A 55,471-nucleotide genomic window follows, 5' to 3' on the forward strand; every position below is an offset into this window, starting at 1 on the left:
AAAGCTCATGCTTCCTCTTTTTGCTCATTCTCGGCATATTGTATTTCCTCCCGTTTTAGTGTATGGTTTCGGGGCGATTTTCGGCAAAATTACGGTCATAGAGCCGATTAAAATCTCCCGAAGTATCAGCGATAGGGTAGACTATCCCCCTATCAGATTGTCGTGTTTCGGTATCATTTCGGTGTCAGTTCGCCAGTTCTCCCCGGTGTCGTTCCTCCCCTGAATCTCACAGCGGCGTATTGCTCCCTTTGGTACGCTCGTTTCGGTCAGGGTTCCTCCATATCCCTGCCAAAAGTCATGGCGCTACATCGCCGGGGAAGCATATCCCACACAGGCTGGTCATTCGATTGGAATAATCCATCGATGAACTACCTGTATCATAGAACATTTTTGTGCCCTGTGCCGTATGTCCACAAAGTAGGAATTAGGGGTAAAAATCAGAAATTTCCACGATTGCGGAAAGTGTGATATAATCCAGATAAGCGGCAGCAATGAAACCATTGGAAAGGAGCGTGCGCCCATGAAAGGAGCAACAAGCATACAGGAACGCCTTTGGGAACTCCGCAAGGACAAAGGCTTAAATCTGGAAGAACTATCAAAGCTGACAGGCATTTCCAAATCAGCTCTTGGAAGTTATGAAAAAGAGGATTTTAAGGAAATCAATCATGGCAACCTTATCACGCTGGCAGACTTCTATGGGGTCTCTGTTGATTATCTACTGTGCCGGATAGAGAACAGGGAGCAGATCAACACACCATTGACGGAGTTGCATTTGAATGATGAGATGGTGGCACTGCTGAAAAGCGGTCGGATTAACAACCGTCTGCTCTGTGAGCTTGCTACACATAAAGATTTTATCAAGTTTCTTGCAGACATTGAGATTTATGTGGACGGGATTGCTACCATGCAGATTCAAAACCTCAATGCACTTGTCGATACCGTCCGGCATGAAATCATTGAACGGTATCGCCCAGGCGAAGATGACCCGCATTTGAAAGTGCTGCAAGCCGCCCATATCAGTGATGATGAGTATTTCAGTCACATGGTTCTGGATGACCTCAACCTGATTATCCGGGATATTCGGGAAGCCCACAAAAAGGACAGTGAGAGTGCGCCCCAGACCACCGTTGCCGATGAATTGAAAGAAAATCTCGAAGCAGTCGAAAATTTCAAGGGCAGCCGGGATGAAAAGCTGGTTGTCCTTTACTGCAAGCAGCTCGGTATCAACTATAAAAATCTGTCAGACGAAGAATTTCGCTGGCTGATTCGGATTCTCAAAAAATCAAAGAAAATGGGAACGCCTATCAGCCAGAGGAAAAAACGGTAAAAAAAACCGCTGTTGCATGGTTGGGGTGCCTTCCATGTAGCAGCGGTTCTTGCTGTGGTTATTATTTCATTCGTTTTCTTAATATCCGGCGATAATTTGTTTCTCCCTTTGGTGCGTCCTGTATAATTTCCAACACACCATCTTCAAGCATTTTATCAATGCGATTAGAAATCCATACATCACTAATTCCAAGTTGATATTTTCCTAAAACATTACCTATAACAATAGCCATTTTGAATTGCTCTGGCTGTTCCGCAATTTCACGAAGAATGAAACTATCATATATATCTTCTGAAACACTTTGCAATTTACCATTTAGCATTGCACGCAAAGGTGCATTTTCATTTTGAAGTTGATTCCATTTCATAGCACAAGCTGAAAGAAATACAGGCTTAGCTTTTTCTTGTAGAGTTATATATTTTCCCCATTCGCCAGGAGAAACCTCACCCCATGCTATTTTGGATGTCATAGTATTTTCTTTTCCATATTCCCAGGCAGGTAACTTAACCAAATAAATTGTTGTCTGACAGTTTAATGGTCGAAGTTGTTTCATAAGCCAGTACATACCGCAAAGTTCATCCGGATTATAGCTATACCAAATACGAACTTCTTCCCCAGCTACATATCGTTCAATAACCGAAGACAATGTAGTTTTAATTTTCTGTATTTTTTCTTCAACCTGATAGTCTAAATCCTCTACAAACCAGACAGACAGCATTTTCTTGAGAACATTTTTCCGCTGTTCGCCAATTCCATTATCAGAAATATCTCCCACACTAAGAGCCATATCAAAACAATAAACATCACTGCTCTTGCCTCCCAATGGAATAGCATTCTCCCAAGCAATATGTTCTTGTTCCTGTGCTTGAATTTGTGCTTCTTTCATTTCATCTGAAGATGGAACACTCCCATCTTCGTGCCTCATAAAGACCGAAACTGCACTTCCTCTATACTTTCCCTTACCGTAAGTTTGGGCAATTTTCAAACTTCCACAGGCACTTTCACCAAATACAATTTCAATCATCTTATATACCTCCGATTTAATTACTCCCGTATGAATAAATTATATCATGCAAAACAATTTCTTCTGCTCGGTTGTGAATGTTATTGCAACGCTGCACCCATTCCATTTGACGGGTACGCTTCAATTCCTCGGTCACGCCCTCGGTGGCTTTCATCTGCTCCATGATGGTGTCTAACCGTTCCTGTGCCTGTTCGTTCAGGTCTGCAAGGTATGTCCATAACTCCCCGGTCAAGGTCAATGTGTTCAATCTGGCTGGGTGGACTTCTCTTAAATATTCCCGGTGCATCCGTCCGTACTTTCCGATGGGGCGGTGTTCTTCCGGCAGCTTCAAGTCTGGGATGTAGTAATCTCCAACAAGGATATAATCAATTCCGTTTTCTGTTATTCTTGGTTTCAATTCGCTCATGTTCCGTACCTCCTGTGGAAGGAGGCTCGTCTGGTACTGACTCAATTACATCGGTAATCTCACAATTCAGCGTTTCGCAGATACGGGCTAATGTGTCCATGCTGATGTGCTTTCCCTCTTTGCTCATGTTGGCAATCATATTCGTTGTCATACCAGCAGCAAGCCTTAAATCTTCTTTTCTCATATCACGCTCTAACAGTGTATGCCAGAGTGGTTTATAGCTGATGTGCATATTGCTTTCCCGCCTTCCTATCCATACCACCGGGGCGGCTGCCCCGGCAGGAACTTTTCTCTTATTATAGCACCAATCTTGTGAAATCACAATTTATTCTTGTAACCTGCCGCTGATACCGTCTGGATTGTGCTTTTCCTTTCTTTTTGCTCCCTTTAATTAGCCATGAACTGCTTCATTCCCTGGGGCTTTGCTGATGTGTGATAAAGAAGTAGTAGAAGTGTAAAAAATTTTGCCGTTCCTATCCGGCGTTTGCGCATTGCGCCGGATAGGTCGGGCGGTCATTCGGGCAGGTCTACCTTGCCAACGAAAGAGTAATAAATATCAATGTCCTGTCTGCGTGTGCCGTTCTCGTCATAGCTGCACTCATGCACAACGATTTTCTCCACAAACTCACGCAAAAGGGTAGGGGTAAGTTCTTCAAAGCTGGTGTACTTGCGGACAACATTCATAAACTTTTCTGCGTTTACCGTGGCTTCCTGCGCTTTGGAAAGCTCTGCCCGGATAGCGGCGGCTCTCTCTTTCAGTTCTTTCTGCTCGGCTTCATAGTCTGCCGACAGCTCCGTGAAACGCTCGTCTGAAATGCGCCCGGTCACGCTGTCCTCATACAGCCGCTTGAAGATAGCGGATAACTCGCTGATACGCTTCTCGGCGGCTTCCAGCTCCTTTTTCCTTGCGGCGTTCCTGCGCTTGCCCCCGTCCTCGTTCTGCTCGATCAGCAGCTTCATAAACCGGGCTTCGTGCTTCGCTGCATAGCTGGTGACTTTCCGCAGATTGTCGGTCACTCCGGCGGTCAACAGGTCGGTGCGGATAAAGTGCGCCGTACAGTCACGGGTACGCTTCTTGTAGCTCCCGCAGATATAACAATCCTGCTTGCGGGTGGCGTTCTGGTAACGCTGCTGGTAAAGGACGCTGCCGCAGTCGGCACAAAAGAGTATGCCGGAGAATAAGCCCACTTCATCATAGCGGTTCGGGCGTTTGCGCTGCTTGCGTAACTCCTGCACACGCTCCCACATCTGGGTGTCAATGATAGGCTCATGGTGGTTCTCGAAAATCGCCTGTTTCTCAATGGGGTTCTCTACGCTGTGCTTGGTCTTGTAGGACGGCTTCTCCGTCTTGAAGTTTACCAGACAGCCCGTGTACTCCCTGTTTTCAAGGATATGTACCACGGTATTGGTCGCCCACTTGCACTCATAGCCGGGGTGGTAGCGGCGGGTGCTTCCCGTCCGACGGTATTCCAGCGTTCCCGGCGTGGGGATCTCCTGCTCTGTGAGCATACGGGCTATCTTGGTCGGCCCGTTCCCGGCAAGGCACAAGCTGTAAATCTGCCGCACAACAGGGGCGGCTTCCCCGTCAATGATAAAATTTTCGTCCTCGTCCATAAAGTAGCCGTATACGGGTTTGCTCGTGACGGGCTTCCCGCTCATACCCTTAGACCGTTTTACTGCTTTGATTTTCTTGCTCGTATCTCTCACCAGCCATTCGTTAAAAATGTTCCGCAGAGGGGCAAAATCATTGTCGCCCTGTGCGCTGTCCACTCCGTCATTGATAGCGATAAAGCGGACGCCTTTCTGTGGGAAAATCATTTCCGTATACATTCCCACTTGCAGATAGTTTCGCCCTAACCGTGACATATCCTTGACGATAACGGTGCCGACTTTTCCGGCTTCAATGTCCGCAAGCATGGCTTGAAAACCGGGTCTTTGGAAGTTCGCCCCAGAATAACCGTCATCTGTGTACCATTGCAGATTGGAAAAGCCGTTCTGCTTCGCATAGGTTTCAAGAATACGCTTCTGGTTTGAAATAGAATTGCTCTCACCTTGCAGCTCGTCCTCGTGGGATAATCTCGGATAAAGGGCGGTAATAAGGTTTCGGGTGGTCTGTCTTAACATAGTGTCCTCCATTTCCGACAGCCAGCCCCACTATTCCGTATGACTATCATACCACACGCCGGGGCTGGCTGTACAGTCCTTTCTGCTTCTTTACGTCCCGTCAAATTGCCGATTTTTGTGTAGCAGCTTCCGCTTCCAGCACTTTCAGCATTTTATCGGCGGCGGTGGCGGTGGTGTCCTGCTTGAAATAGCCGGAAACGACAAGGACAGAATTACCTATGCGGATTTCCGTCACGCAATCCGGGCGGCGGGTGCTGCGGTCATTCTTTGGGGTGTTGGTCATAGGCGGCTCTCCTTTCTGTTCATCAGCTTTTTCAGTTGTCCCATTTTCTCCTGCGCCGTGGCTTTTCGGAAGTTGCTCCCGGTAAAGCGGACAGGAGAACACATTTCAATCAGACGGTCATAAATGCGGGCGTGGGCGGTGTCCTCCGGGTGCTGCAAGTCCTCCAGCGTGAGATTAGTCGTGACGATCAGCGGCCTGCCGCTGCGGTAACGGCTGTCAATCACGTTGTAGACCTGCTCTAAGCCGTATTCCGTTCCCCGTTCCATTCCAAAATCGTCAAGGATAAGCAGCGGGAAGCTGCAAAGTCGGGAGATATATTCATTCCTGCCCTCAAAGCTGGCGGCAAGGTCACCCAATATCAATGCAAAGTTTGTCATGCACACGGGGATTTCACGCTCCATAAGGGCATTTGCGATACAGCCCGCAAAATAGCTCTTGCCTGTGCCAACGCCGCCCCATAGCAGATAGCCAATGTTGCGCTCTTTCATGGTTTCCCAGTTCTCCACATAGAAATGGGCGTGTTCCATTTGCGGGCACTTGCCGTTGTCGTTCTCAAACGTCCAGCCCTGCATAGCCGGGTCTGTAAAGCCCCGCCGCTTCAACCGCTCGACAGTTTCAAGGTGACTGCGCTGTTTCTCTGCGGCTTCCCGTTCCTCACGCTCTGCCCGCTGGCAGTCACATTCTGCCGGGTGGCGGTCACGCCCCAGCCATGCGGCGGTTTCTTTGGGGAAATAGCCCTCTTTGGGCTTGTGGCACTTCCCGCAGTATAAAAGCCCGTCCTCGCCGGTGTAGTCCTCCGGCTCCGGCGTGGTGTCGGTCATATTCAAAATCATTTCATCAAATCCATTCGTCATAAGCTCTCGCCCTCCTTACAGGTATAATCGGGTATGCCCTTTTTCGGGGCTTTCTTGGCTGCGTCCTCCTGCGCCCACTTGAAAATCGTGGCTGCATGGCTCTTGTATTTCCTCCCGCTGGAAGCGATATGGCAGGATAGGCGGTCAATGTAATACTCCCACTTGCCGGGAAGCTCTGTTTTCAGCCCGTCAAGCTCCGTATCGGAAAGAATGACATTGTGATATCTGCCATAGGCGGCGGGGGCGGGGTGTCCCGTTTCTAACTCTCTCTCTTTTTCTATTTCTATATCTATCTCTTTCTCTATCTCTATCTCTGGTGGACAAATGTCCGCCCCTGTCTGCGGCAGGGCTTTTTGTTCCTGCAAAGCCAGCCGCGCCCTGCGCTTGCGCTCCCCCTCGGTAGAGGACTGGCCGATTAAAAGCTCAATGTTGCTCATGTAGAGTGCGCCGCTTGGCAAAGGCTCCACAAGCCCCAGCTTCATAAAGATTTTCAAAGCTCTCTCTACGGTACCTACCTGCTGGCGGGTAATGGTCGCAATCATCTGGGCGGTGTAGGGGATATTCTCGTCAAGCTGCAATTTCCCGCCGTTTTTCAGCGATTTCAAGTACAGCTTCAAGAGAATGTTGGAATAGATAACGCCGTCCTGCATACTTTCCAGCAGAACGATTGCATCATCGTCAAAATAGCTCTCTTTCAGCTTGAGGTAGTAATATTTGCGGTTATCTGCCATAGGCTGCGTCCTCCTTTTTCCAGCGTTTGGAATAATAGCGAGGGCATAGTATGATAACCGCCCGGAAGCTCTGTTTGCAGTCACGGGTGCAGCCCCGGCATAGGTCGTTGTAAGTGATACGGTTGCGGTGGTTGAGGAAGAAAGACCATTCCAGCCGCCGCTTCTTGCTCATTCTCGGCAATGGTAAGCTCCTTTCTGCCGTTCCTATCGGTGTAGCGGGATAGGGGGCATTTTCTGTATGTTCTCGGTATCATTTTCGGGCTTTTTCTGCCCTGTAAGCCCCGTTTGGAAGTCGGGGAGTATTGCGGTAAGGGTTCATATCATACCTGTATTTTTGTAGGGTTTCGGTATCATTTCGGGGCGGTCTTTAACGCTCCTGTTCACGCTTTTTCTGCTGGCTCGGTGCGCCCCTTAAAATCTGGTCGATATTGCGTCTGACTGTCTGAAGCTCCTGCGCCCGCTGGCGTTTCTCCCGGTAGTCGTTATATCCGGCGTTCTTCTGGACGGTAAGCTGCTCAATCTCCCTTTGCAGGGCTTTGCTGGCTGGCAGCTTGGTTATTCCATGCTCCCGGAAATAACGGGCGGCTGTGTCCGCTATGATAAAATCGCTTTCGTGCTGTTCCCGGTAGGCTCTCCGGGCTTTCTCCGATTTCTGCGCTTTCAGACCGTCACGGGCGGGCTTCGTGCCGATATAGCCCAAAAGGTTGCGCTGCAATTCCTTTTTCTCCCGGATAGCGGCTTCCAGCCCTTTCAGTCCGGCAAGGCTCTCCTGCGTGGCGGTGTTGGCTGCGGAAATGGCAGCGTCCAGCTCGTCCGGGGAAGAAAAGCCATACTGCTGGTAGAGCATGAGGGTAGCCGACATCTGTTTGAGGTTGTGCATGGTCGCCCACTTCTCATAGCCCCGTCCTTTCCCCTCGGCTCGCTTGGCGGCTATGTCTACCATGCGCTGTACAGCGTCATTGTTCGGGGCGTTTTTCGCTTCTTTTTTCGTCCGTAAGCGGTCTTTGATACTGCCGGGGTATTCCGCTATGGCTGCGGGTTTTTCGGCGGCTCTGGCGGCGTTCTGCTCCAAAACGGAGAGGACAGCAGCCCGGTCAAAATCGTCCCCCAGCTTCCGGGCGGTAATTGGCTTCGTCCTGTCCGGCGTGAGGTAACTTAGCCGCCCCCGGCTCTCCTTGACGGTCACACCATGCCGGAGAAGCAGGGCGGCAAACTCATCAAAGCCGGAAGCAGCGGCAAGGGCTTCCCGGATAGTCCGGCGCAGCTTCGCCTTATCCGTTTCAAACTTGGTCTGCCGGGGCGCGATACCGTCCGCAGCAATAGGGGCGTTGGCTCTGTCAAGGGCAGCCTGTCCTTTCTTCTGCGCCCAATACTCACGCTCGGTAATGCGTTCTTTGCTGCCGTTCAAAAGGTCTATCTGGTAAAGCCCCTCGCTGTGGCACATCTCCATGACTTCGGCTTTCAGATAGTTCATAGCTGCGTCCGTACAGCGGTGCTTGCAGCCTGCTTTCCTGTCCGCTGGCCTGTCCATGTGGGGCAGCATGGGAACCTCCGCAATCCGCAGACTGTTAATGACGATATGCACATGGATATTTTCGGTGTGGCTGTGTCCGTCCGGGTGGGTGCAGACAAGGGCCTGGTGTCCGGGGAAATGCTCGGCGCAGAACTTCTCGCCCAGCTCCTGCGCCCGATCAACGGTCAAGCCGTTGTCCGGGCCGTCCCGTGGGTCAAAGCTGATGATGTAGTGGTGGCTCTTTACGTCCTCCCGTTTCTGGTTCTTGCCGTAGCGGAGATTGGAGCGCATACAGGCAACGGCAAAATCCTCCCCGCCACAATTCAGAGAGGATATGCGGTAGTCTACCCTCGGTATGAGCCGCCCGTCTGCGTCAAGGGTGGGCTTCATGGTAAACTCGTCATGCTCGAATGTGAGGTATTTTTCAGCGTCCCCGTAGTTGGCATTTTTAGAGCTGATATGTTTGAGTATCGCCAACGGCTTCACCTACTTTCTGCAAGACTTCAAACTTCAAGGCGGCAAGGTCGGCGGCGGCTCCCCGCACTTCCTTTTCCAGCCCCCGGTAGGGGCTTCCGTATTCGTTCAGGCTCCGGGCAATCTGGTTTAAGTTGCCGCCGATTTTCCCGTACTCTGCCGTGAGCTTGGAGAGGGCGGCAAGCAGCCCGTCATTGACCGGGGAAACGGTGACAATGGGGCGTATGGTCGCTTTCCGTATGGCTTGCCGGATAAACTCGGACTGGCTGATTTCATAAGCCGCCAGCCGCCCGGTGAAGTCGGCGTATTCTTCATCGGTCATGCGGGTCTTTACCACATGACGGCGGTGGGGCGTATTGTATTTCTTTCGCATGGTCTGTGACCTCCTTTCTCGCCCGACAGGGCGCATAGCAGGGTTTGGGGAAGGCACTCCCCAACAAGATTCCCGCAGGGGCAAAAATAAGCGGAGAGCGAATTTTGGCACCTCGGTAGAATCTTGCTCTGAAAAACTCCGGCGTTCCCCGGCTCCCGTCCTTTCCGCTAACAAAACGTTTCAAAAGGGCTTTGCTACCCGCTATTCCGGCTTATCTTGAAAATTTTCCTTTCACTACCTACAACACCACGCAAAGCAAAATGGACGGAGATTTTTAGAATTTCCCCTCTATTCCCTACAACACCACGCAAGCCGGAATAGGCGGACAATGGCAGTATTTTTTTCTTTGATACCCTCTACGGATAAGTAAGGGATTTTGCCAACTGCGGCGGCTATTTTCCCTTTTGTTTTTTCATACTGGGGATTTTCAAAAATGCCAAACAGGAACGAAAAAAAGCAGCAAATCTGTTGAATAGATTTACTGCTTTCTGGTTGCCGGCGAAGCGGCGGTTATTCAGTTGTAGGCGGTAGGGCTATCTCCCAAAGCGGAACTTGAAAATAGCTGTGAGAAGCGTCTGGGTGATGTAGTCCTCTGTATCTTGGTCTACCCGTCCATTCACACGGGCGGCACATTGTATGCGGCGGCGGTAATACTGCAATACAGTTCCCACCGCTTCCGGCTCCCCGCTGGCGGCTTGGACGATTGTTTCATAGGGGAGAAGCCTATTATTTCTCATATGCCATTCCCTCCATTTCCGCTTGGAGCTGCCGTAGGGCTTTTCGGATATGGTAGCCCGCTGTGCTGCGGCTGCGCCCGTACTGTCTGCCAATTTCGTGCTGTGGAATACGCTTGAAAAAGGACAGGTAAATCATTTCCCGCTCCCGTTCGTCCAGCCGTGACAGGGCTTCCGCAAGTAAACCGCTGCTGAAAATGACCGTATCGCCGCAAAGGGTAAGTATGTATTCCTCGTCCGGCTCCGGGGCTTGGAAATATTCATCTGTCGTGCCTAAAGGGTAGTGCTTTTCGTCTGTGAGGTATTCAAGGGATATTTCTCTTTTGTGCTTCCTGCTCCGTGTCCTCGCTGCGTTGATCGTTGCATTTCGGATAACGACTTTGCAAAAGGCATGGAAAGTGTACTCGATATGTTCCCGATATTCTTCTGTACAGGTCATGGAAAATCCCCCTTTCCTCCCAAAAGGGCTGTGGCTGGTTAGTAGTTGCTTTTTATGATAGTAAGGGGCGGCAGCACTTTAGGCTGTCGCTCCTTGACTGCCTAACTGCAAAACCGGGCGGGGCTGTCAACGGCGGGCGAAGCCCGTTCATCTTGACCGTTGACTGGCTCGGCCGGGTTTGCTATTTATCCGGCAAACTTGAATTTATTTTAAGCTATCACGTTTTACCTTTTTAAGCCTTACTATCATTACCATAGGAATTTCTTTATTGTTTTTGAAACATTCTTCATAAAATCCATCAATGACAAATCCAGCTCTGAAACAAAGGTTAAAAATATCTTGTATGGAACGATGATAATAAATCTGCTCCTCCGGCTGCCCTTCGATCGCTATATCATAGTAACTGTGCGGTGTCATATATTTTTCAGTCAATGTGATAAAACAAGGGTGCTGCGTTGCAAAGACAAAAATCCCGTTTTCCTCCAATAGTTCATAAACAGCCATAAAAAGCGGTTCAATATCCGTAATATCCATAATTGCCATATTAGAAACTGCTTTCGTAAAGGCTCGATTTCTTTTTAATCCTAATAAGCTTTCTCTATTGGTCGCATCCGCTACGCAAAACTCAATTTGTTTTGCATATTGTGATCGCCGTCTTTTAGCCAATTCTATCATTTTTTTGCTGTAATCAAAAGCGACGACCGAAGCGCCTCTCTGTGCAAGATACGAAGAATAATTTCCATTGCCGCACGCAATATCCAAAATGTAATCCGAAGGATCAGGAGAGAGAAGTTCCGTTACTTTGGGACGTACTACCTCTCTGTGAAATTCATTGGATTCGTCACCCATTGCATCATCCCAAAATTGTGCGTTTTTCTCCCAGATCTTTTTGCTTTCCTCTGTTCCCATGTTCTCTCCCACTCCCAAAATTTGCCTTTTTGCTTCCATTAAATCTTCCTTACTATATTCCATTGTTACCCTCCATAACTTCTGATTGTTGCCGTCTTGACTATTATGTATCTTTTCTTTCCAAAATGGTATAGGCTTTTATTTTTATAATGCTGCAAAACTTTTCTTCTGTAAGGTATTCAAAGGATATTTCCCTTTGCCGCCGCTATTGGAAAGCCAAAAGCAGCGGCTTTTTTACGCGATATGACCGAAAAGACTAGAAAGCAGGATATGTCATCATTTGTCATTTCTTCTCAATGTAATAACTGCATGGCATATCAAGCCAAATACAAGAGAAAAACAGCCACCGCCAAATAGTGATGCTCCCCACCCTGCACCCGACATTGTCATAAAACCGCCAACAAAGAAAATACCAATGCCAAGAAATATCCCGACACCATAAAAAAGTCCAATTGCCATATCATACTTATTAAATTGTCGTTTCTCTTTTTTTCACATGTTTCCATTTTTGTTATTACCTCCTTCGCAAAATCGTCCATGTGGACTCCAAAAAGAAAACAAATTTTTTTCAACGTATTTAAATCGGGTTCATTAACATCTCTCTCCCAATTCGATAGCGCCTGCCGGGTAACATTCAATTTCCCAGCCAGTTCTTCCTGTGTCATTCCCGATTGTGTTCGCAGATGACGTATTTGCTTTCCTGTTGTAATATCCGTCTGTTTCTGGTTCAAAATGGTTCCTCCTCTCTGATGCTGATTTTATCAATGATATTTCGCAATAGCCAGCAATGAACGTTTGCATTGCGCAAGATGTTACATTATCTTCTGAAACATATGCCGGATCTTGTCTAAACGGCTGTTCGGGCGGCGTGGCTGAAACACAGGCTCGCCGGAAGTTTCCTGATACCCTTTTAATTCTGTAATGCAGACACTTCTTCCATTTGTATAAAAATTCAAATCATTTCTATATTCACCAATACAACGGGCAGGGATTTCCCCCTTAAAAATAACTTCATCTTTTTCAAGTCTGGTTGATTCAATGATTGCGCAATACTTTGGTGCGTCATTATAAGCCCGTGAAAGATATTCCTGCGGTGCAAAAAGGGTAAAGGAAAGGTATGGTTCCAACAGTTGTGTTCCTGCTTTTTTCAATGCCTGCTCCAACACGACAGGCGCAAGAAAACGAAAATCAGCGGGGGTGCTGACCGGGCTGTAATAAACTCCATAATCAAAACAAATTTGGCAGTCTGTCACTCCCCAGCCATATAAGCCCTGCTCCATTCCATAACGCACACCCTCCATGACGGCATTTTGAAAACTTTGGTTTAAATAGCCGAGAGATACCTCGCTTTTATATTGTGTTCCGCTTCCAACAGGAAGCGGTGTTACAGTCAAACCAATAGATGCCCAAAACGGATTCGGCGGCACTTCAATATGAATCGTGTAGCTCGCTTTTTTTTGCGGTCTTTCCAGATAAATAACCGAAGGCTCTTTCATAGCCACGCCCACATGATATTTTTCTTCTAATAGCGAACAAATAACTTCTAACTGTACTTTTCCCAAAAAAGATAATATAATCTCATGTGTAACAGTATCAATGTCAAAATGCAAAAGAGGGTCTGTATCAGCAATCTCTGTGAGGGCATTTAACAGGGCTTCCCTTTGCTCCGGCTTTTGCGGCTCTACCGTTGTCCGAAGTAATGGCATGGGATTATCAATCCGTGTTTTGTGAGGCAGGAGTTTTTCATTTCCCAGAATGTCGTTCAGTTTCAAAGTATCATCAGCTAAAATAACAATTTCTCCCGGACAGGCATGGTCAACCGGGACGATTTCACCATTTGACGGAATACACATTTCTGTAATCTTTATTTTTTCCTTTTTTGACAGCAGCAGGGTATCCCGTAAATGGAGCGTCCCATGATACAGGCGTAAATAAGAAAGCCGTTTTTTCCGCTCTGTATACTCAACCTTAAAAACATATCCACATAATTCAGACTGAATATCGTCTGTTTCTGTAATGAAAGTTTCTGTAATCGCTTCAATCAGTTTTTCTGTTCCTAAATTGTCTTTTGCACTCCCATGATAAACAGGAAACAAAGAGCAGCATCTGGTTCTTTTGCACTTTTCATATTGTAATTCCTGTATATCCAAAGAATCCTCTGCAACATATCGTTCTAATAGTTCATCGCTTCCGGAAATAATCATATCCCATTTGTCCAAATCAGAAATATCGGTCATGGTTATCTTTGGCGACAGGGAAACCTCCTGCATGACAATCATATCACTGGTAAGTTTATCTTTAATGCTTTGGTAAACACGCCGCAGGTCGATCCCATTTTGGTCTATCTTATTTATAAAGATAATTGTCGGAATGTCCATTTTCTGAAGCGCATGGAATAATATACGGGTTTGTGCCTGTACGCCGTCTTTTGCCGAAATGACTAAAACAGCTCCGTCAAGGACAGATAAAGAGCGGTATGCTTCGGTTAAAAAATCCATATGACCGGGAGTGTCCACGATATTGATTTTATAATCATTCCAGCAAAAAGAAGTAACCGCTGTCTGAATGGTAATTCCGCGCTGCCGTTCCAAAATCATAGTGTCTGTTCTTGTAGTTCCTTTATCCACGTTTCCTTGTTCCGCAATCGCTCCACTGGTGTACAGCAGGCTTTCCGTCAATGTTGTTTTTCCTGCGTCTACATGGGCGAGAATTCCAATATTGATTATTTTCATGTGATTGTCCTCCTTTTACAGCCCCAAAAGGGCATAAAAATCCCCAGCAGTAAAATACTTTTACCACTGGGGATTATAATTTGCGGACATACACATATACAGCATACACCTGTTTGTGATTGCTGTTTTTCGGATATGTCAAAATTGATAAGGCAAAAGTATTCTTAAATTGGGTACAAAAAACCAAGCCCCCACAAAAGGGACTATCATAATCCTTTGTTCCCACTATTTGATTATAGTTTTATTTAAGAATACCTTGCCGCATATTTTTTACTCCTTTTTTGGAATGATGCTATTATATCACATTAGTTTTAGGAAAGAAAGTACCTAAAAGAAATTTTTCTTCCCCTTATATGTAACAATCATACCGACTTTCTGGCGTTCAGAATGGTTTCTGCTGTCTGCTGTGGTGTTTGGTTGGAATTGTCCAGCCAAAAGCCGATCCGTGGTGTTGTCTGCATAAATGTATCGTATAAGGTTTCAACCGTAAAGCCGGAATAGCCTGTTTTCTCCCTGTATCGTTCCCTTCCTTTTATTGTTTCCACATCTGGACAAAGAACGACAACCTCAACAGGGTATTTATGCGGCACAAAAAATATGTACATGTAACTAATTCAACACATTTATAATTTGAATAGGGACATTATAGCATTTACTAAATACAAATTCAATGTATACGGAAATAAAGATATAAGGAGTGGGAAGGATTCCGCCGTAGTCGGCATTGTAGGAAAATCCAAAAGTTTAGATTTTCCCACAATGCTTATCTTTTGGTCTTTGGTTCGGAATAGTGTAGTGCTGGCGGTCTATCTCTTGTTTTCGGTTGCTTGCTTCCTTACCGTACATGAGCATTTGCTCCGGGATTATCATTTCCGTAGCCTTCCATAAGGTTGATCGCTCCCCAGATTCCAAGTCCGGCTCCAAGAGCGATAACAAGTGTCTGTAAGGTTCCTACTGCGCTTGTAAAAAATGCCATAATTCAAATTCCTCCATTAAATGATTTTTGTGTGATATACTTTTTCCTTCTGTCCTGACCAAAGGGCGTTTTATAGTTACTGCCGGTCTTCCTGCAGTGATCCCGGCTATGCGCGCATATTTGCTCCCCATTTGGAAATTCTTTTATTTCCTGTTCGGGAATATAGTAAAAGCTCCTGCCTCCCGGCCTTTATCGCCGGATGGAAAGAGCTCTTTACTCGGTTAAATCGATGACCTGGTATTCGTCATCTGCTTTCAGTATTAAGTTGTGGCTGAGGAATTTTACTACATCAAAATAATTCCTCTTATCATAATCTGCCGTCAGCTTGTAATTCGGATGCTGCGTCAGATCATATTTATCGGATAAGAAAGGTCTTACACCACGGACCTGCACAATACATTTTGAGCCGTCCATGACCGCCAGTTCATCCATTGTCATAAGATCCTTACCAAGTTTCTGGTAATTCATGTTGTAGCTTTCCTGGGATCCTTTTGACTGACCTGTATTGTACATATCAATCGTTTCTTTTCCCAGAATCGCATTCAGATCCTTCAAAGTGGTCTGTTCCGTACCACCAAGAAAAATCTGTGAATCCATGTTGCCGATGATCGTATCAGCGTTATCCTTATAAATCGCTTTCAGCTGCGACTTTGCCTGTAATACCAGGCATGCCGATATTTCTCGGCTTCGGATCGTTGCGACCAACTTCTCCAGATTAGGTATCTGGCCGATATTCGCCGCCTCATCAATCAGACATCTTACATGTACCGGTAATCTTCCACCATACACATCATCCGCTTTCTCACACAGAAGATTGAACATCTGTGTATAGATCATGGAAATCAGGAAGTTAAAGGTTCCATCTGTATCTGACATGATCAGGAACAGGGCCGTCTTCTCATCTCCCAGAGTATCAAGCTCCAGTTCATCATAAGCAGTCAGGTCTCTGAGTTCCTTGATATCAAACGGTGCCAGTCTTGCACCACAGCTTACCAGAATGGACTTGGCCGTCTTTCCAGAGACGAAAAGTCAAGGACTTTTTCATCAAATTCAAAAAGAAGTCACATTTTGCGGACTTCCTCACGGAGCATACGCTTGATTTTGTCCTCCATCGTCTCTTTTGCGGTCTCGCTGAAATGGACACGGACGATATAGGTGGTCTTGCCGATCTGCTTTCTGACAGTCGGGCAAGTGGCGGTATTGGTTGCGGTATTGTTCATGCAAAATCCTCCTGTAAATGAAAAATGCCCGGTGACTGTTCATCATCGGGCGGTGTCGGTATGAGGGGACAAGGCAAGGCGGCAACATTAAGGTATCTATAAAAACCTTGCCGTCTTTGCCACGCTTGCCGTGTTCCTGTTGTCAGTCTCGGAGATAGCAGACCCATGTTGTGCCGTCTTTCTCGGTCACAAGTCTGTCTCCGATACGGCTTTTTGCCGTTCTCATGGTGCGTGAGGAAATCCCCCGCTCATTGACTGCCTTTTCCAACTCTGCACTCGGCATACGCTTTCCGTCCGCAAGCAGTTCCAGAATGATCATTTGCGCCTGTGCGGTCTTGCTTTCGGTCTTGGCTGTGTCTGTCCCGTCAAGAAGCTCGTCAGCGGTAATGTCATAAGCCCCTATCCACTCAAAACCTTTCTCGTCTCCCAGAGAAAATGCAAGGGACTGTCCGGGCGGCGCAAGGGAGCTTTTCTCATGGATAAGCACCCTCGTTGTTGGATTGTCCTTCAGCTTGCCGATAAAAAGCAGACTGCGGACTGCCGCCGTAATGTCGATAGACCCCAATCCCCGGTAGGTGCTTTGCGTTCCTGCGGCTTTGTTGAGGTGTCCGATCAGCACGATAGCGCACCCAGTAGCCTGTGCAATGTCTCCCAGACTGCGGAAGATGGGACGGACTTCATTTGCCCGGTTCATGTCCACATCTGCGCCCAGAAACGCCTGCACCGGGTCAATGATAACCAGCCTTGCGTTGTTTTCCCGGATTGCCCTTGCGATGCGCTCATCGGCAAGGGTCAGCGGCGTGTCTCTATCGTCAATGACAAGCACTCTTTCAAGGTCTGCGTCCGCTTCCATCAGCCGGGGCTTAACGGTATCGCCCAAACCGTCCTCGGCGGTCTGATAGATGATATTGAAAGGCTCAAGTGTCTCCATACCAGGTAAAGGCTTTCGATTGGTGCAAGCCGCCGCAAGACGCATGGCAAAGTATGTCTTGCCCTCGCCGGGGTTGCCCTGTATGATCGTCAGCTTCCCAAAGGGGATATACGGAAACCATAGCCATTCCACGCTCGTAAGCTCCACATCTGCCATGCGGAGCATGGGGACAGGCTGGGCGGTGGGCAGCTCTCGCAGCGTGATTGTCTCGGCTATGAATTTGCGGCTGGGAATGTCCCCTTGCTGACGGAGGACATCGTTCCAGTCTTTCCTTGCCGGGACAAGGCGAATGACGGCGATCTCGCCGGGAATGTCCTGTGCCAGTCGGGTACAGGCATCGCTTCCTGCGGTGTCGCTGTCAAGGCAGAGGAACACTTTTCGGGTGTCCTTGCGTTCAGAAAGGAAACGGTCAAGTGTTTTGCCCGAAACGCCGCCCAGGGCAAGATAGCTCCTTGTCTGCCAGTCTTGCGGATATAGGCAGATAAACGATAACAGGTCTATCGGTGCTTCAAAGACAAAGAGCTGGTTGCCGTTTCCCTCATAGCGGAACGGATAGGACTTGTCAGACCCGGTAATATCCTGTCTGAATGGGTCTGCCGTTCCTCGCACATGGGCGTATCTCGGCGTACCGCTTCGGTCTCTGCCGACAAACACAACATTGTGCCGCTTTGCGTCCTCGTAAATATCCCCGGAAAGAAGAAAAGCCTCAACAAGCGTTTTGTTGAGACCTCGGCTTTCTGTGAGATATTGGATTGCTCTGTCGGCTGTTCTGTTGTGCAAGGGCAAGTGAAACGCTGTGGGCGGTGCTGTGGCGGCTTCGCTCTGTCCCTCGGCGCTTTCGCCGGTTAAGAGCTGGACTGCTTCGGGAAAGGACTTGCCGTAAAACTCCATGACAAAATCAATGGGATAGCCGCCCTTGCTCTGGCTGTGGCGAAACCACTTGTTTCCCCGGACGGTCAGGCTGTCATGTTCTTTCCAACGGTATTCCCGTCCGCTTTTGATAAGCGTCTCTCCCTGTGTGCGGAGAAAATCTTCCAGACTGACGGCGTTTGCCCGGTCAATCTGTGCTTGGGTGTAATTCATCGGGATAGTTCCTCCTTTTTCTGTCGTGTTTGGGGTCGATTTTGGAGCTTTTGTTCCTCTGTGCGCTCGTTAAATCGGGCGGCAGTATCTACGCATGACTTGACCTTCCAAAGACGGTGTAAATCGTCTCTGACGGTCTTAAACTCGCCATAGGTGGTGTTGTGCGCCTGTTCCAGCTCGTCATACTCGTCGGACAGCTTTTTCATATCCACCTTGCCGTCTGGGAACTCCCCGGTCAGCTTTCGTCTGGCGGCGTAGAACTGTTTCAGTTCCGTTTCATGCTCTGCCTTGTACTTGGCTCTGGGCTTCTCAAACTTGATTTTCTGCAAGCCGTCATAGACAGGCTTCAAGCTCTGGAAAGCAGCGGAGCTGTCATAGAGCTGCTTAATTGCTTTCATTCGGGCGGTCTGTTCGTCCAGCGTTTTCTTCAAGCTCTCTGTGGCAGCACTGTGTTCGCTGACACGGCTTTCCAAATCTTCAAGGGTGTAAATGCCATTCTTCCGAAGATAATTGAAAGTCTCGTTCATCTCCTTTAGATTGCAGACCTTGCCTTTCTGGGAATACGCCCCGGCGTTGCGGCTGGTGTAATAGGCGTTCAGCAGAGAAACAAGGTCGGGTGCCTGCGGCTTGGCAAGCTCTGCTTTTGCTTCGGCAATCCAATCAAACAGGAGAGTGATTTTCTTCTTGATGTCACGGATAACGGCATTGGTTGCTCTGATCCAGCGGTTGAACTCGCCTTTCTCGGTGCGTATGCCTTTCTTCTCCATTGCCCGGACGGTTGCGCCCTCATGGACAGTGGGAAGAAGCTCCACGCCCTGACGCTCATAGCTTCGGTGGTCGATGCGAACATCAAGCCCTTTCTCTGCAAACTTGGCGTTGCACATCTCCGCCCATGTCTGCCGCCAGTATTCCAGCGTTTCGGGACTGCCCCAGTCGGTAGTGGGAACGGCATTGAACACATACTTACCGTTTGCGTCTCGAATACGGTTGCCGTCCTCGTCCAGCTCATACACCCGGCGTTGCTTTAGCCCCCATTTGCCGTTCTGCTCGATGGGGCGGATGGGGCAAAGTACATGAAAATGTGGATTGGGTATGCCGCCGTCCTCACGGTCTGGCTGGTGTACGGCGAAGTCAACCACCATGCCCCGGCTTACAAAGTTCTCCAATAAAAATTGCCTTGCAAGAGCGATGTTTTCCTCAAGGGAAAATTCATTCTGCAAGGCAATGTCAAAGCTGTATGCAAGCTGGGCGTTCTTTCCACGCTCGGCTTTTTCCACGGCGTTCCATAGGGTCTGGCGGTCTGCGTATTCGGGCGGTGCATGGGACGGCAGGAGAATGTTGGAGCAGATCACGCCGCCCTTTCTGGTGTAGTCGCTGTATTCGCCGTAATACTCGCTATACAATCGCTCCCCGGCACGGTAGGCAGCAGAAGCAATAGCGGACTGTCCTGCGCTTCGCTTAGTCTGCGTGACGCTCAGATGAAATAGTGCCATCGGCTTTCAACTCCTTTTCTCTGTTTGCTTGGCTGATGTGGGTAATCGCCATGTGACGGACGGCTCGCTGGACTTCGGACAGAGAAAAGATGTGTTCCATCAGCTCTGTCATTTCGGTGCGTGTGAGATCTTTGACCTCCGGGGCAAGGCTCTCAATCGTGCCGCCCAGATTGCAAAGGCGGTGGGTGCGTTTCTGCCTTTCGCCTTTCTCCAGATATTTCTTTCTGTTCTCAAGACGGTTGAGCTTGTGCTTCTCCTGTGCAAGCTGCGTCTCGGCCCGTTCCTTTTCGGCTCGGAGCTGTTCAAGGGTTTTCGGTTTTGTCATTGTGATTGACCTCCTTTTTTGATTTTTGGGATAAAAAAAGACCGTCAACTTTTCGCAGATTGCGACCAGTCAACGGTCAGTTTTTCGGTATTCAGTTGTTGTGTTCAGTTCGGTAAATTGAAGTTGGTCAAAGTTGTTGGCGAAGATATTCCACAACATTTCCATTCGTATCATAGAAACAGATGTTTCCTACATTGAGGGGCAGGACAATGGCGAAAGGCTTGCCACTATCAATATCAATCACCTGAATGCCGTTGCCATCATCTACTTCAAGTCGAACAATATTTTGGGTATTCATTGAGATAAATGCCCTTTCGTTATTTCCCTCAACAACAAACTCTGCAATGTAATCATCAACCTCAACTATATCTCCACCACCACGGAAGAAATATCCAAAAGACAAGCCAGGGCGATTTACATAGACAGAAAAAGTGTGGTCTGTCTTGTCCTGTGGGTAAGAAATAAATGCAGCCATTGTGTCGGAAATGCTTCCATCAACAATCCAATCATCCAAAATTTTTTGAGATTGGCGAATGTCTGCTTCTAAACTGTTTGCGGTTTTACCAATGTCATTGTTTGCATAAAGGAAACCGAAAACCAACACACAAGCCAAAATAACACCCAAGAGGATTATGGGTAATTTCTTTTTCATAGAATCACACTCCTTTATCAAATTAAGATTCTTGATTTTCAAACTTGCTGGCGGCGAACGGTTTGTCAAAACCGTTTGCGGACGGCAAGTCCACAGGGGATAGCCGCTTTAGCGGCGCAAGGGGGTGTAGCCACCTTGACGGAACGAAGTGACGCAACATTCTCGGTCATGCAGTTTTCTTCTGCTGACGGAGAATGAAGCTCCGCAGGACGCACTACTCTCGACAGAGAGTATAGAAGTGCGCCCTTTAGTTCCTAAAGGGGTTTGCTCCGGCTTAATTTCTCGACAAACTGCAATTAGTCATTTCAGTAAGTATTTTCCGAGTCCTATCTGAATCAAATATAGGACAAGGATATGTGCTGGATAAAAAACATAGAAGAAGTATTTTAGCTTCAGTTTACCACGCTTTCCGTTGTATAGCAGAATAAGCAAGCAGGCAAGAAGCGTACATAAAGGCGGTTGATTCCCCGTTGTCCCCATGTAAGCCAAAAGGAACAGCAACACTTGATAGATTCGGTGATTACGGCAAATATAAAATGCTGATATGAATAAGATCCCCTGCATACCGTAGTCACAATGGATTTCTTCCGCAATGCCGGAAAAAAGCACTACACTGAGAACTTGCAGGACTGCTGATTTTATTCTATCCACCGGTAGGTCTGATTTACACGAAAATCTTTCAAGGCATACCAATGTCAATAAGCCTAAAAACAAGGTGAAAAATACATTTTGATACTTCAAGTAAAACGGAAATGTATCTTCCATTCGTGAATACGCACTAAAGAAACCTATGTCAAATGGAACTTCCGAAATAAGGGCAAATGCAAGCATCAACCCAATATAGCGTTTTTTACTTCTTGTGTGTTGGAATCCTTCTGCCAGCAAAAAACAGAATAGCGGAAAAGCAATCGTCCCAATGCTTTGCAAATCAAACCGTATGAAATAATCTATCTCTCGGAATCTCTCCCACGACATTTGCCCGTTATCTGCCATAGCCCCCCAGTAGTTTGATAGCAGCCATTGCAGCACAATTTTACATAGATGGTCAATAAGCATTGTCAGTACAGCAATAACCTTTAGCGAATTTCCTGAGAGAAATTGAATGCGATTTATTTTCCTATCAAGGCTCATAAAGCAACCTCCTACCAACTTCCAATTCTACGATTTTTCGCATTCAAATTATACCATAAAACTCGTGAACAATTCTATCGCAACTTTGGAATATATGAGAAAAGTCCGAACAGTTTTCTGCCCGGACTTCCTCACTCAATCATAAATCAATTCTGCTTTCACAATCTCCTCTGCCTGTGCCTTGCAAGCGTTCATCTGCCGCACCCATTCCATTTGATTATCGGCTTTCAGTTGCTCAGTCACACCGTTTTGCTCTGCCAGTGACCGCACGATCAGCTCCGTGCGGTTTCGTGCCGCTTCATCAATCTCGGCGCAATGCTCAAAGAGCTTGTCGGATAGCACCAGCTCATTGAACAGTATCGGGCGGTGCATTTCCAAATACGCTTTGCGAAGTCTGCCATAGTGACCGATGGGCTTGGTCTTGCGGATAATGATGTTTGGGATAAGATAATCGCCGTTCTGTGTGTAAGTGATATTCATGCTGTTTGTACTCCTTTCATCGGCTCTCTCTGCGGTAAACTGCTGACAGGGACGAACACGCCCTTTGCAATGTCCTCCGCACGAATGGCGGCTTTCTTGGCTTCGATTTCCGCCTTTTTCCGCTTCTTGATTTTGTCCTCGTATCGCTTCTGCGCTCCGCTGGCTTTCCGCTTCAAGTAGTTCTGATGAAGCCTGTCCTTGCGTTCCTCACGCTTGCGGATTTCCTCTAATTCCTCCGGGGTAAGCTCCACTTCGCCAAACGCCGGTGGAACGAATCGCCCAACAAAATTGAAGTAAATCTCGACCTCCTGTGTGGTCTGTATACTGCCTTTACGGTCACGCTCATGCACAAGGATTTTCTCGATAAACTCGTTGAGCATAGCAATGGTCAGCTTGTCGAAGTTCTCATACTTGTCAATCAGAGCGATAAAACGATCAGCGTCCTTTTCGTGCTTCTCATAGCTCTTGACAGCCTTTTCCAGAACAGAGATTTCAGCGGTAAGCTCGGACTGTTCCTTTTCGTATTGAGCGTCCAGAGTGGCGTATCTGCTGTCGGACAGCTTTCCTAAAATGTTGTCCTCATAGATTTTACAGAGCAGGACTTCCAGCTCGGAAACTCTCTGCTTGGCGGCAGCAAGGCGTGACCGCTGTTTCTTAACCTCTGCTGTCTGCTGGCTGGACTGCGCTTCCTGTACCACACGGACAAACTCGGCTCGGTCATGCTTGGCATACTCGGCAATAGCTTTGAGCATTTCGGAAACAAGGGACAGAACCACATCTTCATTGATACGGTGCTGTGTCGTGCAGAGCTTTCCAACTGGGACTTTGCTGTATTGGGAACAGGTATATTGAGAAATACGCTTGCCGTTGTTGGTGCGGTGGACATACATCTTGCCGCCGCAATCGGCGCAATAGAGCAAGCCCGTGAGGGGAGCTGCTTCGCCCCAGCCGTCCGGGTAGCGTCTGACATTCCCACGGATTTTCTGCACAAGGTCAAAGGTCTGCTGGTCAATGATAGCTTCATGGGTATTCTCGAAAATCGTCCATTCGTCCTCCGGGACATAATGGCTTTTCTTGTCCTTGAAGTGCTTTCGGGTCTTGAAGTTGATGGTGTGTCCCAGATATTCACGCTTTTCAAGAATGTTGCAGATGGTGGAAGAACCCCAGCCGTACACATCTTTGAAAGTCTTGTTTTTATTCACACCCTCGCCGTGCCGGGCAAGGTAAGCGGACGGAATGAGGATTTTTTCTTCTTTCAGCTTGCTGGCGATCTGATACGGACCGTAGCCCTCAATCGTCATGGCAAAGATACGCTTGACCACCTCTGCGGCTTCGGGGTCAACCAACCATTGGTCTCTGGCTTCGTTCCAGAGATAGCCGTAAATGACTGTGCCTGTGAGGTGCTTGCCGGACTTGCCTTTGGACTGGAAAGTGGAACGGATTTTACGGCTGGTGTCTCTGGCGTAATACTCGTTCATAATGTTGCGGAAAGGGGTAAAATCATCGTCCCCTCTGGCGCTGTCCACGCCGTCATTGATGGCGATAAGGCGAACGCCACGCTGACGCAGGATTTCCATAATCTGACCGACTTTCAGATAGTCACGACCCATGCGGCTCATGTCCTTGATACACAGGTACTCCACATTCCCGGCTTCCACTTCTTTCATCATTGCTAAAAATCCGGGACGGTCAAAGCAAGTACCACTAATGCCATCGTCCGTGAAATGGACAATGTTTGTAAAGCCCTGCCGTGCGGCGAACTCCTCCAACATTGCCTTTTGATTGGATATGGAATTGCTCTCACGCTGTTGGTCATCATCTTTGCCAAAGTCATCACGGCTCAGTCGTTCGTACAGAGCTGTGATTTTCTCATTTTTTCTCATAACTTGCGCTCCTTTCTTCGGTTTTAGGTTGTGTGTTCTAAGAGACTTCCCACTTGCTTGATTAAGAAGTCTCTTAGAGCATACAACACCTGCTGCCAGCTTGTACTTGGCATACTGTCTTACAGCAAAGTGATCCGGATTCTGTTCTGCCAGTTCATCAAACATCATATCCACCGGATTCTTGAATTCCTCATCATCCTCACGGACTTCCATTGCATTGATCATTTCAAGCAGTGTTGAAAAATTCTGTTCCTCTTCCGGTGCCTCATAATGAATATATCCAATCAACGCAGTATAAAGCAGCGTCTCCGCTTTGAGCCAGAAATCATCCCCGCCTTTGCTCTCCCCTTTTGTATTGGCGATCAGCGTTGTCACCAGTTTCAGAATATCCTTCTCAGAATGGAGATAGGCAAAAGGATTATAGTGCATTGATTTTGAAAAGTTGATGGTATTAAATACCTTCATCCGGTACCCGTTCTTATAAAGGGCATTTCCCACTTCATTGACCAGACCTCCCTTGGGCTGCCTTTTGTCAAGATAAAAAATCAAGATGCTGCTGTAAATTCAAAAGTTACCAGCTTTCGCTTCTTTTTGAATGATTTTTCGCATTTGAGTATCCAATGTGCTCTTCGCGTTCGGATTGAAAAAGATGTTGACGTTGTAAGTTGTGTTTTTGACTCGCATGGTCAACATTCCATCCGCAGGGCGATGTTCGGTCAAAGTGACAGTTTTGCTCATTTGTGCTTCTCCTTTTACAATGTGTGTTCCGTTGTCTTTTGATAGGGCTGTGATTTTTTCTCTTCAAGAGCCACCTTGCTATCATTCAGCTTTTTCAGTACCGATTCCTTTTCCGGGGTCTTGCCGCCCGGTGCGGAAAGCTGTTGCTTATTCAGCACAAGGTCGATATACTTGCGGATATTTTTCAGAGCAGAGATGTCCGGCTGCAAGGTTTCCAGTTGGCTGCGCAGCTCTGCGCTGCCGGATTGCAGCGCAGAAAATTCGGCATCCAATGCCGAAAAATCTACCGCTGTGCTGCCGTTCAGTTTCATCAGGGTACGGACAGCTTTGTTGAATGCGTCCAGCTCGTCCTTGTGCTGGGCAGCATAAGCGTCCTTTGTCAGCTTGAAGTTCTTCTTTATAAAGATGTCGTGGATGGGCTTCAGCTTGGCATGGATGGCAGCAGCATCCTTGATCTGGGCGATTGCTCGCATCTGGCTCTCGTTCTGCTTCAACTGTCTGCGGAGAGGGGCGGCGGTCTGGCTCAGGTCTTTGATTGCGGCGTTCAAATCCTCGATGGTGTTCAGAGAATGGGCCTTCAGGTAGTCCACCGCCTGCCGAATCTCCTCAAAATCCCGGACAGTGCATTTCAGTTTTGCCTTGCCAGACCAATCACTGCGCTGTTCGTTGCGGAGGTTGAAGTAGTCCACCAGCAGGTCGGACAGCGTGGGTTCTTTCGCCTTTTCCAGAGCGTCCAGAAGAAGCTGCTTCTTTTCGGTCAGGTCTGCGATCCAGCGTTGCAGTCCCCGGATGGTGCTGCGGATGGACTGCATCAAGCTGTTGGCGGCACGAATGTCCCGGTTCAGGTTGCCGAGAAAGGTTTCTATCCCACGTTTTTCCATCTGGTGAGCAGCGGGGCCGAGATGCACGGTCGGAATCTGCTGCACGCCCTGACGCTCGAATGAGCGGAGATCAACACGTTCCGGTCTGCCAGCGGCTTCCAGATAGCGGTTGGTGATGGTTTCCCAGCCATGCCGCCAGACCTCGGCGTACTTCTGGTCGTTCCAGTCCACCGTGTTTTCCTTGTGACACTTCCAGTTCCCGGATGGAAGCCGGATGCGTTCGCCGTTCTCGTCAAGGTCGTATACTTTTCGGGCTTTCGGGAGCCACTTGCCGTGTTCATCCATTGCCCGGATGGTCAGCAGAATGTGGGCGTGTGGGTTGCCATCGCCCTTGTCGTGGATGGCGAAGTCGGCTATCATACCTTTGGAAACAAACTGCTCGTTGCAAAATTCTTTGAGCATGGGAAGATACTGTTCCTTCGGCACCTCCACCGGAAACGCCAGCACGATGCGCCGGGCAAGCTGCGAGTTCCATTGATTTTCAACGGATTCTACTGCGTTCCAGAACGTTGCCCGGTCTGCATATCCGGACGGCGCATGGGGCGGCAGCATGATTTCGGCATGGACGAGTTCTTTCTTCTTGTTGTAGAATTTCGTTTTCTGGTCGTACTCGCTGAACAGCCGTTCGCCGCTTTGGTAGGCTGCACCGGCAACAACGGACTGCCCTTGGCTGCGTTTTACGATGGAGATTTTGAAATGCGGACACGGAATAGGAATCACCTCCTTGTGAGCATTTGAAACGTTCCCTTGTAAAAAATGTGGATTTATGATACTATTATCTTGGATAAGTAAACAGAAAGCTGGTGAGCCGATGTCAGAAAGGAAATCAGAACAAGAACTGGACTTTGAGCAGAAGCACAAGGAAGATTTGCAGCGGATTCGAGAGTTTCGTTTGATTGATGATGATTTTATGGCTGCGGTGTTTGAAGACCACGACTGCGCAGAGTTCTTGCTCCGAATCATCCTGAAGCGGGACGATTTGGTTGTGCGAGAGGTTCATGGACAATACAGCATTAAAAATTTGCAGGGACGTTCGGTTCGGCTGGACATTCTGGCGGTAGACCGAAACAACCGTGCATATAATATTGAAGTCCAGCGCAGTGACCGGGGCGCAAGTGAAAAACGTGCTCGCTACAATAGCAGCTTGCTTGATGCAAACCTGACAGATTCCGGTGAGGAATACGATGCGTTGAATGAAACTTATGTCATCTTTATCACAGAAAACGATATTTTGAGGGCCGGGCTTCCGATTTATCATATTGACCGAACTGTTCAGGAAACTGGTATGATCTTTAATGATCAGGCTCATATCATCTATGTCAACTCGCAGATCAAGGATGAAACGGCGCTTGGTAAATTGATGCATGACTTTTTCTGTACCGATTCCAGCAAAATGTACTATCCCATTTTGGCCAATCGAGTATGGTACTTCAAAGAAAACGAGAAGGGAGTGGCAACTATGTGCAGAGCTATGGAAAAAATGCGGGATGAAACCGCAGCTGAGCAGAACATCAAAACTCTTTTGGTGTCTGTAAAGAATCTGATGAAAAACATGAATCTCAGCCCAGAACAGGCTATGGATGCCATGGGGATTTCTGAGGATGACCGTAAGATGTTACTGCAAAGAATTTGATGCTCTTTTGATTGAACTTTATCCCTAAAAATTCAAAAGCCGACTAGGATTTTCCCGGTCGGCTTTTGTACTTTATATCGTGTTCTTCTGCAAAAGGATAGCTGCAAAGCAGCGCAAGGAAAATGCAGTTTTCCTTGGGATGGAATCGGGCTGGCGCACAAACGCCAGCTTCGATTTCATCGAGCCGTCTGCAAGACCGCAATTTCACCGGAACGGTGTATAATTGCGCCCTTTATTCTAAAGGGTTTTGGACGTTGCTGCGTTCGTGAACATCATGCACCATCTTTGCAAGTGCCAGCACAACTTCCGGTTGACGGAACGAGATTTTCAAAAGTTCCATCACCTGATCGTCGGTCAGCTCTCCCGGACAGACCAGAAAGCTTTCCAGCATTCCGGCACGGGTGCAGAGACGATGTACACGCTCTCTCCGGTTTAGCTCCGACATCCTGCGTTCAAGGATTTTCTCCCGGTGCTGGCAAGAGCGCAGCTTCTGCTCTGCTTTGGCTTTTTCGTTGCGGAGATAGGCAAGGGCGGTTTTGGGTTGGGTCATGGCATCACGCTCCTTTTTCAAAAACTTTTATTCGTTTACAAACATTTTATAATTCATATTTACCGCCTTGTATTCTTTGAGATAACGAATATAATACGTCTAGGAGAATAGATAAATAATTGAAAAATGATTGCTATATTTGCTGTTAGGAGGTGGGCATAATGAATGCAAAGATACTGATTGCTGATGATGAAAGCGATATTGTTTCTATGCTCGGTAACTTTTTTGAAAGCAAGGGCCTTCGTGTCCTGCCCGCTTTCAATGGCGCAGAAGCACTAAAGCAAGCGGAAAAACAACCGGATATTATTTTGCTTGACATCAATATGCCCGGAACAGACGGGTTAGAAGTTTGCAAGCGTATCCGTGATCACATATCCTGCCCGATCCTTTTTCTGACTGCCAGAATCGAAGATACAGATAAGGTAAAAGGCTTTGCTGTTGGCGGTGATGATTATATTGTAAAGCCCTTTTCCCTCGTAGAGCTTGAAGCGCGGGTACACGCTCATCTGCGCCGGGAAGCACGGCACAATTTTGAAACACAAGTCAAGTTTTCCGGTGATTTGACGATTGACTATTCAGAACGTTGCTTGTTCTTTGGCGATAAGAGTGTCGGTCTTGCAAAAAGGGAATTTGATATTGTGGAGTTGCTTTCTCAAAATCCGGGCCAAGTCTTTGATAAAGAGAGGATTTATGAACACATTTGGGGCTATGACAGTGAGGGGGACAGCAGCGTTGTGGCAGAGCATATCCGCAGGATACGAACTAAAATTGCTGCATATACCGACCATATATATGTTGAAACGGTTTGGGGGTGTGGATACAAATGGGTCAAGTAAATTGCCGCAAGCACTATTTATCTCTCCGAAAAAGCCTTGTTCTCTATGTAATCGCCTTTGTTGTACTCGCAGTCTTTCTATCCGTAACGACTTTTTCAATCTGTGATGGTGCTGCCGAGGGTATCAGAGCATCTTATCCTCCGACCGGCGAAAAATATTATTTGACGAATGAGCAGGGGGAACAGTTGGGCGACGGCGCTTACATCGGGACAGTGCCCGTCCCGATGTCTAAAGAGGACGAGCGTACCATTGCGCTACTGGAGAAACTTCCCGTTGTTGCAACTCCTATCTATTCTGCATTCTGTATTATCGCTGCTGCGCTGCTATTTTACAGAAACAGGCTGAAAAAGCCGCTTGCGGAACTGCGGACTGCTTCTGAAAAAATAGCGAACAATGACTTGGATTTTTCAATCGACTATGATAACAACGATGAATTGGGACAGCTTTGCGCGTCCTTTGAAATCATGCGGACAACCCTTGCGGACAATTTCTCTAAAATGTGGCGACAAGTTGAAGAACGAAAAGCACTTAACGCCGCTTTTGCTCACGATTTGCGTACCCCTCTGACGGTACTAAAAGGCTATAACGAAATGCTGCAAGCCAGCGACAATTCCCAAACGAGGGAAACCGCCGCCACAATGGGAAAGCATATTTCTCGTATGGAAAACTATGTAAGCAGTATGAGCAATCTTAGGCGTATGGAAGATACGCAGCCAGAGTACAAGTTGATTGGCTTGCAACCATTGGTATCTTCTTTGTATGATAGCGCAAAAATCGTTTGTGCGAAAAATGCAAAAGAGTTGATTTTACAAAATCATATACCCAATTCACAGTTGCCCCTTGACAGCGCATTTGTTTCACAGGTCAGCAATAACCTGATTGCCAACGCAGTTCGATATGCCCGGACTACGGTAACAATATCTTTCGTCTTGCACGACAACGGCTTGTTGCTTTCCGTAACAGACGATGGGAAGGGTTTTGACAAAAGCAGCCTGCAAAAAGCTACCAGCCCATATTACACAGAGGAAAACAACCATTCTGAGCATTTTGGACTTGGACTATATATTTGCAAGCTGCTTTGTGAACACCACAACGGCTATTTGAAGATTGAAAATACTGCAACCGGAGCAAATGTATCCGCCTATTTCAAATCTCCTGCCTTGTAGATAAAAAGTAGATATTTTCCCTCTATACTCTCCATGAAAATACATGGGGAGTATTTTTTTGCTCCCTATGGAGAAAGGGGCTTTTTATGGAATTAAAAACGATTGGGCTGACAAAAAAGTTCGGCTCCAAAACCGCCGTGGACAATTTGAATATTACATTAACAAATGGTGTCTACGGATTACTGGGTGCAAATGGCGCAGGAAAAACAACGCTTATGCGTCTGCTCTGCAATATCCAAAATCCTACTTCCGGGAGAATTCTGCTTAACGAGAAAAACATTGTGGGGCTGGGTGAACGCTATCGCAATCTTTTAGGCTACTTGCCGCAGCACTTCGGATATTACCCCGATTTTTCAGCGTATGACTTTCTGCGCTACGTTTCTGCTCTAAAAGGCTTGGACGAAAAGGCGGCACATAAGAAGTCAAAAGAGTTACTGGAAGCAGTAGACTTATCGAGGGAAAGTAAGCACAAAATCAAAACCTTTTCCGGAGGCATGAAACAGCGTTTAGGGATTGCACAAGCCATGCTCAATGATCCCCGCATTTTGATTTTAGACGAGCCAACGGCAGGGCTTGACCCGAAAGAGCGCGTCCGTTTCCGCAATTTGATCAGCGCCTTTTCCAAAGACCGCATTGTAATTCTGTCTACGCATATTGTTTCCGATGTGGAGTTTATCGCAGAGGAAATCATTATGATGAAATCCGGGCAAATCATTCATTTTGGAAATCCGCAGGAGATTACTTCTGAGATCGACGGTCAAGTATGGGAATGTACGGTTCCGACTGCCTATGCGGAAAAATACGCAGCTGCCTACAATACAAGTAATCTGCGGAACATCAGCGGAAACCAGACGATCTTACGGATTATTGGAGATCGTCCGCCTATGGAAAATGCGGTAAGGGTGCAGCCTACTTTGGAAGACCTGTACCTGTTCTATTTCAAAGGGGGCTGTGAAGAATGAAAAAACTGATTCTTTTTGAACTGCGGAAAGTGTTTTCAAAGCGTTTGGCGCTCATCGCTCTAATTGGAATTATCCTGTTCTCTGCCTTGCTATCCTTTTCCACCTTTCAAAACAAATATACATTTGACCCAAATATCGGTGAAGGTACTGGCAAAACAGCAGTAGAAATCGACAAGGAAATTGCAGCGAAATATGAAGGAATCCTGACAGACGAAAAAGTGCATCAAATGATGTCTGATTTTGCACCGACATCAGATTTACATGGATTGAGTGCAATCTATGTTTATCAAAACGCCATGCAATCGGCAGCCTTTTCACGGTTTTCTGATAAAGAGGGAAATTGGAACGGATTAAGTGTTTCTGATGTGTTTGGCAATGAAGAAATCAAAATTGGCTATGTGGATGGTTGGCTTTCCACCAGCCGAAACATGGTGCGGGTTTTTGTCGCGCTTGCTCTTGCGGTTATTATCATGCTTGCTCCAATTTTCTCCAGCGAGTATGAAGGTGTTGATAATATCATACTGACAAGCAAATACGGCAAAACCAAATGCGCTACTGCAAAGGTGGTTGCAGGTATCATCACCGCCGTTCTCACTACCACACTAGTTGCAGCATTTAACCTGCTTTTTGCTTTTGTTTTTTATGGAACAGAAGGGTTGGATTGCAGTATTCTATTTGCCCCCAGTGACTATGTGGAAGCGTTTATCCCTTTTAATATCACTTGTTGGACGCTGCTCAAGTATCAAATCCTGTTGGCGTTTACCTGTACGCTTAGCGTTACTGGAATTACACTGTTCCTATCTGCAATCAGTAAAAATCAGATTGTAGCTTTGGTTGCAGCGATGGCAATTTTTCTGTTCCCGGTTTTGCTGCCGATCACAGAAGCAAATCCGTTGTTCCGATTGGTTGGACTTCTTCCTATCTATCATGTACTGGCTATTTCGCTCCTGTCGGTGGAACAAATGAGTAACGGTATGCTGTATGCGATATGGGCAATCCCGGCAGCACTACTCTTTTTGGGAGTTGGTGCAGGTATCTCTCGCCGTGTATTTGCCAAGCACCAAGTTTCATAAATATGGAATGATCTACCGGACGACGACAAAAGAAAAAAGCCGTCGTATAGCAGACATATCCGCACGCCCATTTTGAAGCGGCGGCTCAATTTTCAGAGCCGCCGCTTCTTTGTGTTTACACAAACCAATGATGACTTGCAGGGATACGGTAGCCGATTGGAGATTATTTTACCATAGCAGATCGATGCCCCGCACGGGCTGGATAGCCAGTGCGGCACCCCTGACCTGATACGTTACCCCGCCAGCTTCGCCCCTTGCCTTCCGCTGGCACACCTCCGGGTGCTGCGTTGCAAGGGCGTCAAGCTGCTTCTGCAAGGCAGAATTCAGCGTGAACACGCTGTTCGTTCCGTCCTCGCTGGCGTAGATCATGGTTTCCAGCTTAAACATCGTCAGAGAGTTCGTCATCTTCGTTTTCCTCAAACATCTCAGGCCCCCAATCCTCATCACGCTCGATGTCCTGCGCCAGCTTCTCCATCCTGGCATAACACTCCATCTCGAAACGGATGAAGTAGAACATCTGGTCGTACCAGTCTGCCAGCGTTTCGTCCTCCAGCTTCCGGCAGAGGTCAAGCACCAGCTTGTTCTGGTCGGGGTCAACCGTCAGCCCGGCGATCTCGCACAGCCGCTTGCGGGTCAGTTCCAGATCGGCGCAGCCATAGGTGTAGAGCAGCTTCTTTTCTTCAAACGTCAGTTTCATAGGCTTGTTCCTCCGTATTAAAAAAGGGCCTGCCCTGTGCAGACCCGATGTAACAAAAAAGACCGCCGTGCGTTGTGCAGGGCGGTCAGAGATGCGATATTGTATCAGACAAAAATCAGCTCAGTCTTGATGATCTCTTCGGCACGGTTGCGGATGCTGTTCATCCGGCGCACCCATTCCAGTTGATCAGCGGCTTTCAGCGCTTCGGTCACGCCTTCAGCTTCCTGCATCTGCCGGACAGTCAATGCAAGCTGTTCCTCGGCTTGCTTGTCCAGCTTGGCAAGATAGCCGTCCAGTTCACCGGACAGGAGCAGTTGATTGTACCGGATGGGGTGCTGCTCCTTCAGATACATCTTATGTAAGCGGCCCCACCGCCCGGTGGGGTGCTGCTCTGCCGGGGCTGCTGCGGTCAGGTTCGGCAGATAGTGGTCGTTGACAAGGGTGTAGTCCAGACCGTTGGCATTGTCATGGATAGATTTCTTCAGTTCGTTCATGCGGATTCTCCTTTCATTTCTTCAGATGGTTCAAATTGAATGGGGACTGTATCAGCAGACTCCTGTTGAGCCAGCTTTTTATTTTGGGCATACTTGCGGCATCGTTCACGGCCTTTCTGCAAGAGGACTTCATACTCTGCTGCCGCCTGTGGATCAGTTTTAGCAGCTTCACGCAGAGCGGCACGTTTCTTTTTGCGGTTTTCCCCGGCAGTTTTCTGATATTTCTTACGCTTGGCAAGTTGCTGTTCTGTAAGATTTTTCTTGTCGCCGCGACTAATCTCAATTTGACTAGGGAACGTATCACCGATAAAATTGAAGTAGATGTCGATTTGCTGCTGACGGTAGATCGTCCGTCCGCCGGATGCGGAATGAATCACCACTTTTTCTACCAGTTTGTACAGCATTTCATCTGTCAGCGTTTCACAGTCCTTGTATTTCCGAATCAGTTTGATAAAGCGTTTCAGATCAACTTTCGTTGTTTCAACGACGTCCAGTTCTTTCTTCAACTCGGCAATGCGAGCTTCGCAGACAGCTTGTTCCTCATCATATTGCGTAATCAACCGCTGATACTGTCGTTCTGGGATTTTTCCTAAGACGCTGTTTTCATATAGGCTCCGAATCAAAGCGTCCAACTCGTCTATTCTTTTTTGAACTGAATGCAGTTCTTTTTTACTCTCGGAAGATACCTGTGTGTTTTGGTTTTCCCATGCAGCTTGAAGCTGCTCGGCAAATTCATCCTCATTTTCAATAATTTCTTTTGTCATCGCTTTGATTGCATTGAGAATAGCGGCTTCAATGGTTGAGGTCTTGATAAAATGGGATGTGCAGGAAACGTACATATTACGGTATTTGCTGCACTGCCATGAAGAATCCGAATCATACATTACATCAGAATCCCGGTGTTTGGATTCGGGGCTGGAAAAGCTCATTCGGGAGCCACAGTCGGCGCAGAATACCATTCCGGCTAACCGGTGCGAGTATGTTCCACTCGGAAGTTTTTTCGGATTCCTCTTGCGCAGACGCTGTGCTTGATCCCATGTTTCTTGGTCGATGATAGCCTCATGAGTGTTTTTGAATATGATCCTTTCTTCCGGGGTTGCAGCACGGCGCTTTTTCAACTTGAAGTTCTCACGGATACTTTTACATAGCACTGTATGGCCGAGGTATTCCTGCCGGTCAAGAATATAGGTCAAGGTGGTCGTATTCCACCGATAGGGGTCGTGGTACGAATGGTGCCGAGCAGATTCAGGATGATACCGTTCTTCATATGCAGACGGAATCAGCACTTTTTCGTCCGAAAGCGTCTGGCCGATTTGTGCAAGACTGGCACCGCTGGCTGCCATATCGAAGATCCTGCGGACAACGGAAGCTGCTTCCTCATCTACATGAAGGGTTTGCTTATCGCCGGGAACCCGCTTATAACCGTAGGGAATACTGCCGCTACACCGTTTGCCATCCTGCATCCGTGATTTGAAAACGGCACGGATTTTATTGCTGGTATCCTTGGCGTACCACTCGTTCATGATGTTCAGGAACGGAGTAAAGTCATTGTCCGTGGGATTGGCACTGTCAACATTATTGTTGATAGCGATGAACCGAACACCCTTTGATGGAAACTGAATTTCCGTGTAAAATCCAACTTCCAGATAGTTCCGTCCAAAGCGGCTCATGTCCTTTACAATGACAGTTGCAATATGCCCGGCTTCAATTTCGGCAATCATGGACTGGAAGCCGGGACGATTGAAAGCTGACGTTAGATAACGATACTTTTGAAAACACTGGAAAATCAAGGTTTTTCGAGCGACGGACAAGCAGGGTATTGTACTAAAAACTGAATACGACGCAGAAGCGGCGTTTCTTACTCTCTATACGGGAGAACAGGAACGCCGCTTTTTTCATGCCCTTTGTTACGCAGTAGGGGCAGAAAAAGCCTTGCTACAAGCGGTTTTCCGGGTGCGTATATGGCGCGGCAAGGGATTTATACCTTATCCCCCGAAACCGCGCTTCTACTGCGTAACAAAATCCACAGCAAAAGGAGTGATTTACTATGGCAGTTTTCCGGGTGGAACGAAACAAGGGCTACACCGTTATGAGCAACCACCACCTACGCAACAAGGAGCTATCCCTAAAAGCAAAAGGGCTGTTGTCGCAAATGCTGTCACTCCCCGAAGATTGGGACTACACCTTGAAAGGCTTATCCCTTATCAACCGGGAGAAGATAGACGCTATCCGCGAAGCCATTAAGGAGCTTGAACGTGCCGGGTATATCGTCCGGTCAAGGGAGCGCGACGAGAAAGGACGCTTGCGGGGCGCGGACTATGTGATATTCGAGCAGCCGCAGCCGCCTACGCCGGATTTACCTACATTGGAAAATCCAACATTGGATAATCCAACGCAGGAAAAACCAACATTGGAAAAACCTACGTTGGAAAATCCAACGCAATTAAATAAAGATATACAAAGAACTGACTTACCAAAAAAAGAAAAATCAAATACAGATTTATCAAGTACCCATTCCATTCCTATCCTTTCCCCTAACCCCTCTCCTTGCGGTGAAGCGGCTACGCCGCCGGAACGGAAAGGAACGGAAGCGGCAGCACAGAGCGCAGTAGAGATATACCGGGAAATCATCAAGGACAATATCGACTACCACATTCTCAAACAGGACATGAAGTTTGACGGGGACAGGCTGGACGAGATTGTAGACCTCATGCTTGAAACCGTATGCACCGCCAGAAAGCGGGTACGGATTGCGGGGGACGACTACCCGGCAGAGCTTGTGAAGTCAAAGTTTATGAAACTGGACGGCGAACATATCCGCTTTGTGCTTGACTGTATGCGGGAGAACACAACGAAAATCCGCAACATCAAGCAATATCTGAAAGCCGCCCTTTTCAATGCCCCGTCCACAATCGGCAACTACTACACTTCCCTTGTCGCCCATGACATGGCAAGCGGCGCACTGTCACCGAAAAAGCCGCAGTACGGCGACCCGGACTATTATTCATACAACGAGGGCGAAAGCCTGTAAAACAACAAAAGGAGGATTTTATTATGGCACAGAAAATGACAGGAGCATTGGTATTTGACGAGCGCACCGACCGCTACGACATTCGCTTTGACTTAAACAGCTACTATGGCGGGCTGCATTGCGGAGAGTGCTTTGACGTGTTCGTGCGGGGCAAGTGGAAGCCTACCCGGATTGAATACGGCGATAACTGGTATCTTGTGGGTATCAGAGCCGAGGACTTGAACGGCTTGCGGGTGCGTATCTGACCGCCGCCCCATAAAGAAACGCGAAAGGAGGACGCGAGAAATTGCAGGACGAAGTAAACGAAAAGACCATAGCCCTTTACATCAAGACCGGGAAGCTGACCGCGCAGACGCTCCAAAAGGCAATGAAAGCCATTCTGTCAAAGGGCAAAAAGCAGCTTACGAAACAGCCACAGGGCAAGCAGAGCCTAAAGCAGCTTATGAAGCAGAACGCGGGCGTTTCCAACATTGAGATTACCGAGGGCAATATCAAAGCCTTTGAGGGTACGGCGAAAAAGTACGGTATCGACTTTGCGCTGAAAAAGGACGCGACGGAAAGCCCGCCCCGCTATCTGGTTTTCTTCAAGGGACGGGACGCGGACGTGCTGACCGCAGCCTTTAAGGAGTTTTCCGCAAAGAAGCTGACACAGGAGAAAAAGCCCTCAATCCGAAAACTGCTCTCTACGCTCAAAGAAGCTGCACAAGGCAGAAACGCGGAACGGGCGAAAGTCAAGAACAAGGACAGGGAGGTATCGCTATGAAGCCGGAAATCAAGAAGCTGCTTATCCTAAATCTCCCGTATCTGCTCTTTGTCTGGCTCTTTGATAAAGTGGGCGCGGCTGTCCGGCTCTCCCCCGGCGCGGACGCAAGCGCAAAGCTGCTACATCTTAGGGACGGTTTTACCGCCGCCTTTTCCAATATCGCACCGAGCTTCCACCCGGCAGATTTACTTATCGGCATTGCGGGGGCGGTCATTGTCCGGCTGATTATCTACACCAAAGGCAAGAACGCGAAGAAATACCGCCGCGGGACAGAATACGGTTCGGCGCGTTGGGGCGGAGCTGACGATATAAAGCCGTACACAGACCCGGTATTTGAAAACAATATCCCTTTAACACAGACGGAACGGCTTACCATGAACAGCCGCCCGAAGCAGCCGAAATACGCAAGAAACAAAAATATCCTTGTAATCGGCGGTTCTGGCAGCGGCAAGACCCGGTTCTTTGTGAAACCGTCGCTCATGCAATGTACGTCAAAGGATTTTCCGACTTCGTATATTGTCACAGACCCGAAAGGAACACTGATTTTGGAAACCGGGAAAATGTTACAGCGGTACAAATACCGTATCAAAGTGTTAAATACGATTAACTTCAAAAAATCCATGAAATACAATCCCTTTGCCTATTTGCGGAGCGAAAAGGACATTTTGAAGTTAGTCAATACCATTATCGCCAATACCAAAGGCGACGGGGAAAAATCCGGCGAGGATTTCTGGGTGAAAGCGGAAAAGCTCTACTACACCGCGCTAATCGGCTATATCTGGTATGAAGCCCCGGAGGACGAGAAGAACTTCACGACGCTGCTTGAAATGATAAATGCGTCGGAAGCCCGCGAGGACGACGAGGATTTCCAGAACCCGGTTGACCTTATGTTTGAACGTCTGGAAGAAAAAGACCCGGAACATTTTGCAGTCAAGCAGTACAAAAAATACAAACTTGCGGCGGGTGATATATGCTCTAAGTGACTTCTTAATCATGATTTTGTCATGGTTAGTGAAGCAATCACTTAGAGCATTTTTGTTTCAGGAGGTACAGCCATGAGAAATGAAAAAATTACCCCACTGTACGAGCGCCTGAGCCGGGACGATGAGTTACAGGGCGAGAGCAATTCCATATCCAACCAAAAGCAGATGTTAGAGGATTTTGCCCGCCGGAACGGGCTGCCCAACCCTACGCACTTTACCGATGATGGTATCTCCGGCACCCGTTTTGACCGCCCCGGATTTCTGGCGATGATGGAGGAAGTCGAGGCCGGACGGGTGGAGGCCATTGTTATCAAAGACATGAGCCGCCTGGGGCGCGATTATCTGAAAGTCGGCCAGGTCATGGAGATTTTGCGGCAGCGCGGCGTCCGGCTGATCGCCATCAACGACGGTGTGGACAGTCTGAAAGGCGATGACGATTTTACGCCCTTCCGTAACATTATGAATGAATTTTACGCCCGTGATACCAGCCGGAAAATCCGCTCTGTGTTTAAGTCAAAAGGCATGAGTGGCAAGCACCTGACCGGCACTGTGATTTACGGCTACTTATGGGACGAAAAACGGGAGCATTGGCTGGTAGATGAGGAAGCTGCCGAAGTGGTACGCCGTATATTCTCCCTCACGCTGGAGGGATATGGGCCTTACCAGATCGCCTGCAAATTATCCACAGACCGGATTGAAATTCCTGTCGTACACCTTGCCCGCTTCAACGAGGGTGTGAACCGTTCAAAGCCGATCAAAGACCCATATGGATGGGGATCATCTACCATCGTGAACATTTTGAAAAAACGAGAGTATTTAGGGCATACCATCAATTTCAAGACCCGCAAGCACTTTAAGGACAAGAAAAGCCACTATGTTTCTGAGGACGAATGGACGATCTTTGAGAATACCCATGAAGCCATTATCGACCAGCAGACCTTTGATTTGGCGCAGAAAATCCGCAGCAATGTACGGCGTTATCCAAACGGCTGGGGCGAAGCGGCTCCCCTCACAGGCTTGCTCTATTGTGCCGATTGCGGCGGCAAGATGTATGTCCACCGCACCAACAATGGCAAGCGGGTTTCTCAATATACCTGTTCCAATTATACCAAAGTTCCGTGTGGGACACTATGCCCTACACAACACCGTATCAATGAGAGTGCTGTCCTGACATTGGTTTCCGACACGCTCCGGGCTATCGCTGAATATTCGAGAAATGACCGGACGGAATTTATTCACACTGTTCAGGAGACGCAGGTTGCTCAACAGAGTGCCGATATATCGAAAAAGCGCAGGCGTCTGGCTGCTGCCCAAAAGAGAGCCGGAGAACTGGAAAAACTGATTTGCAAAATCTATGAGGACAACGCCCTCGGCAAGCTGCCGGATGCACGATATAAGGCGCTTGATGCACAGTATGCCAAAGAGCAGGATGCACTTGAGATTGAAATTGCGGAGTTGGAAAAGGCTGTTACCGGCTATGAGCAGAGCCAGAAATCAGCGGAGAAATTTATAGCCCTGATTGATAAGTACGAGAATTTTGACACGCTGACAAACACCATGCTCAACGAGTTTGTAGAGAAAATCCTTGTCCACGAACGCGCCCGAAAAGGCAGCCAGGACACTACGCAGGAGGTTGAAATCTACTTCAATTTTGTGGGCCGGTATATCCCGCCCGCCTTGCAGCCGGTTCCACTGACCCCGGAAGAACAAGAAGAACTGCGGAAGAAGGAGGAACGCAAGGACAGGCTTCACCAGAACTACTTACGCCGCAAGGCCAACGGCAAGCAGAAGGAATGGGAAAAACGCTACAACGCCAAACGCAAGGCCCAGGTGGAGGCAGCAAAGGCCACAATCCGGGCCGAGGACATGGAGAAGGGCATTTTTACCACCGTCAGCCAGTTACCCAGGCAGGAGCCGCGCAAGGCCACCGTATCGGCCAGTGCCACAGTTTAACCATTACAGTGCAAAGGAGAATGAACATGAGCGAATTGACTTACACCCGCTGCGGAGATTACTACATCCCTGATCTGAAACTTTCCGAGCAGCCGGAGGCCCCCATCGGCAAGTATGGCCGTATGCGGCAACGCTACCTGAAGGAACACCGGCCCGGCCTTTATAGCAGCTTGATTTTGAGCGAAAAGCTGTACCCGCACCTGTTGGAGATTGATCGGGCGGCGCGGGAGCGGATGGACGCCATGCTGCCCCGCATGATGGAGGCGGCGGGCGTCACCGAGGAACTGAAAGCCCGTGACCCCATGCGCTGGGTGGGGCTGATGAACACATTAACGGCACAGATTGAGGAAATTTTACTCAGGGAACTGATTTGCAGCTGAATGGGAGGTGTGGGAAATGCTGACCTTTGAAAAGGTTCTGGAAGTGTTTCAGGCATATCTGGATGATGACCCTCTGTATGAGGTGGTTCAGACCAGCCACGGTTATACATTGATGGCATGGGAACCCCACCGGAATGACTGGTATAGCGCCGAGATACAGAAAACCCCAGAGGATTTACGGAACGCTTTGCTGGGTACATACGCCAACTTTCTGGAAGATAAAATTACCGGAAACGAGCGTGAACTGACTGTGACAGAAACCAGAGAAATCCAGCAGAGGTGTCAGGAACTTTTGGAAAAGTGCCGGGAACCTTGATATAGAAATGCCAGAAGGAGGCCGCGATTATGCGTCCTCCTTCTGCTTCGCAGTCTGTTCCATTTTGAGCGCCCCGTCTATGGCACCTTCGATAATCGGCAGGTATTCTTCAGGGCAGAGTTTCAGCTTGTGGCTGACCCGTTGCCGCTGTTCGCTTTCTTCCCGCATGATCTCCGGGTTAAAATACCGTTCCACGGGAAGTCCGCAGATCTTAATCAATTGGATCATCACAGGCAGGCTCGGAATTGCACCTTGATTCTCAATGTTGGCAAGATACCGCCATTCAATCCCAACCATTTCCGCCAATGTTTTTCGTGCCAGACGCTTTGCCTCTCGTGCGGCTTTGACATCTGCGCCGAAGGTTTCAAAACCGGGACAATCTTCAACTTTCGCCATATAATATCACCCTGTTACATTGTATAATTCATACTTCGCCTGTGGAATGTCACTGTATGCAGGTTAGTTGAAGTTTATAATTCATATCCCGTTTCTTGCATTGTTCGAAAAAGAGAACTATAATGTACTCTGTGGAGGTGCGAAATGGACTATATGACATTGAAAGAGGCCGCCGAAAAGTGGGGCGTGACACCTCGTAGTGCAAATTATTATTGCGCTGGTGGGCGTATCCCTGGCGCTGTGAATATGGCTGGTGTTTGGCTGATCCCAAAGGACGCGGAAAAGCCGACTGATAGACGCAGAAAGGAGTTTCAACATGAATAATGTTTTAATTATCGAAGATGATAAAGAAATTTGCGTTATGATAAAAGACCATCTGGAAAAGTACAATTATCAAGTCTTCTTCACACTTACTGGTGCAAATGCGATTGAACGTATAAAAGAATTATCCCCAGATTTAATTATTTTAGATTTAATGCTTCCTTTTATCAGTGGAGATGAGTTAATTAGAAATATCAGAAAATTTTCAGACGTACCTGTAATTGTTGTTTCTGCAAAAAGTTTAACATTCAACAAAGTCGAACTGCTACGCTTGGGTGCTGATGACTATTTAACAAAGCCGTTTGATTTGGACGAATTACTAGCGCGAATTGAACGCAATTTGCTAAGAAGTCAAAAAGATACTCCCAATCTTTGTTTGACCTTTGGAGAACTTTCCATTAATACATCTTCAAAGATAGTTACTGTTGCAGACGAAATTATTGTGCTTACAGCAAAAGAGTATCAACTTGTAGAACTACTGGCGAAATATCCTGATAAAGTTTTTTCTAAGCAAAATCTTTATGAAAGTATTTGGCAAGAACCATTTGCAAGGGATAATGATGTCATTAACACACATATAAGTAACTTACGAAAAAAATCAAAGGGCGAAGGCTGCCGAATTAAGACCATATGGGGCTTGGGTTACCGATTTGCAAAGTGAGCTTTAGATAATCTTTAGCTTTACCTTTAGATTATTCAAGGAATTGTCTGCGATACTAAATAACAAGAAAGGAGCTGTGAAAAAATGAACGTAACAGTTTTTGAAGCTATCAACATCACAAAAAAGTATCGCAATACACTAGCCCTAAATCAAGTATCTATGTCTGTAATGCAAGGAGATATTTATGGGTTTATCGGAGAAAACGGTGCCGGTAAAACAACAATGATTCGTTTACTAACCGGACTGGCAGAACCTACTACTGGCAAAATTGCTTTATTCGGTGAAAGCAATAAGAAACTTGCAAAGCAGCGTGAGCGCATTGGCTGTATTATTGAGAGCCCTTCTCTTTATCTTGATATGACAGCCTATGAAAATTTGGAGGTACAACGTTTGCAACGCGGTATTCCAGGAAAAGGTTGCATTGATAATGCTTTAGCATTAGTTGGTTTGAAAGATACCGGAAAGAAAAAAGCAAAAGATTTCTCTTTGGGTATGCGGCAGAGACTAGCTCTCGCAATCGCTTTGCTTGGGAATCCTGAATTTCTCGTACTAGATGAACCAATTAACGGACTAGACCCTACTGGAATTATCGAATTAAGAAACTTACTCAAAAGACTAAATAAAGAACGTGGAATCACTATTTTGATTTCAAGTCACATTCTCACGGAACTTCATCAATTAGCAAATAGATATGGTATCTTACATGAGGGGAAACTTTTACAGGAAATTACCGCTACAGAGTTAGACAAACGCTGCAAAAAGCATCTGTTGTTGCAAGTGAATGATGTAGCTGCTGCTAGTGTTTTATTGGAAAGCAAACTGAATACTTCAAATTTTTCTGTTATGCCAGACAAAAGTATTCATCTATATGATTATGTTGAAAATGCCGGAAAAGTATCAGCGTTGCTAAGTGCAAATAACATTACGATTTATCAGTTAGCACAATCTGGAGATAGTCTTGAAACTTATTACACTAATTTGATAGGAGGGTGCCAAAATGATTAACCATTTTAAAGCTGAATTTTATAAATTGCGTCACTCAAAGATATTGATAACTATATTAGGCGTATGTGCGGCGGTTATAATGGTCTCTTTTGCACTTGGTGACATGACTTTTTTTGGAGCCGGAGATGGAACAGAAAGTGTAATCGGATTTCAAGCTAAGTGTTATCTATCTAGTGAAATACCAACGTTTCAAACTGTTGCCCGCTCATCTCTTGCATATACAGCCTTTTTCTGGATTATTGGCATTTTATTTGCAACCATATTTTTTACAAAAGAATATAATACGGGTACAATCAAATTATCTGTTGCATACGGCACTAAACGAACTATTCTCTACTACACCAAAGCGATTACAATATTGGTGGTGTCTCTGATAACGTATCTGATTTTTGTAGCTACATTTTTCGTTATTGAAATCATACAATCCGGTTACATTCCAACTGCGAGTGAAGTAATAAACCTTTTGGGATGGGCTCTTGCTTGCGGAACGGTTTTATTAGCATTAGAAAGCATTTCTATTTTTTTATGTGTCGTTATTCAAAATACAGGGATTGTAACAGGGATTTGCTGCTTATATGTATTCAGTGGAGCGTCTGTTTACTTAATGCTATGGAGTGATATGGAGACGGTTTCAATACCCTTAAAATTTTTTGTATATGGAAATCCTATGTACTATTGGATGAATTTCAGCTCTTGTCGCACAATGGGTATTATTGAGCATTTACCATTCTATTTCATAGGGTGCATTTCTCTTTTGATTGTTGGCGGTCTTATTATGATTAGAAAAGAAATCAAGTAAAAGGGAGGTAGAATATGGGTTGGGCGATTATGTTTCTTGTTCTGATAGCATTGGTCATTATCCTTTCAATTTCTTTAATTAACTGGAAAATACAGATATATAAAGTAATCGTCCAACTAAATGCTATTCTGAATAGAAAAACGAAAAAGTTAGTTACAGTGTCTTTATCTGATAGGCGGTTAGAGCATTTGGTTGAAATCATAAATCAGATTGTATCAAAAGATAATATTTATCTGGGCGAAATTCAAAAAAAGGAGAATGAATTAAAAGAGAATATTTCTTGCCTTTCTCATGATTTACGGACACCACTAACTTCCATTCGCGGATATTTGCAACTTCTATCAAGTGCGCCTGATGAAAAAAGAGCGGAATATATTTCAGCATTATCCGGAAAAGCATTGAGATTAGAACGTCTCATAGATGACTTTTATCAAATCTCTCTTTTAGAAGCAGGACAATATCCATTTTACTATGAAAAGGTTGAGCTATGCTCATTGCTTACTGAAATCCTGCTAGACAATTATTCGATTTTCAGCGTTAATGGAATTGAACCCCAAATAGAAATACCTAATATGGACATCTATCTTAATGCTGACAGAAAGGCGTGTATTCGCATTATACAAAATCTTATATTCAATGCGGTAACATCCACTACAAATAATGTTGTAATTCAACTAATTAATATCGCAGATTCTGTACAACTCTGTATTAAAAATCCTGTTGCATCTATTCCTACAGAAGAATATTCAAAACTGTTGGAACGCTTTTATGTAGCAGATGTTTCAAGAAGTAATGGTACGTCTGGACAAGGACTTTACATTGTGAAAAAGCTATTACTTATGATGAATTGTACAAATCCAATAATTGAAATACATGACCATAATTTTATGATTACGATTGATTTTTCGCCCTTACTCATAAAGAAATAATCTGCCGGACGACGGCAAAAGAAAAAAAGCCGTCGCAAAGCAGAGGTATTTTCACGCGCCATTTCTAAATTACGGCGGCTTTGATTTTCAGAGCCGCCGCTTCTTTTTGCCTATCGGCAAGTCTACGACGACCCTAACACCGTGTAAATCCACGGCGGCATATAGGAGGATTGCCGCCGTGTCTATGCTTGCCTTTTTTCACAGTACCCATGACCTGCACCAGCTAAAAAAAGCCTGTTCCCAGCAGCGGAGCAATGCGGTCAGAAGTATGCACTATACCATGTAACTAAACAGCAAAATATACTCTATTACGCTCGTATGGCTTTATGCCGTCCGGGCGCTTTTTTGTCCCTGTGGAGCCGGAACATCGGGTCAGCATGGCCCGAACTTTATCCCCGGTGCCGCTCCCCGCCGCCCCATGCAGATTTACCCAAAAAATCTGAATGGAGGAAAGGCAGATGGAAGTTACCATCAATTATAACGGACAAGCTGTGGCCGTGGAGGTCACGCTGGAAGTCTATGAATTTCTTGACCAGGCCGATCATAAAACGGAGAATCTGTTCCATGAACAGCGGCGGCATTGGGATGGCCGGGAGTTTGACGAGTACATCATTACCACCGAGGGTGTAGGGGTCTACGGCGAAACGCCGGAGGAATACCTTTGCCGCATGGAAACGCTGCATGAGCTGATGGCTGTTCTGGACACCTGTACCGAGGCCCAGCGCCGCCGGTTCCTGCTCTATGCGCTTGACGGGCTGAGCCTTGCAGAGATCGGTGTGCTGTGCGGCTGCTCCAAAGTGGCTGTTTATCAAAGTGTGGAGGCGGTCAGAAAAAAATTTATAAATTTCTTTGAGAACAGGCTTAACGAATGACCTGTTTTCTGGCTACCAAGTGAAAGGGATTATTTCCCTTATCTCAGCGAGGGGCGGACAGCGGACGAGCTGTCCGCCTCTCCGATTTTCAGGAGGTAAGCCTATGAAAACAATCAATCTGCGGTGGATGTATCCCCACTACCGGCATGACGAGTTTGTGGATGTTACGGACGAGGTATGGGCAGCGATGTATCAGGCCAAGCGGGAGATGGAGAACTATGAGCGTCGGAAAGTCTACCACCGCGCCTACTACTCTCTGGACGCATACAGCTGGCTGGAAAATTACGCACTGGAACACAGCAGATCGCCGGAAGATATTTTGCTGGAACGAGAAGAAATGACCACCCGCCTATACCTGATTGCAGCTCTGCCGGTGGCTCTGGCTCATGCCACTCCGACACAGGCCCGCCGTGTTCACGCCTACTACATTGCTGGTATCAAGCAGCCGGAAATCTCTCGGATAGAGGGCGTCCACAGCAGCAAGGTCAGCGTTGCCATCCACCGGGGGCTGCGGAATATGCGCCGCTGCTATGATGACCTTTTTCAAACAGAGTGAGGGCGTGCCTATGCAGACCATCAATCTCAAACAATATTATCCATTTTGCAAAGAGGACATTTTTGTGGAGGTGTCCGATGAGATCGTCGAAACGTTTCTTCTGGACAAGAGAGCCGAGGCCACCAGAGATCGCAGGATGTTCCGGTATAAGGCGTTTTATTCCCTCGATTGTAACGATGGAATCGAAAATGCCGCCATCGGCTGGGCGCAGCCATCGCCGGAGGACTACCTGATAGAAAAAGAAGAATTAGCCGAATACGAAGAACTGATACGGCGATTGTATGAAGCCATTTCCTCCCTGCCGCCTATGCAGGCTCGCCGTGTTCACGCCCGCTATATTCTGGATATGAAAGTGAAAGATATTGCCGCAATGGAGGGTATCACGCCATCACAGGCGGGAAAATCCATCCATGCCGCACTGCGGAGGCTGCGCCGGTACTTTGCTCGACAGAAATGGACGGTCAATCTATGAGTATTTTCAAAGAAAAGAGGTGCCTGACATGAACGAAAAAATTACAGCCCACCCCCAAAAAGAAGAACGGGAGAAAGTCCTGAAGGAGATTCGGCAGCTTGAAAACCGAAAGAAGATTTTGGAGAACAAGCAGCGGAATGAAGAACGCAGGGTTCGCACCCGCCGCCTGATTGAGCGTGGGGCCGTTTTGGAGGGCATTTTCCCTCTGGCCCCCGACCTTCCCGGCGTAGAGGTCAAAGCGTTCCTGATTGCCCTGTCCCATCTTCCGGGGGCGGAAGAACTGGCCGCAAAACTGCCGAAATCCGGGGACAAGCCGTAAGTCCCTTGTTTACAAGGGCGCACTTATACACCGTTGCCGGTGTCGTGCGCCCTGCCGGGGGCTGTTGCGCTCTCCGAGCGCGATGGGGCGCTACACTCCCCAAACCCCTTGTGCGCCCCGCGCAGCCAGACACCCGCTTCGCGTCTGTCCGGCTCCACGGAGCCTGAATACCCCTTACCGAAAGGAGGTGCCACCCATAGATTTCTGTCATATCCCCGTCAGCATTATCAAGCGCAGCGCAGGCCGTTCCGCTGTTGCCGCAGCCGCCTACCGCAGCGGAACAAAGCTGACGAATGAATGGGACGGCCTTACCCACGATTACACCCGCAAGGGCGGCGTTGTCCATGCGGAGATCATGCTGCCCGCCCACGCCCCGCCGGAATTTGCAGACCGCTCCACCCTTTGGAACAGTGTGGAGCAGATCGAGAAAGCCAGGGACAGCCAGCTTGCCCGCGAGATCGAAGCAGCCCTGCCCCGTGAACTGTCCGGTGAACAGCAGCTTGCCCTTGTGCGCGCCTATGTGAAGGACAACTTTGTAGACAAAGGAATGTGCGCCGACTTTGCTATCCATGACAAGGGAACCGGCAACCCTCATGTCCATATCATGCTGACGCTCCGGCCTCTGAAAGAAAATGGGCAGTGGGGCGCAAAGTGCCGCAAGGCATACGATCTGGACGAGAATGGACAGCGTATCCCGGATGGGAAAGGCGGCTGGAAAAATCATCGTGAGGATACAACCGATTGGAACGATAAAGGAAATGTGGAGATTTGGCGGGCAGCGTGGGCGGCCTACACCAATCGGGCGCTGGAATCTGCCGGCAGACCGGAACGCATTGACCATCGCAGCTACAAGCGGCAGGGCATTGATAAGATTCCCTCTGTCCATCTGGGGCCAGCCGCCAGCCAAATGGAAAAGCGCGGCATCCGCACCGACAAGAGCGAAGTAAACCGGCAGATCGCCGCCGACAACAAGCTGCTCAAGGAAATCAAGGCCCGCATTACCCGCCTTTACAACTGGTCTAAGGCCGAAGCCGAAAAGCCGGAGGGCCAGCAGCCCAGCATGATTGACTTGTGGGAGGCCCAACAGCAGCTCAAGCAGCCTGACACCCGCACCGGCAAAATCCGAGCTTTGCAGGAGAGCGCCGCCCTGTTCAGCTTTTTGCAGGCAAACGGCATCCAGTCCATGCAGCAGCTCCATGAAAAAATAGCAGATATGAACACCCGCTACTATGACCTGCGGGGAAAAATCGTCAAGGCCGAGCGCCGGATCGCCACCCTTACCGAGCGCGGGGAGATGTGGGAACAGTACAACCAGTACAAGTCCATCCACAAGCAGCTTGCCAAAGTAAAGCCGGAAAAACGGGAACAGTTTGAACAGCGCCACAGCCGGGAACTGATTCTGTATGACGCAGCGACCCGGTATCTGAAAGAACTGAAAGACAGCGGCGAGGCAATCACCCCAAAGGCATGGCAGCGGGAAATTGACCAGCTGGCCGCTGGAAAGCAGACGGACACGCTTGCCATGAAATCCATGCGGGAGGATTTGAAAGCAGTGGAACGGCTCCGCAAAACCGCCGAGCAGCTGTCCAGACAGGAACAGGACAAGTCTCACGACCGGGAGCCGGAGCGGTAAGGGCTACCGCGTTTCACGACATACTTTTGCACACAGAAAAACCGCCGTACAGGTTTCCCCATACGGCGGCAGACTGTTTATTTGCCGAACAAGTCGCTGTGTGTGCCGGTGCGGGCCAGCGTCAGCACCAGCACATCATCCTCGATACGGTAAATGAGCAGCCAGTCCGGGAGAATATGACATTCCCGATGGCCTGCCCAATCGCCGGACAGGTCATGGTCACGGTTTTTATCTGGCAGCGGTTCGCCCATTGCCAGCAACGCTACGACCTGCTCCAGCAGCTCGATCTTCAAGCCACGCTTGATGGCTCGTTTGTAGTCCTTTTTGAAACTGGTCGTGTACTTGACGGTATATTTGGTTTCTTTCATCTTTTCAGGTCAGCAAACAACTCGTCAAGGTCATTATAGCCCTTTACAGACGGGTCTTTTGCAATCCTTTCCGCTTCCAGCATGGCAGCAACCGTTTCTTTGTTCGGCTGTTCCAGCCTTACTTCAAAGGGAATGCCGCCTTCACGAAGCGACTGGCGCACAAAGATGTTAAACGCCGTAGTCAGGTTCATGCCAAGTTCAGTAAACAGTGCGTCCGCCTGTGCTTTCAAATCTGCGTCCATGCGGATACTGATGTTTGTGGTATTTCCAGCCATACGATCAACCCCTTTCTGCTGGCAATTATAGTATATGCCTTTTGCACGAAGAAAACAATACTTTGCACGAATATTTAATAATAAATTCATTCAAGGAGGTTACCTGCTTTGTGAGAGAAATCATTTATGAAGAACGACAAGACTGAACCTATCCCCGTCATGGATTACCGCCAGTACCGCAGAGCGCGGAGGCTGGTGCATGAGTGCTGCAACTACATCGACGGAAATTGTATCGCCCTGGACGATGGGGAGGAATGTGTCTGTGTCCAGTCTATTTCCTACTCCCTGTTGTGCAGGTGGTTTCGGACGGCGGTATTGCCGCAGGATAAGGAACTGGAAACGGCGCTGTTCCACCGGCTGAATGCGAAGAAATGCGCCGTATGCGGGGCGCTGTTTACCCCCGGTTCTAACAGGGCCAAATACTGCCCGGAATGTTCCACTCGCATGAAGCGGATCAACGCCGCAAAGCGCAAGCGGAAACAACGGGAGAAATGTCACGCTTTAGGGGCTGAAAAACCCTTGTAAATCAAGGCTTTTTTCGATGGTGTCAAAGGCAGGCTGATAGATTTATCCTCCGACCCCTAAAACGGCCATAAAATGCGTACAGAATCCCAAGAGAAACCCCAAGGAGGAACCCTATGTCAGACAACCGAAAATATTATTACCTGAAACTCAAAGAAAACTATTTTGACGATGATTCCATCGTGCTGCTGGAAAGTATGCAGGATGGTGTGCTGTATTCCAACATTCTGCTCAAGCTGTATCTGAAATCGCTGAAACATGGCGGACGGCTTCAACTTGACGAGGACATTCCTTACACGGCGCAGATGATCGCCACCATTACCCGCCAGCAGATCGGCACTGTGGAGAGAGCCTTGCAGATCTTTTTGAAGCTGGGTCTTGTGGAAGTGCTGGACAGCGGCACATTCTACATGAGCAACATCGAACTTTTAATCGGCCAGTCCTCTACCGAGGCCGAGCGAAAGCGGGCTGCAAGACTCCAAAACAAGGCTCTTTCTGCGCCTCGGACAAACGGCGGACATTTGTCCGACATTCATCCACCAGAGATAGAGATAGAGATAGAGTTAGAGAAAGAGATAGAGATAAAGAGAGAGATAGAGAAGGGACACCCCGCCCACACCTATGGCCGTTACCAGAATGTTTTCCTGACGGATGAAGAACTGGCAGACTTGCAGGCCAGCTTTCCCACTGTATGGGGCCAGTACATCGAAAAGCTGTCCGAGTACATGGCTTCTACCGGCAAGCGTTATCAGAGCCATGCAGCGACCATCCGGCGCTGGGCCAGTGAGGACGCGAAAAAGGCGGCCCCGCCCACCCGCAACCGGGATTACAGCGTAAAGGAGGATGAAACTGTATGATTGAGATTACCGCAGAAATCCGGGCGCTGATCGACAAGGCAGCCGTCGGTATGGAACTGGCCGGGGACGAGTACATAGACCCGGCAGACGGGCTCATTCACTGTAAGAAATGCGGCGGCCAGAGGCAGACCGTTGTGCCATGCTTCGGGAAATCCGGCTACTTTATGCCGCGCTGCATCTGCCAGTGCCAGCGGGAGGCTGAGGAGCAGCGCAAGGCTGCTGAAGAACGGCAGCGCCGCATGGAGCGTATCAAACGCCGAAAGGCACAGGGCTTGCAAGACCGTTATCTGTACGACTACACATTTTCCAATGACAACGGCCAAAATCCCCTGATGGGCAAGGCCCGCGCCTATGTGGAGAACTGGAAGGAGGCATACAGGAACAACACCGGCCTGCTGTTGTTTGGGGATGTGGGAACCGGCAAGTCCTTTTTCGCCGGTTGTATCGCCAACGCCCTGCTTGACCGGGATGTGCCGGTGCTGATGACGAACTTTCCCACCATCCTGAACCGCCTGACGGGGATGTTCTCTGAGGACAGGGCCGACTTTATCGCCAGCTTTGACGAGTACGACCTGCTTATCATTGACGATTTGGGTGTGGAGCGCAGTACCGAGTATGCGATGGAGCAGATGTTTTTTGTCATTGACAGCCGCTACCGCAGCCGCAGACCCATGATAATCACCACCAACCTGAAGCTGGCCGAACTCAAGAACCCGCCCGACCTGGCCCACGCCCGTATCTATGACCGTATTCTGGAACGGTGTGCGCCGATTCTCTTTGACGGGAAGAATTTCCGGGAAGAAAATGCCGGTGCTACCCGACAGGCAGCAAAAGACATTGTAAACAGTAAGCACGATTGATTTTTTACCGAGCGGCACAGACCCGTTCGGAGAAAGGAGCGCCATGAACAAAGAACCCCGTACTATGCAGTCGGCAGACGCCGCTACTGCGTCCAGAGCGCCGGAAAACACGCCGGCGATGGTAAAGAAAATCGGAAAGACAACCTACAAGGTTCATGTCCATTTCAGCAATACCAGCACAGAAACCATGAGCGATAAAATCAAGCGTATGCTCAAAAATGAAATTCAGCAGATGTGACAGACTGATAAACGAAGCCGTCTTGTGCTAAACTGATGATGGTACGCACCAAAATTTTTGTCAAGGAGGACACGAAAATGCTTTACACAGAAAAAGAGAAACATGAAATTGAGCGAGTAAAGGAAGTCTTTGCGGAACATCTGCGGCAAAGCCCTGATTTTGAACTGCTCTGGTCGGACAAGGTGGGCTATGTCTGGCTGACGATTGGCGTAAATCCAGTCTATGTGGATACCGGTATCAGAATCGAATCAGCCGCCGATCTCTGCGGCAGGTGTTTGGACGATGTAGCTTCGGATGTTCTATATATGACGGGCAACGATCACGCGCTGGAAGCAGCCGATCCGCTGGAATTGGCCGAAATCAAGCGGCGCTGGGAGCCATATATCAACCAGCTGCCAGACTATGCGTATCTCTGCAAAGACCTGCTGAACGGAAAAATGTAATCTATCAAACGAGGTGTCAGGAGCCATACGGTGCTTCTGGCACCTTTTTTGTGGATTTTTTGTGAATTTGATGAAAAAGTCCTTGACAATTTGTCTCTGGCAAGACCGCAAAAAGTATACTTATCTCATGCGGCGCGAGGTTAGCCCCATTCGACATTAAGGAGCTGCGCGAGCTTATGGAAACCGACGAAATGGAGCTTGACACCATAGGGGACAGAAAGACCGCCCTTTTCGTCATTATCAGCGACACCGACGACACCTTTAACTTTGTCGTGAGTATTCTCTACACACAGCTATTCAACCTTTTGTGCGACAAAGCAGATGATGAATACGGCGGGCGGCTTCCCGTCCATGTGCGCTGCCTGTTAGATGAATTTGCGAATATTGGGCAAATCCCCAAATTTGAGAAGCTAATCGCAACCATACGGAGCCGGGAAATCTCCGCGTCAATCATCTTGCAGAGCCAGTCACAGCTAAAGGCAATCTACAAGGACAACGCCGATACCATAGTCGGCAACTGCGACACCACGCTTTTCTTGGGCGGCAAGGAAAAAACGACGCTCAAAGAAATATCGGAGATTTTAGGCAAAGAAACCATTGACAGCTTCAACACTTCCGAAACCAGAGGGCGGGAGCTTTCGCATGGGCTGAACTATCAGAAATTGGGAAAGCAGCTTATGACGGAAGATGAAATCGCAGTCATGGACGGAGGGAAATGTATCTTGCAGCTACGCGGGGTGCGCCCGTTCTTTTCGGACAAATTCGACATAACGAAGCACCCGAAATACAAGTACCTGTCCGACGCAGACCCGAAGAACGTCTTTGACATGGAAAAGCACCTTAAACGCCGCCCCGCCATTGTCAAGCCCGACGAGGTTTTTGACTATTACGAGATTGACGCAGCAGACTTACAGGAGGACGCAGACTATGAGGAAACGTAGAGCAGAGGAAAAACAAAAGCAGCTTGAACGGTTTTTAATGAATGTTGCGGAAGCCGCCGACGCTGCATTATGGGAGTATTGGCGGGAAAAGGAAGCGGAACACCGCTGTTTTGCAACGGAGTATGTCACGCGCCGGGGGCTTATCCCGCAACAGTGACAGCATGGCAGACCGCCGGGACAGGGGAAGCTACACTTCCCCTACGCTGCCTTGCGGCAGCTACCCCTTTGTGAACTTGCGGGAAGCGAACACCTTGCTATGCAAGCTATTCACTTCCCGCAAGTCTGAATAATACCCGTCCGGCAGCACAGCGGGACACCGAAAGGAGGAATGGAAGCAATCACATATATCAATATCGGCTACATGATACGCGCCCCTACTTTCCGGCGCAGTACACAGCGGCAGGAGCCGCACCCCCTACAACTGAATACCGCCGCGCCGCAGAGCTTACGCAGCGCGGGGACAGCCGCCTTTACCAGAGGGCGGTTTTTTTGTGCGGCGGCATACGCTGACCGCCTTTTGTCCGCTTGCCGGACAGCCGCAGACGCGGCAGAAAGGATATATTTATGGCATTTTTCAATAGCGCAGTAGACGTTTTGCAGACCCTTGTTGTAGCACTTGGAGCCGGGCTTGGTATCTGGGGCGTGATTAACCTTATGGAGGGCTACGGCAACGACAATCCGGGCGCGAATGCTCATGGTTGGTAAAGAAGCAACAATAAATTAGATATGACAGTACCCCTGCTATTCCGTATAATTTGGGGAACACTCCATGTTTCTGCATTTACAGAAATTGAAAATCAAACACGGTCACGCTATAATATATTTTGTTGATGTTATCTTCAAATATTTTTTGTAACAAAATGTTACTTGCCTGCTCTTATTGCTGAAAGGAGGTGTGCATAATTGAATACCCCTAATTTTAGTGACATATATACCTTATATTTTGAAGATGTATATAAATATCTGTTAGCTCTTTGCCACGATGAAGAACTTGCAGAAGAATTAGCGCAAGATACTTTTTTTAAGGCTATGAAAAGCTATGAGAACTTTCGAGGTGACTGTAAAATAACGACTTGGCTGTGCCAAATTGCGAAGCATTCATTTTTCTTGTATGAGAAGCACAGGAAAAGAAATATCGACCTTAATTCTGTAGAGAATGAAATAGTTGATACTAATTCCATAGAGATTTTGTTAGGACAAAGAGAGCAGGCGTTTGGAATACATAAACTGCTACACAATTTACCAGAGCCATATAAGGAAGTCTTTTCTTTACGGGTGTTAGGAGAATTAAGTTATCAGGATATAGCAAAACTTTTTGGTAAAACAGAAAGTTGGGCAAGAGTAACCTTTCATAGAGCTAAATTAAAAATCATTGAACAAGTAAAGGAGGAAAGTTATGAGTAAAATTTCATGCGACATCATTCAAGATATGTTGCCGCTGTATTATGATGAAGTTTGTTCAGCAGACAGCAGAAAAATGATTGAGGAGCATTTGCAGGAATGTGAAAAGTGTTCCAATATTTTTCAGAAGCTAAAAACAGAATGTGTGGTTGATACAAAGGAAAATGCTGAAAGCATACAAAGCAGTGTCATGGGGAAGATGGCACATTCATGGAAACGTTCACTATTAAGGTCATTTATCATAGGAATTGTAATAACGACTATCGTCCTTACAGCGATATTTGGAACATATTATGCCTTGTTTATAAGACAAAATAGCATGGTAAGCCCAGAGCAAATTTCAATCTCGGCATATTCACTGACCGATGAACAGATTACTTTTAGATTAGAACTACTTGACGGATACTGTGGAGGAACAATTAAGACTTACACAGACGAAAATAGAAACTTGTATATTTCTGTATTAAGAACGGTTATCAAAGAAGAATTATCCGATGGAGAAACCGAAATAATGAATTATGGGTTTAACCATGAAAAAAAGGACTACATTGCTGTATATTATGGTACACCTAATAATTGTGAGCTTATTTGGAAGAAAGGCGATTTATTACCTACTGCACCAAAAGATATTTTCGAGTAAAGCTGCATAAAATTTGAGGGTAGCTATCTTTGTGTGAGGTAGCTACTCTTTATACTTTAGAGCTTAAAAAACTGCAAATCATGTGTAACATTCTGTGATGGTGCTGCTCTTATGGGTGAAAGGAGGAAAACACTATACTATACTTATCAACTTGCAAAAAGAAGGGATTTAATATTATGATGAAACAGAAAAAAATAATTGTTCCTATTCTCACTCTTGCCGTAATGCTTTTGATGGTTGGTGGCGTATATGCTGTTTTTTCTTCAACTCAACCTGAAAAAAGCAAAGCTGAAAATGTTCGGGATACCACTGACCAAGACTATGAAAAAGGGCTTACGGAAGAACAAAAGGCATTTAATGAACTAATCAACAAACAGATTTACGAAGAAACTGCTAATAACTTAGAACAG

Annotated in this window: 64 protein-coding genes and 7 pseudogenes (1 of these 71 cut by a window edge); 34 read left to right on the plus strand and 37 right to left on the minus strand. The window is 47.6% G+C overall.

Features of this window, described 5'->3' with window-relative positions; translation table 11 throughout:
* The first annotated feature begins 520 nt into the window (after window positions 1-520).
* The gene (locus DW835_RS13145; RefSeq protein ID WP_006873172.1) at window positions 521-1,327 is read left to right on the plus strand and encodes a helix-turn-helix domain-containing protein; all 807 of its coding nucleotides are present in this window, start codon (window positions 521-523) and stop codon (window positions 1,325-1,327) included.
* Between the two features lie 61 nt (window positions 1,328-1,388).
* Here DW835_RS13145 and DW835_RS13150 read toward each other — a convergent pair whose 3' ends face one another.
* The 29 genes and pseudogenes from DW835_RS13150 to mobQ (DW835_RS13285) all read right to left on the minus strand — a co-directional run bounded on the left by DW835_RS13150 (window position 1,389) and on the right by mobQ (DW835_RS13285) (window position 26,436).
* The gene (locus DW835_RS13150; RefSeq protein WP_014078537.1) at window positions 1,389-2,351 is read right to left on the minus strand and encodes a DUF3658 domain-containing protein; all 963 of its coding nucleotides are present in this window, start codon (window positions 2,349-2,351) and stop codon (window positions 1,389-1,391) included.
* Window positions 2,352-2,367: 16 nt separating this feature from the next.
* Window positions 2,368-2,757: a TnpV protein gene (locus DW835_RS13155; protein ID WP_117534454.1), complete on the minus strand. Its 390-nt coding sequence runs from the start codon at window positions 2,755-2,757 to the stop codon at window positions 2,368-2,370.
* A complete protein-coding gene (locus DW835_RS13160) occupies window positions 2,717-3,079 on the minus strand; it encodes a helix-turn-helix domain-containing protein (RefSeq protein WP_347559379.1) in 363 nt (120 codons plus the stop codon). Before DW835_RS13160 ends, DW835_RS13155 begins: the two co-directional genes overlap by 41 nt.
* A gap of 191 nt (window positions 3,080-3,270) precedes the next feature.
* On the minus strand, window positions 3,271-4,881 hold the full coding sequence (locus DW835_RS13165) for a recombinase family protein (RefSeq protein WP_002605633.1): 1,611 nt from the start codon (window positions 4,879-4,881) through the stop codon (window positions 3,271-3,273).
* Between the two features lie 100 nt (window positions 4,882-4,981).
* On the minus strand, window positions 4,982-5,164 hold the full coding sequence (locus DW835_RS13170) for a transposon-encoded TnpW family protein (protein ID WP_002605634.1): 183 nt from the start codon (window positions 5,162-5,164) through the stop codon (window positions 4,982-4,984).
* A complete protein-coding gene (locus DW835_RS13175) occupies window positions 5,161-6,018 on the minus strand; it encodes an ATP-binding protein (protein ID WP_002605635.1) in 858 nt (285 codons plus the stop codon). Before DW835_RS13175 ends, DW835_RS13170 begins: the two co-directional genes overlap by 4 nt.
* The gene (locus DW835_RS13180; protein WP_097772859.1) at window positions 6,015-6,749 is read right to left on the minus strand and encodes a phage replisome organizer N-terminal domain-containing protein; all 735 of its coding nucleotides are present in this window, start codon (window positions 6,747-6,749) and stop codon (window positions 6,015-6,017) included. The genes DW835_RS13175 and DW835_RS13180 overlap by 4 nt, the downstream gene beginning before the upstream one ends.
* Complete coding sequence (locus DW835_RS13185) at window positions 6,739-6,930, minus strand: hypothetical protein (protein ID WP_006058351.1); 192 nt, start codon at window positions 6,928-6,930, stop codon at window positions 6,739-6,741. The genes DW835_RS13180 and DW835_RS13185 overlap by 11 nt, the downstream gene beginning before the upstream one ends.
* Before the next feature lie 186 nt (window positions 6,931-7,116).
* The gene (locus tag DW835_RS13195; RefSeq protein WP_002602093.1) at window positions 7,117-8,739 is read right to left on the minus strand and encodes a relaxase/mobilization nuclease domain-containing protein; all 1,623 of its coding nucleotides are present in this window, start codon (window positions 8,737-8,739) and stop codon (window positions 7,117-7,119) included.
* Window positions 8,711-9,109: a plasmid mobilization relaxosome protein MobC gene (locus DW835_RS13200; protein ID WP_002602094.1), complete on the minus strand. Its 399-nt coding sequence runs from the start codon at window positions 9,107-9,109 to the stop codon at window positions 8,711-8,713. Before DW835_RS13200 ends, DW835_RS13195 begins: the two co-directional genes overlap by 29 nt.
* A gap of 533 nt (window positions 9,110-9,642) precedes the next feature.
* Window positions 9,643-9,846, minus strand: a complete 204-nt coding sequence (locus DW835_RS13205; RefSeq protein WP_002602095.1) for a helix-turn-helix domain-containing protein — start codon at window positions 9,844-9,846, stop codon at window positions 9,643-9,645.
* Complete coding sequence (locus tag DW835_RS13210) at window positions 9,836-10,282, minus strand: sigma-70 family RNA polymerase sigma factor (RefSeq protein WP_002602096.1); 447 nt, start codon at window positions 10,280-10,282, stop codon at window positions 9,836-9,838. Before DW835_RS13210 ends, DW835_RS13205 begins: the two co-directional genes overlap by 11 nt.
* 204 nt (window positions 10,283-10,486) lie before the next feature.
* Entirely contained in the window at window positions 10,487-11,254 is a 768-nt protein-coding gene (locus DW835_RS13215) for a class I SAM-dependent methyltransferase (protein WP_002602097.1), read from the minus strand.
* Between the two features lie 323 nt (window positions 11,255-11,577).
* The gene (locus DW835_RS13220) at window positions 11,578-11,922 is read right to left on the minus strand and encodes a helix-turn-helix transcriptional regulator (RefSeq protein WP_002602098.1); all 345 of its coding nucleotides are present in this window, start codon (window positions 11,920-11,922) and stop codon (window positions 11,578-11,580) included.
* 81 nt (window positions 11,923-12,003) lie between these two features.
* Entirely contained in the window at window positions 12,004-13,923 is a 1,920-nt protein-coding gene (gene tet(32) / locus DW835_RS13225) for a tetracycline resistance ribosomal protection protein Tet(32) (protein ID WP_002602099.1), read from the minus strand.
* A 362-nt stretch (window positions 13,924-14,285) separates the two neighbouring features.
* Window positions 14,286-14,507: pseudogene (locus DW835_RS18720) on the minus strand (phosphotransferase); the annotation flags it as partial.
* Window positions 14,508-14,770: 263 nt separating this feature from the next.
* Window positions 14,771-14,899 (minus strand): annotated as a pseudogene (locus DW835_RS13235) (Maff2 family protein); the annotation flags it as partial.
* 213 nt (window positions 14,900-15,112) lie between these two features.
* A pseudogene (locus DW835_RS13240) lies at window positions 15,113-15,919 on the minus strand (TraG/TraD/VirD4 family protein); the annotation flags it as partial.
* A gap of 41 nt (window positions 15,920-15,960) precedes the next feature.
* Entirely contained in the window at window positions 15,961-16,119 is a 159-nt protein-coding gene (locus DW835_RS13245; RefSeq protein ID WP_002596227.1) for a transposon-encoded TnpW family protein, read from the minus strand.
* 142 nt (window positions 16,120-16,261) lie between these two features.
* Window positions 16,262-18,133: an AAA family ATPase gene (locus tag DW835_RS13250; RefSeq protein ID WP_118731282.1), complete on the minus strand. Its 1,872-nt coding sequence runs from the start codon at window positions 18,131-18,133 to the stop codon at window positions 16,262-16,264.
* Window positions 18,130-19,626, minus strand: coding sequence for a MobQ family relaxase (gene mobQ, locus DW835_RS13255; protein ID WP_118731283.1), 1,497 nt, complete (start codon window positions 19,624-19,626; stop codon window positions 18,130-18,132). The genes DW835_RS13250 and mobQ (DW835_RS13255) overlap by 4 nt, the downstream gene beginning before the upstream one ends.
* Window positions 19,592-19,951 (minus strand): DUF3847 domain-containing protein, encoded by a 360-nt coding sequence (locus DW835_RS13260; protein ID WP_117836118.1) that lies wholly within the window; start codon window positions 19,949-19,951, stop codon window positions 19,592-19,594. Before DW835_RS13260 ends, mobQ (DW835_RS13255) begins: the two co-directional genes overlap by 35 nt.
* Before the next feature lie 127 nt (window positions 19,952-20,078).
* Window positions 20,079-20,603 carry a hypothetical protein gene (locus DW835_RS13265; protein WP_015516227.1) on the minus strand — a complete coding sequence of 175 codons (525 nt, stop codon included), beginning with the start codon at window positions 20,601-20,603 and terminating at the stop codon, window positions 20,079-20,081.
* A 300-nt stretch (window positions 20,604-20,903) separates the two neighbouring features.
* Complete coding sequence (locus DW835_RS13270) at window positions 20,904-21,734, minus strand: TraX family protein (protein WP_118731284.1); 831 nt, start codon at window positions 21,732-21,734, stop codon at window positions 20,904-20,906.
* Window positions 21,735-21,869: 135 nt separating this feature from the next.
* Window positions 21,870-22,214, minus strand: a complete 345-nt coding sequence (locus DW835_RS13275) for a TnpV protein (protein WP_118731285.1) — start codon at window positions 22,212-22,214, stop codon at window positions 21,870-21,872.
* On the minus strand, window positions 22,211-24,097 hold the full coding sequence (locus tag DW835_RS13280; protein WP_347559381.1) for a recombinase family protein: 1,887 nt from the start codon (window positions 24,095-24,097) through the stop codon (window positions 22,211-22,213). Before DW835_RS13280 ends, DW835_RS13275 begins: the two co-directional genes overlap by 4 nt.
* A 141-nt stretch (window positions 24,098-24,238) precedes the next feature.
* Window positions 24,239-24,646: pseudogene (locus DW835_RS18725) on the minus strand (type IV secretory system conjugative DNA transfer family protein); the annotation flags it as partial.
* Window positions 24,647-24,661: 15 nt separating this feature from the next.
* Window positions 24,662-24,835, minus strand: a complete 174-nt coding sequence (locus DW835_RS18065) for a hypothetical protein (protein WP_158581886.1) — start codon at window positions 24,833-24,835, stop codon at window positions 24,662-24,664.
* A gap of 14 nt (window positions 24,836-24,849) precedes the next feature.
* Window positions 24,850-26,436, minus strand: coding sequence for a MobQ family relaxase (gene mobQ / locus DW835_RS13285; RefSeq protein ID WP_243037181.1), 1,587 nt, complete (start codon window positions 26,434-26,436; stop codon window positions 24,850-24,852).
* A gap of 91 nt (window positions 26,437-26,527) precedes the next feature.
* Here mobQ (DW835_RS13285) and DW835_RS13290 point away from each other — a divergent pair, with 91 nt between their 5' ends.
* On the plus strand, window positions 26,528-27,349 hold the full coding sequence (locus DW835_RS13290; protein WP_243037182.1) for a PD-(D/E)XK nuclease family transposase: 822 nt from the start codon (window positions 26,528-26,530) through the stop codon (window positions 27,347-27,349).
* A gap of 232 nt (window positions 27,350-27,581) precedes the next feature.
* Here the strand turns inward: DW835_RS13290 and DW835_RS13295 are convergent, their stop codons facing one another.
* On the minus strand, window positions 27,582-27,899 hold the full coding sequence (locus DW835_RS13295) for a DUF3847 domain-containing protein (protein ID WP_118668412.1): 318 nt from the start codon (window positions 27,897-27,899) through the stop codon (window positions 27,582-27,584).
* Between the two features lie 161 nt (window positions 27,900-28,060).
* Between DW835_RS13295 and DW835_RS13300 the strand changes: the two genes are divergently transcribed.
* The 4 genes from DW835_RS13300 to DW835_RS13315 all read left to right on the plus strand — a co-directional run bounded on the left by DW835_RS13300 (window position 28,061) and on the right by DW835_RS13315 (window position 31,936).
* Window positions 28,061-28,735 carry a response regulator transcription factor gene (locus DW835_RS13300; protein WP_118668411.1) on the plus strand — a complete coding sequence of 225 codons (675 nt, stop codon included), beginning with the start codon at window positions 28,061-28,063 and terminating at the stop codon, window positions 28,733-28,735.
* Window positions 28,723-29,901 carry a HAMP domain-containing sensor histidine kinase gene (locus DW835_RS13305; protein ID WP_118668410.1) on the plus strand — a complete coding sequence of 393 codons (1,179 nt, stop codon included), beginning with the start codon at window positions 28,723-28,725 and terminating at the stop codon, window positions 29,899-29,901. Before DW835_RS13300 ends, DW835_RS13305 begins: the two co-directional genes overlap by 13 nt.
* An 86-nt stretch (window positions 29,902-29,987) precedes the next feature.
* A complete protein-coding gene (locus DW835_RS13310; protein ID WP_118668409.1) occupies window positions 29,988-30,863 on the plus strand; it encodes an ABC transporter ATP-binding protein in 876 nt (291 codons plus the stop codon).
* Window positions 30,860-31,936, plus strand: a complete 1,077-nt coding sequence (locus DW835_RS13315; protein WP_118668408.1) for an ABC transporter permease — start codon at window positions 30,860-30,862, stop codon at window positions 31,934-31,936. Before DW835_RS13310 ends, DW835_RS13315 begins: the two co-directional genes overlap by 4 nt.
* A 168-nt stretch (window positions 31,937-32,104) precedes the next feature.
* On the opposite strand, the gene DW835_RS13320 is transcribed toward DW835_RS13315, so the two are convergent.
* The 4 genes from DW835_RS13320 to DW835_RS13335 all read right to left on the minus strand — a co-directional run bounded on the left by DW835_RS13320 (window position 32,105) and on the right by DW835_RS13335 (window position 34,938).
* A complete protein-coding gene (locus tag DW835_RS13320; protein WP_118668407.1) occupies window positions 32,105-32,323 on the minus strand; it encodes a hypothetical protein in 219 nt (72 codons plus the stop codon).
* Window positions 32,316-32,633 (minus strand): hypothetical protein, encoded by a 318-nt coding sequence (locus DW835_RS13325; protein ID WP_118668406.1) that lies wholly within the window; start codon window positions 32,631-32,633, stop codon window positions 32,316-32,318. The genes DW835_RS13320 and DW835_RS13325 overlap by 8 nt, the downstream gene beginning before the upstream one ends.
* Window positions 32,634-32,737: 104 nt before the next feature.
* The gene (locus DW835_RS13330) at window positions 32,738-33,127 is read right to left on the minus strand and encodes a TnpV protein (RefSeq protein WP_118668405.1); all 390 of its coding nucleotides are present in this window, start codon (window positions 33,125-33,127) and stop codon (window positions 32,738-32,740) included.
* Window positions 33,124-34,938, minus strand: coding sequence for a recombinase family protein (locus DW835_RS13335; protein ID WP_347559380.1), 1,815 nt, complete (start codon window positions 34,936-34,938; stop codon window positions 33,124-33,126). The genes DW835_RS13330 and DW835_RS13335 overlap by 4 nt, the downstream gene beginning before the upstream one ends.
* A gap of 236 nt (window positions 34,939-35,174) precedes the next feature.
* On the opposite strand from DW835_RS13335, the gene DW835_RS13340 reads away from it, so the two are divergent.
* The 7 genes and pseudogenes from DW835_RS13340 (at window position 35,175) to DW835_RS13370 (ending at window position 40,553) form a co-directional block, all read left to right on the plus strand.
* Window positions 35,175-36,158 carry a DUF6017 domain-containing protein gene (locus tag DW835_RS13340; RefSeq protein WP_118399233.1) on the plus strand — a complete coding sequence of 328 codons (984 nt, stop codon included), beginning with the start codon at window positions 35,175-35,177 and terminating at the stop codon, window positions 36,156-36,158.
* Between the two features lie 23 nt (window positions 36,159-36,181).
* Complete coding sequence (locus DW835_RS13345) at window positions 36,182-36,403, plus strand: DUF5348 domain-containing protein (protein WP_002569164.1); 222 nt, start codon at window positions 36,182-36,184, stop codon at window positions 36,401-36,403.
* Window positions 36,404-36,444: 41 nt separating this feature from the next.
* A complete protein-coding gene (locus DW835_RS13350) occupies window positions 36,445-36,921 on the plus strand; it encodes a PcfB family protein (RefSeq protein ID WP_118399232.1) in 477 nt (158 codons plus the stop codon).
* Window positions 36,918-37,886 (plus strand): annotated as a pseudogene (locus tag DW835_RS13355) (type IV secretory system conjugative DNA transfer family protein); the annotation flags it as partial. The gene DW835_RS13350 and the pseudogene DW835_RS13355, both read left to right, overlap by 4 nt.
* A 90-nt stretch (window positions 37,887-37,976) precedes the next feature.
* A complete protein-coding gene (locus DW835_RS13360; RefSeq protein ID WP_118505233.1) occupies window positions 37,977-39,857 on the plus strand; it encodes a recombinase family protein in 1,881 nt (626 codons plus the stop codon).
* Window positions 39,858-39,883: 26 nt separating this feature from the next.
* Window positions 39,884-40,237 carry a TnpV protein gene (locus tag DW835_RS13365; RefSeq protein ID WP_117949861.1) on the plus strand — a complete coding sequence of 118 codons (354 nt, stop codon included), beginning with the start codon at window positions 39,884-39,886 and terminating at the stop codon, window positions 40,235-40,237.
* Window positions 40,238-40,253: 16 nt separating this feature from the next.
* The gene (locus DW835_RS13370) at window positions 40,254-40,553 is read left to right on the plus strand and encodes a hypothetical protein (protein WP_117949863.1); all 300 of its coding nucleotides are present in this window, start codon (window positions 40,254-40,256) and stop codon (window positions 40,551-40,553) included.
* Window positions 40,554-40,580: 27 nt separating this feature from the next.
* Here DW835_RS13370 and DW835_RS13375 read toward each other — a convergent pair whose 3' ends face one another.
* Window positions 40,581-40,949 carry a helix-turn-helix transcriptional regulator gene (locus tag DW835_RS13375; protein WP_002596316.1) on the minus strand — a complete coding sequence of 123 codons (369 nt, stop codon included), beginning with the start codon at window positions 40,947-40,949 and terminating at the stop codon, window positions 40,581-40,583.
* Window positions 40,950-41,093: 144 nt separating this feature from the next.
* Between DW835_RS13375 and DW835_RS13380 the strand changes: the two genes are divergently transcribed.
* From DW835_RS13380 to mobQ (DW835_RS13425), 10 genes are all read left to right on the plus strand, one after another.
* On the plus strand, window positions 41,094-41,273 hold the full coding sequence (locus DW835_RS13380; RefSeq protein WP_117949865.1) for a helix-turn-helix domain-containing protein: 180 nt from the start codon (window positions 41,094-41,096) through the stop codon (window positions 41,271-41,273).
* Window positions 41,266-41,931, plus strand: a complete 666-nt coding sequence (locus DW835_RS13385; RefSeq protein ID WP_118731288.1) for a response regulator transcription factor — start codon at window positions 41,266-41,268, stop codon at window positions 41,929-41,931. The genes DW835_RS13380 and DW835_RS13385 overlap by 8 nt, the downstream gene beginning before the upstream one ends.
* A gap of 84 nt (window positions 41,932-42,015) precedes the next feature.
* Window positions 42,016-42,936, plus strand: a complete 921-nt coding sequence (locus DW835_RS13390; RefSeq protein WP_015533989.1) for an ATP-binding cassette domain-containing protein — start codon at window positions 42,016-42,018, stop codon at window positions 42,934-42,936.
* On the plus strand, window positions 42,929-43,735 hold the full coding sequence (locus tag DW835_RS13395; RefSeq protein ID WP_055057437.1) for an ABC transporter permease: 807 nt from the start codon (window positions 42,929-42,931) through the stop codon (window positions 43,733-43,735). The genes DW835_RS13390 and DW835_RS13395 overlap by 8 nt, the downstream gene beginning before the upstream one ends.
* 14 nt (window positions 43,736-43,749) lie before the next feature.
* Window positions 43,750-44,664 (plus strand): HAMP domain-containing sensor histidine kinase, encoded by a 915-nt coding sequence (locus DW835_RS13400; RefSeq protein WP_014081148.1) that lies wholly within the window; start codon window positions 43,750-43,752, stop codon window positions 44,662-44,664.
* A gap of 458 nt (window positions 44,665-45,122) precedes the next feature.
* Window positions 45,123-45,536, plus strand: coding sequence for a sigma factor-like helix-turn-helix DNA-binding protein (locus DW835_RS13405; RefSeq protein WP_118012932.1), 414 nt, complete (start codon window positions 45,123-45,125; stop codon window positions 45,534-45,536).
* Window positions 45,537-45,639: 103 nt separating this feature from the next.
* Window positions 45,640-46,092, plus strand: a complete 453-nt coding sequence (locus tag DW835_RS13410) for an RNA polymerase subunit sigma-24 (protein WP_117949870.1) — start codon at window positions 45,640-45,642, stop codon at window positions 46,090-46,092.
* 10 nt (window positions 46,093-46,102) lie between these two features.
* Entirely contained in the window at window positions 46,103-46,564 is a 462-nt protein-coding gene (locus tag DW835_RS13415; RefSeq protein WP_117949872.1) for a sigma factor-like helix-turn-helix DNA-binding protein, read from the plus strand.
* Between the two features lie 28 nt (window positions 46,565-46,592).
* On the plus strand, window positions 46,593-46,883 hold the full coding sequence (locus DW835_RS13420) for a DUF3847 domain-containing protein (RefSeq protein WP_110102431.1): 291 nt from the start codon (window positions 46,593-46,595) through the stop codon (window positions 46,881-46,883).
* Window positions 46,884-47,070: 187 nt separating this feature from the next.
* Window positions 47,071-48,516: a MobQ family relaxase gene (mobQ, locus tag DW835_RS13425; protein ID WP_117949874.1), complete on the plus strand. Its 1,446-nt coding sequence runs from the start codon at window positions 47,071-47,073 to the stop codon at window positions 48,514-48,516.
* 77 nt (window positions 48,517-48,593) lie between these two features.
* On the opposite strand, the gene DW835_RS13430 is transcribed toward mobQ (DW835_RS13425), so the two are convergent.
* On the minus strand, window positions 48,594-48,884 hold the full coding sequence (locus DW835_RS13430; RefSeq protein WP_118012927.1) for a type II toxin-antitoxin system YafQ family toxin: 291 nt from the start codon (window positions 48,882-48,884) through the stop codon (window positions 48,594-48,596).
* Entirely contained in the window at window positions 48,881-49,159 is a 279-nt protein-coding gene (locus DW835_RS13435) for a type II toxin-antitoxin system RelB/DinJ family antitoxin (RefSeq protein WP_005924829.1), read from the minus strand. The genes DW835_RS13430 and DW835_RS13435 overlap by 4 nt, the downstream gene beginning before the upstream one ends.
* Before the next feature lie 126 nt (window positions 49,160-49,285).
* On the opposite strand from DW835_RS13435, the gene DW835_RS13440 reads away from it, so the two are divergent.
* The 11 genes and pseudogenes from DW835_RS13440 to DW835_RS13485 all read left to right on the plus strand — a co-directional run.
* Window positions 49,286-49,684, plus strand: a complete 399-nt coding sequence (locus tag DW835_RS13440; RefSeq protein WP_118209249.1) for a cysteine-rich VLP domain-containing protein — start codon at window positions 49,286-49,288, stop codon at window positions 49,682-49,684.
* A 113-nt stretch (window positions 49,685-49,797) separates the two neighbouring features.
* Complete coding sequence (locus tag DW835_RS13445) at window positions 49,798-50,538, plus strand: phage replisome organizer N-terminal domain-containing protein (RefSeq protein WP_118209248.1); 741 nt, start codon at window positions 49,798-49,800, stop codon at window positions 50,536-50,538.
* Complete coding sequence (locus DW835_RS13450; RefSeq protein ID WP_118203689.1) at window positions 50,535-51,398, plus strand: ATP-binding protein; 864 nt, start codon at window positions 50,535-50,537, stop codon at window positions 51,396-51,398. Before DW835_RS13445 ends, DW835_RS13450 begins: the two co-directional genes overlap by 4 nt.
* A gap of 43 nt (window positions 51,399-51,441) precedes the next feature.
* Window positions 51,442-51,636, plus strand: a complete 195-nt coding sequence (locus DW835_RS13455; protein WP_117950401.1) for a transposon-encoded TnpW family protein — start codon at window positions 51,442-51,444, stop codon at window positions 51,634-51,636.
* Between the two features lie 77 nt (window positions 51,637-51,713).
* Window positions 51,714-52,079 carry a hypothetical protein gene (locus DW835_RS13460; RefSeq protein ID WP_117950399.1) on the plus strand — a complete coding sequence of 122 codons (366 nt, stop codon included), beginning with the start codon at window positions 51,714-51,716 and terminating at the stop codon, window positions 52,077-52,079.
* 95 nt (window positions 52,080-52,174) lie between these two features.
* A pseudogene (locus DW835_RS13465) lies at window positions 52,175-53,020 on the plus strand (TraG/TraD/VirD4 family protein); the annotation flags it as partial.
* Complete coding sequence (locus tag DW835_RS18230; RefSeq protein ID WP_181975800.1) at window positions 53,007-53,177, plus strand: hypothetical protein; 171 nt, start codon at window positions 53,007-53,009, stop codon at window positions 53,175-53,177. The pseudogene DW835_RS13465 and the gene DW835_RS18230, both read left to right, overlap by 14 nt.
* A gap of 407 nt (window positions 53,178-53,584) precedes the next feature.
* A pseudogene (locus DW835_RS13470) lies at window positions 53,585-53,719 on the plus strand (Maff2 family protein); the annotation flags it as partial.
* A gap of 204 nt (window positions 53,720-53,923) precedes the next feature.
* Complete coding sequence (locus tag DW835_RS13475; protein ID WP_055230541.1) at window positions 53,924-54,424, plus strand: RNA polymerase sigma factor; 501 nt, start codon at window positions 53,924-53,926, stop codon at window positions 54,422-54,424.
* On the plus strand, window positions 54,417-55,061 hold the full coding sequence (locus tag DW835_RS13480) for a zf-HC2 domain-containing protein (RefSeq protein WP_055230542.1): 645 nt from the start codon (window positions 54,417-54,419) through the stop codon (window positions 55,059-55,061). Before DW835_RS13475 ends, DW835_RS13480 begins: the two co-directional genes overlap by 8 nt.
* A gap of 176 nt (window positions 55,062-55,237) precedes the next feature.
* Window positions 55,238-55,471, plus strand: the start of a protein-coding gene (locus DW835_RS13485; RefSeq protein ID WP_118375090.1) for a hypothetical protein. Its footprint extends 246 nt past the window's final position; the window shows 234 of its 480 coding nt (coding positions 1-234); its start codon is at window positions 55,238-55,240; its stop codon lies off the right edge, out of view.

This window comes from Clostridium sp. AM34-9AC, assembly GCF_003480225.1.
GTDB classification, from domain to species: domain Bacteria; phylum Bacillota; class Clostridia; order Lachnospirales; family Lachnospiraceae; genus Acetatifactor; species Acetatifactor acetigignens.

Coding starts and splice junctions, on each gene's coding strand:
- DW835_RS13175 (WP_002605635.1), bottom strand. CDS start 6,018: ATGACGAATGGATTTGATGAAATGATTTTGAATATGACCGACACCACG.
- DW835_RS13165 (WP_002605633.1), bottom strand. CDS start 4,881: ATGTTAAGACAGACCACCCGAAACCTTATTACCGCCCTTTATCCGAGA.
- DW835_RS13345 (WP_002569164.1), top strand. CDS start 36,182: ATGGCACAGAAAATGACAGGAGCATTGGTATTTGACGAGCGCACCGAC.
- DW835_RS13280 (WP_347559381.1), bottom strand. CDS start 24,097: ATGAGAAAAAATGAGAAAATCACAGCTCTGTACGAACGACTGAGCCGT.
- DW835_RS13415 (WP_117949872.1), top strand. CDS start 46,103: ATGCAGACCATCAATCTCAAACAATATTATCCATTTTGCAAAGAGGAC.
- DW835_RS13385 (WP_118731288.1), top strand. CDS start 41,266: ATGAATAATGTTTTAATTATCGAAGATGATAAAGAAATTTGCGTTATG.
- DW835_RS13395 (WP_055057437.1), top strand. CDS start 42,929: ATGATTAACCATTTTAAAGCTGAATTTTATAAATTGCGTCACTCAAAG.
- DW835_RS13200 (WP_002602094.1), bottom strand. CDS start 9,109: ATGCGAAAGAAATACAATACGCCCCACCGCCGTCATGTGGTAAAGACC.
- DW835_RS18065 (WP_158581886.1), bottom strand. CDS start 24,835: ATGAGCAAAACTGTCACTTTGACCGAACATCGCCCTGCGGATGGAATG.
- DW835_RS13480 (WP_055230542.1), top strand. CDS start 54,417: ATGAGTAAAATTTCATGCGACATCATTCAAGATATGTTGCCGCTGTAT.
- DW835_RS13400 (WP_014081148.1), top strand. CDS start 43,750: ATGGGTTGGGCGATTATGTTTCTTGTTCTGATAGCATTGGTCATTATC.
- DW835_RS13430 (WP_118012927.1), bottom strand. CDS start 48,884: ATGAAAGAAACCAAATATACCGTCAAGTACACGACCAGTTTCAAAAAG.
- DW835_RS13325 (WP_118668406.1), bottom strand. CDS start 32,633: ATGAAACTGACGTTTGAAGAAAAGAAGCTGCTCTACACCTATGGCTGC.
- mobQ (WP_118731283.1), bottom strand. CDS start 19,626: ATGGCACTATTTCATCTGAGCGTCACGCAGACTAAGCGAAGCGCAGGA.
- DW835_RS13420 (WP_110102431.1), top strand. CDS start 46,593: ATGAACGAAAAAATTACAGCCCACCCCCAAAAAGAAGAACGGGAGAAA.
- DW835_RS13365 (WP_117949861.1), top strand. CDS start 39,884: ATGAGCGAATTGACTTACACCCGCTGCGGAGATTACTACATCCCTGAT.
- DW835_RS13145 (WP_006873172.1), top strand. CDS start 521: ATGAAAGGAGCAACAAGCATACAGGAACGCCTTTGGGAACTCCGCAAG.
- DW835_RS13215 (WP_002602097.1), bottom strand. CDS start 11,254: ATGGAATATAGTAAGGAAGATTTAATGGAAGCAAAAAGGCAAATTTTG.
- DW835_RS13290 (WP_243037182.1), top strand. CDS start 26,528: ATGTCAGAAAGGAAATCAGAACAAGAACTGGACTTTGAGCAGAAGCAC.
- DW835_RS13155 (WP_117534454.1), bottom strand. CDS start 2,757: ATGAGCGAATTGAAACCAAGAATAACAGAAAACGGAATTGATTATATC.
- DW835_RS13270 (WP_118731284.1), bottom strand. CDS start 21,734: ATGAGCCTTGATAGGAAAATAAATCGCATTCAATTTCTCTCAGGAAAT.
- DW835_RS13250 (WP_118731282.1), bottom strand. CDS start 18,133: ATGAATTACACCCAAGCACAGATTGACCGGGCAAACGCCGTCAGTCTG.
- DW835_RS13370 (WP_117949863.1), top strand. CDS start 40,254: ATGCTGACCTTTGAAAAGGTTCTGGAAGTGTTTCAGGCATATCTGGAT.
- DW835_RS13170 (WP_002605634.1), bottom strand. CDS start 5,164: ATGACCAACACCCCAAAGAATGACCGCAGCACCCGCCGCCCGGATTGC.
- DW835_RS13245 (WP_002596227.1), bottom strand. CDS start 16,119: ATGAACAATACCGCAACCAATACCGCCACTTGCCCGACTGTCAGAAAG.
- DW835_RS13310 (WP_118668409.1), top strand. CDS start 29,988: ATGGAATTAAAAACGATTGGGCTGACAAAAAAGTTCGGCTCCAAAACC.
- DW835_RS13180 (WP_097772859.1), bottom strand. CDS start 6,749: ATGGCAGATAACCGCAAATATTACTACCTCAAGCTGAAAGAGAGCTAT.
- DW835_RS13320 (WP_118668407.1), bottom strand. CDS start 32,323: ATGTTTAAGCTGGAAACCATGATCTACGCCAGCGAGGACGGAACGAAC.
- DW835_RS13375 (WP_002596316.1), bottom strand. CDS start 40,949: ATGGCGAAAGTTGAAGATTGTCCCGGTTTTGAAACCTTCGGCGCAGAT.
- DW835_RS13205 (WP_002602095.1), bottom strand. CDS start 9,846: ATGAGAAATAATAGGCTTCTCCCCTATGAAACAATCGTCCAAGCCGCC.
- DW835_RS13455 (WP_117950401.1), top strand. CDS start 51,442: ATGAACAAAGAACCCCGTACTATGCAGTCGGCAGACGCCGCTACTGCG.
- DW835_RS13315 (WP_118668408.1), top strand. CDS start 30,860: ATGAAAAAACTGATTCTTTTTGAACTGCGGAAAGTGTTTTCAAAGCGT.
- DW835_RS13360 (WP_118505233.1), top strand. CDS start 37,977: ATGAGAAATGAAAAAATTACCCCACTGTACGAGCGCCTGAGCCGGGAC.
- DW835_RS13445 (WP_118209248.1), top strand. CDS start 49,798: ATGTCAGACAACCGAAAATATTATTACCTGAAACTCAAAGAAAACTAT.
- DW835_RS13410 (WP_117949870.1), top strand. CDS start 45,640: ATGAAAACAATCAATCTGCGGTGGATGTATCCCCACTACCGGCATGAC.
- DW835_RS13460 (WP_117950399.1), top strand. CDS start 51,714: ATGCTTTACACAGAAAAAGAGAAACATGAAATTGAGCGAGTAAAGGAA.
- DW835_RS13435 (WP_005924829.1), bottom strand. CDS start 49,159: ATGGCTGGAAATACCACAAACATCAGTATCCGCATGGACGCAGATTTG.
- DW835_RS13450 (WP_118203689.1), top strand. CDS start 50,535: ATGATTGAGATTACCGCAGAAATCCGGGCGCTGATCGACAAGGCAGCC.
- DW835_RS13390 (WP_015533989.1), top strand. CDS start 42,016: ATGAACGTAACAGTTTTTGAAGCTATCAACATCACAAAAAAGTATCGC.
- DW835_RS13440 (WP_118209249.1), top strand. CDS start 49,286: ATGAAGAACGACAAGACTGAACCTATCCCCGTCATGGATTACCGCCAG.
- DW835_RS13340 (WP_118399233.1), top strand. CDS start 35,175: ATGGCAGTTTTCCGGGTGGAACGAAACAAGGGCTACACCGTTATGAGC.
- DW835_RS13305 (WP_118668410.1), top strand. CDS start 28,723: ATGGGTCAAGTAAATTGCCGCAAGCACTATTTATCTCTCCGAAAAAGC.
- DW835_RS13260 (WP_117836118.1), bottom strand. CDS start 19,951: ATGACAAAACCGAAAACCCTTGAACAGCTCCGAGCCGAAAAGGAACGG.
- DW835_RS13150 (WP_014078537.1), bottom strand. CDS start 2,351: ATGATTGAAATTGTATTTGGTGAAAGTGCCTGTGGAAGTTTGAAAATT.
- DW835_RS13330 (WP_118668405.1), bottom strand. CDS start 33,127: ATGAACGAACTGAAGAAATCTATCCATGACAATGCCAACGGTCTGGAC.
- DW835_RS13210 (WP_002602096.1), bottom strand. CDS start 10,282: ATGACCTGTACAGAAGAATATCGGGAACATATCGAGTACACTTTCCAT.
- DW835_RS13405 (WP_118012932.1), top strand. CDS start 45,123: ATGGAAGTTACCATCAATTATAACGGACAAGCTGTGGCCGTGGAGGTC.
- DW835_RS13275 (WP_118731285.1), bottom strand. CDS start 22,214: ATGAATATCACTTACACACAGAACGGCGATTATCTTATCCCAAACATC.
- DW835_RS13295 (WP_118668412.1), bottom strand. CDS start 27,899: ATGACCCAACCCAAAACCGCCCTTGCCTATCTCCGCAACGAAAAAGCC.
- DW835_RS13380 (WP_117949865.1), top strand. CDS start 41,094: ATGGACTATATGACATTGAAAGAGGCCGCCGAAAAGTGGGGCGTGACA.
- DW835_RS18230 (WP_181975800.1), top strand. CDS start 53,007: ATGAGGAAACGTAGAGCAGAGGAAAAACAAAAGCAGCTTGAACGGTTT.
- DW835_RS13265 (WP_015516227.1), bottom strand. CDS start 20,603: ATGAAAAAGAAATTACCCATAATCCTCTTGGGTGTTATTTTGGCTTGT.
- DW835_RS13300 (WP_118668411.1), top strand. CDS start 28,061: ATGAATGCAAAGATACTGATTGCTGATGATGAAAGCGATATTGTTTCT.